This is a genomic window from Paenibacillus sp. GL_099_B (genome assembly GCF_057835695.1).
Genome location: NZ_CM174430.1, coordinates 4,091,140 through 4,148,810, shown reverse-complemented (window position 1 = coordinate 4,148,810; position 57,671 = coordinate 4,091,140). Strand labels below are relative to the sequence as shown.

At 44.3% G+C, this 57,671-nt stretch carries 48 protein-coding genes and 2 pseudogenes (2 of these 50 only partly in view); 38 read left to right on the top strand and 12 right to left on the bottom strand.

Annotation, left to right across the window (positions count from 1 at the left end; translation table 11 throughout):
* The 4 genes and pseudogenes from AC3ITG_RS18745 to AC3ITG_RS18730 all read left to right on the top strand — a co-directional run.
* Positions 1 to 2,118 (top strand): annotated as a pseudogene (locus AC3ITG_RS18745) (glycosyl hydrolase); it begins 462 nt to the left of the window's first position.
* Between the two features lie 161 nt (positions 2,119 to 2,279).
* On the top strand, positions 2,280 to 2,717 hold the full coding sequence (locus AC3ITG_RS18740; RefSeq protein ID WP_489250992.1) for a ribonuclease: 438 nt from the start codon (positions 2,280 to 2,282) through the stop codon (positions 2,715 to 2,717).
* A gap of 15 nt (positions 2,718 to 2,732) precedes the next feature.
* Positions 2,733 to 3,008, top strand: a complete 276-nt coding sequence (locus tag AC3ITG_RS18735; RefSeq protein WP_489250991.1) for a barstar family protein — start codon at positions 2,733 to 2,735, stop codon at positions 3,006 to 3,008.
* Between the two features lie 234 nt (positions 3,009 to 3,242).
* Positions 3,243 to 4,457: a GNAT family N-acetyltransferase gene (locus AC3ITG_RS18730; protein WP_413372001.1), complete on the top strand. Its 1,215-nt coding sequence runs from the start codon at positions 3,243 to 3,245 to the stop codon at positions 4,455 to 4,457.
* A 196-nt stretch (positions 4,458 to 4,653) separates the two neighbouring features.
* Here AC3ITG_RS18730 and dapA read toward each other — a convergent pair whose 3' ends face one another.
* The gene (gene dapA, locus AC3ITG_RS18725) at positions 4,654 to 5,550 is read right to left on the bottom strand and encodes a 4-hydroxy-tetrahydrodipicolinate synthase (RefSeq protein WP_489250990.1); all 897 of its coding nucleotides are present in this window, start codon (positions 5,548 to 5,550) and stop codon (positions 4,654 to 4,656) included.
* 111 nt (positions 5,551 to 5,661) lie between these two features.
* On the opposite strand from dapA, the gene AC3ITG_RS18720 reads away from it, so the two are divergent.
* The gene (locus AC3ITG_RS18720) at positions 5,662 to 6,534 is read left to right on the top strand and encodes a LysR family transcriptional regulator (protein WP_063562717.1); all 873 of its coding nucleotides are present in this window, start codon (positions 5,662 to 5,664) and stop codon (positions 6,532 to 6,534) included.
* A 99-nt stretch (positions 6,535 to 6,633) separates the two neighbouring features.
* A complete protein-coding gene (locus AC3ITG_RS18715; protein WP_489250989.1) occupies positions 6,634 to 7,515 on the top strand; it encodes a phosphotransferase family protein in 882 nt (293 codons plus the stop codon).
* Here the strand turns inward: AC3ITG_RS18715 and AC3ITG_RS18710 are convergent.
* Both AC3ITG_RS18710 and AC3ITG_RS18705 read right to left on the bottom strand, forming a co-directional pair.
* Positions 7,505 to 8,455 carry an alpha/beta hydrolase family protein gene (locus AC3ITG_RS18710; RefSeq protein WP_489250988.1) on the bottom strand — a complete coding sequence of 317 codons (951 nt, stop codon included), beginning with the start codon at positions 8,453 to 8,455 and terminating at the stop codon, positions 7,505 to 7,507. The genes AC3ITG_RS18715 and AC3ITG_RS18710 overlap by 11 nt on opposite strands.
* A 24-nt stretch (positions 8,456 to 8,479) precedes the next feature.
* Complete coding sequence (locus AC3ITG_RS18705) at positions 8,480 to 9,583, bottom strand: helix-turn-helix domain-containing protein (RefSeq protein ID WP_489250987.1); 1,104 nt, start codon at positions 9,581 to 9,583, stop codon at positions 8,480 to 8,482.
* 645 nt (positions 9,584 to 10,228) lie between these two features.
* Between AC3ITG_RS18705 and AC3ITG_RS18700 the strand changes: the two genes are divergently transcribed.
* From AC3ITG_RS18700 to AC3ITG_RS18685, 4 genes are all read left to right on the top strand, one after another.
* The gene (locus AC3ITG_RS18700) at positions 10,229 to 10,498 is read left to right on the top strand and encodes a CD3324 family protein (RefSeq protein WP_489250986.1); all 270 of its coding nucleotides are present in this window, start codon (positions 10,229 to 10,231) and stop codon (positions 10,496 to 10,498) included.
* 234 nt (positions 10,499 to 10,732) lie between these two features.
* Positions 10,733 to 11,704, top strand: a complete 972-nt coding sequence (locus AC3ITG_RS18695) for an alpha/beta hydrolase (protein ID WP_489250985.1) — start codon at positions 10,733 to 10,735, stop codon at positions 11,702 to 11,704.
* A 327-nt stretch (positions 11,705 to 12,031) separates the two neighbouring features.
* On the top strand, positions 12,032 to 13,336 hold the full coding sequence (locus AC3ITG_RS18690; protein ID WP_489250984.1) for an NtaA/DmoA family FMN-dependent monooxygenase: 1,305 nt from the start codon (positions 12,032 to 12,034) through the stop codon (positions 13,334 to 13,336).
* A 35-nt stretch (positions 13,337 to 13,371) separates the two neighbouring features.
* Positions 13,372 to 14,319, top strand: coding sequence for an ABC transporter substrate-binding protein (locus AC3ITG_RS18685; protein ID WP_489250983.1), 948 nt, complete (start codon positions 13,372 to 13,374; stop codon positions 14,317 to 14,319).
* A 110-nt stretch (positions 14,320 to 14,429) separates the two neighbouring features.
* On the opposite strand, the gene AC3ITG_RS18680 is transcribed toward AC3ITG_RS18685, so the two are convergent.
* A complete protein-coding gene (locus AC3ITG_RS18680; RefSeq protein ID WP_489250982.1) occupies positions 14,430 to 15,263 on the bottom strand; it encodes an AraC family transcriptional regulator in 834 nt (277 codons plus the stop codon).
* Between the two features lie 228 nt (positions 15,264 to 15,491).
* Between AC3ITG_RS18680 and AC3ITG_RS18675 the strand changes: the two genes are divergently transcribed.
* From AC3ITG_RS18675 to AC3ITG_RS18630, 10 genes are all read left to right on the top strand, one after another.
* Positions 15,492 to 16,850 (top strand): carbohydrate ABC transporter substrate-binding protein, encoded by a 1,359-nt coding sequence (locus AC3ITG_RS18675; RefSeq protein WP_489250981.1) that lies wholly within the window; start codon positions 15,492 to 15,494, stop codon positions 16,848 to 16,850.
* A 94-nt stretch (positions 16,851 to 16,944) separates the two neighbouring features.
* A complete protein-coding gene (locus AC3ITG_RS18670; RefSeq protein ID WP_489250980.1) occupies positions 16,945 to 17,838 on the top strand; it encodes a carbohydrate ABC transporter permease in 894 nt (297 codons plus the stop codon).
* An 11-nt stretch (positions 17,839 to 17,849) separates the two neighbouring features.
* Positions 17,850 to 18,743 (top strand): carbohydrate ABC transporter permease, encoded by an 894-nt coding sequence (locus AC3ITG_RS18665; protein WP_489250979.1) that lies wholly within the window; start codon positions 17,850 to 17,852, stop codon positions 18,741 to 18,743.
* Between the two features lie 6 nt (positions 18,744 to 18,749).
* Positions 18,750 to 18,932: a DUF6903 family protein gene (locus AC3ITG_RS18660; protein ID WP_197521385.1), complete on the top strand. Its 183-nt coding sequence runs from the start codon at positions 18,750 to 18,752 to the stop codon at positions 18,930 to 18,932.
* Positions 18,933 to 18,946: 14 nt separating this feature from the next.
* Positions 18,947 to 21,121, top strand: a complete 2,175-nt coding sequence (gene gnpA / locus AC3ITG_RS18655) for a 1,3-beta-galactosyl-N-acetylhexosamine phosphorylase (RefSeq protein WP_489250978.1) — start codon at positions 18,947 to 18,949, stop codon at positions 21,119 to 21,121.
* A gap of 34 nt (positions 21,122 to 21,155) precedes the next feature.
* Positions 21,156 to 28,403 (top strand): endo-alpha-N-acetylgalactosaminidase family protein, encoded by a 7,248-nt coding sequence (locus AC3ITG_RS18650; protein ID WP_489250977.1) that lies wholly within the window; start codon positions 21,156 to 21,158, stop codon positions 28,401 to 28,403.
* A gap of 93 nt (positions 28,404 to 28,496) precedes the next feature.
* The gene (locus tag AC3ITG_RS18645; protein WP_413371976.1) at positions 28,497 to 29,423 is read left to right on the top strand and encodes an AraC family transcriptional regulator; all 927 of its coding nucleotides are present in this window, start codon (positions 28,497 to 28,499) and stop codon (positions 29,421 to 29,423) included.
* A gap of 94 nt (positions 29,424 to 29,517) precedes the next feature.
* Entirely contained in the window at positions 29,518 to 31,422 is a 1,905-nt protein-coding gene (locus AC3ITG_RS18640; protein ID WP_489250976.1) for a class I mannose-6-phosphate isomerase, read from the top strand.
* Entirely contained in the window at positions 31,419 to 32,387 is a 969-nt protein-coding gene (locus AC3ITG_RS18635) for an ROK family protein (RefSeq protein ID WP_489250975.1), read from the top strand. The genes AC3ITG_RS18640 and AC3ITG_RS18635 overlap by 4 nt, the downstream gene beginning before the upstream one ends.
* Before the next feature lie 24 nt (positions 32,388 to 32,411).
* The gene (locus AC3ITG_RS18630) at positions 32,412 to 34,928 is read left to right on the top strand and encodes a glycoside hydrolase family 38 N-terminal domain-containing protein (RefSeq protein WP_489250974.1); all 2,517 of its coding nucleotides are present in this window, start codon (positions 32,412 to 32,414) and stop codon (positions 34,926 to 34,928) included.
* A gap of 202 nt (positions 34,929 to 35,130) precedes the next feature.
* Here the strand turns inward: AC3ITG_RS18630 and AC3ITG_RS18625 are convergent, their stop codons facing one another.
* Complete coding sequence (locus AC3ITG_RS18625; protein ID WP_413371971.1) at positions 35,131 to 35,895, bottom strand: hypothetical protein; 765 nt, start codon at positions 35,893 to 35,895, stop codon at positions 35,131 to 35,133.
* Positions 35,896 to 36,056: 161 nt separating this feature from the next.
* Here AC3ITG_RS18625 and AC3ITG_RS18620 point away from each other — a divergent pair, with 161 nt between their 5' ends.
* Both AC3ITG_RS18620 and AC3ITG_RS18615 read left to right on the top strand, forming a co-directional pair.
* A complete protein-coding gene (locus tag AC3ITG_RS18620; RefSeq protein WP_489250973.1) occupies positions 36,057 to 36,773 on the top strand; it encodes a response regulator transcription factor in 717 nt (238 codons plus the stop codon).
* Position 36,774: 1 nt separating this feature from the next.
* A complete protein-coding gene (locus AC3ITG_RS18615; protein ID WP_489250972.1) occupies positions 36,775 to 38,238 on the top strand; it encodes a sensor histidine kinase in 1,464 nt (487 codons plus the stop codon).
* A 220-nt stretch (positions 38,239 to 38,458) separates the two neighbouring features.
* Here AC3ITG_RS18615 and AC3ITG_RS18610 read toward each other — a convergent pair whose 3' ends face one another.
* The gene (locus AC3ITG_RS18610) at positions 38,459 to 39,319 is read right to left on the bottom strand and encodes a helix-turn-helix domain-containing protein (RefSeq protein WP_413371969.1); all 861 of its coding nucleotides are present in this window, start codon (positions 39,317 to 39,319) and stop codon (positions 38,459 to 38,461) included.
* 127 nt (positions 39,320 to 39,446) lie between these two features.
* On the opposite strand from AC3ITG_RS18610, the gene AC3ITG_RS18605 reads away from it, so the two are divergent.
* From AC3ITG_RS18605 to AC3ITG_RS18575, 7 genes and pseudogenes are all read left to right on the top strand, one after another.
* Positions 39,447 to 41,912, top strand: coding sequence for a beta-mannosidase (locus AC3ITG_RS18605; RefSeq protein ID WP_489250971.1), 2,466 nt, complete (start codon positions 39,447 to 39,449; stop codon positions 41,910 to 41,912).
* 109 nt (positions 41,913 to 42,021) lie between these two features.
* A complete protein-coding gene (locus tag AC3ITG_RS18600; protein ID WP_062319113.1) occupies positions 42,022 to 42,915 on the top strand; it encodes an ABC transporter permease in 894 nt (297 codons plus the stop codon).
* 1 nt (position 42,916) lies between these two features.
* Positions 42,917 to 43,813, top strand: coding sequence for a carbohydrate ABC transporter permease (locus tag AC3ITG_RS18595; RefSeq protein WP_063562693.1), 897 nt, complete (start codon positions 42,917 to 42,919; stop codon positions 43,811 to 43,813).
* 76 nt (positions 43,814 to 43,889) lie between these two features.
* Entirely contained in the window at positions 43,890 to 45,524 is a 1,635-nt protein-coding gene (locus AC3ITG_RS18590) for a type 2 periplasmic-binding domain-containing protein (protein ID WP_489250970.1), read from the top strand.
* Positions 45,525 to 45,628: 104 nt separating this feature from the next.
* Positions 45,629 to 45,834, top strand: a pseudogene (locus AC3ITG_RS18585) (LLM class flavin-dependent oxidoreductase); the annotation flags it as partial.
* A 66-nt stretch (positions 45,835 to 45,900) separates the two neighbouring features.
* Positions 45,901 to 46,122, top strand: a complete 222-nt coding sequence (locus AC3ITG_RS18580) for a DUF896 domain-containing protein (protein ID WP_076289250.1) — start codon at positions 45,901 to 45,903, stop codon at positions 46,120 to 46,122.
* A 195-nt stretch (positions 46,123 to 46,317) separates the two neighbouring features.
* Positions 46,318 to 46,956: a sugar O-acetyltransferase gene (locus AC3ITG_RS18575; RefSeq protein WP_063562689.1), complete on the top strand. Its 639-nt coding sequence runs from the start codon at positions 46,318 to 46,320 to the stop codon at positions 46,954 to 46,956.
* 62 nt (positions 46,957 to 47,018) lie between these two features.
* Here AC3ITG_RS18575 and AC3ITG_RS18570 read toward each other — a convergent pair whose 3' ends face one another.
* The 3 genes from AC3ITG_RS18570 to AC3ITG_RS18560 form a co-directional block, all read right to left on the bottom strand.
* Entirely contained in the window at positions 47,019 to 47,855 is an 837-nt protein-coding gene (locus AC3ITG_RS18570) for an IS3 family transposase (RefSeq protein ID WP_236703065.1), read from the bottom strand.
* A gap of 23 nt (positions 47,856 to 47,878) precedes the next feature.
* Positions 47,879 to 48,199, bottom strand: coding sequence for a transposase (locus AC3ITG_RS18565; protein WP_489250969.1), 321 nt, complete (start codon positions 48,197 to 48,199; stop codon positions 47,879 to 47,881).
* Between the two features lie 151 nt (positions 48,200 to 48,350).
* Positions 48,351 to 49,703 carry an MATE family efflux transporter gene (locus AC3ITG_RS18560; RefSeq protein ID WP_489250968.1) on the bottom strand — a complete coding sequence of 451 codons (1,353 nt, stop codon included), beginning with the start codon at positions 49,701 to 49,703 and terminating at the stop codon, positions 48,351 to 48,353.
* Between the two features lie 170 nt (positions 49,704 to 49,873).
* Here AC3ITG_RS18560 and AC3ITG_RS18555 point away from each other — a divergent pair, with 170 nt between their 5' ends.
* The 5 genes from AC3ITG_RS18555 to AC3ITG_RS18535 all read left to right on the top strand — a co-directional run bounded on the left by AC3ITG_RS18555 (position 49,874) and on the right by AC3ITG_RS18535 (position 52,781).
* A complete protein-coding gene (locus AC3ITG_RS18555) occupies positions 49,874 to 50,554 on the top strand; it encodes a TetR/AcrR family transcriptional regulator (RefSeq protein WP_489250967.1) in 681 nt (226 codons plus the stop codon).
* A gap of 332 nt (positions 50,555 to 50,886) precedes the next feature.
* Complete coding sequence (locus tag AC3ITG_RS18550) at positions 50,887 to 51,246, top strand: DUF6442 family protein (RefSeq protein WP_489250966.1); 360 nt, start codon at positions 50,887 to 50,889, stop codon at positions 51,244 to 51,246.
* 4 nt (positions 51,247 to 51,250) lie between these two features.
* Entirely contained in the window at positions 51,251 to 51,460 is a 210-nt protein-coding gene (locus AC3ITG_RS18545; protein WP_053779353.1) for a helix-turn-helix transcriptional regulator, read from the top strand.
* Positions 51,461 to 51,502: 42 nt separating this feature from the next.
* Positions 51,503 to 52,207 (top strand): CPBP family intramembrane glutamic endopeptidase, encoded by a 705-nt coding sequence (locus tag AC3ITG_RS18540; protein ID WP_489250965.1) that lies wholly within the window; start codon positions 51,503 to 51,505, stop codon positions 52,205 to 52,207.
* A gap of 88 nt (positions 52,208 to 52,295) precedes the next feature.
* Complete coding sequence (locus tag AC3ITG_RS18535; RefSeq protein WP_489250964.1) at positions 52,296 to 52,781, top strand: small multi-drug export protein; 486 nt, start codon at positions 52,296 to 52,298, stop codon at positions 52,779 to 52,781.
* A gap of 198 nt (positions 52,782 to 52,979) precedes the next feature.
* Here the strand turns inward: AC3ITG_RS18535 and AC3ITG_RS18530 are convergent, their stop codons facing one another.
* Complete coding sequence (locus tag AC3ITG_RS18530; RefSeq protein ID WP_489250963.1) at positions 52,980 to 53,879, bottom strand: LysR family transcriptional regulator; 900 nt, start codon at positions 53,877 to 53,879, stop codon at positions 52,980 to 52,982.
* A gap of 106 nt (positions 53,880 to 53,985) precedes the next feature.
* Between AC3ITG_RS18530 and AC3ITG_RS18525 the strand changes: the two genes are divergently transcribed.
* From AC3ITG_RS18525 to AC3ITG_RS18515, 3 genes are all read left to right on the top strand, one after another.
* Positions 53,986 to 54,600, top strand: a complete 615-nt coding sequence (locus tag AC3ITG_RS18525) for a histidine phosphatase family protein (protein ID WP_489250962.1) — start codon at positions 53,986 to 53,988, stop codon at positions 54,598 to 54,600.
* Between the two features lie 260 nt (positions 54,601 to 54,860).
* Positions 54,861 to 55,355 (top strand): RNA polymerase sigma factor, encoded by a 495-nt coding sequence (locus tag AC3ITG_RS18520; protein WP_489250961.1) that lies wholly within the window; start codon positions 54,861 to 54,863, stop codon positions 55,353 to 55,355.
* A complete protein-coding gene (locus AC3ITG_RS18515) occupies positions 55,352 to 56,320 on the top strand; it encodes a hypothetical protein (protein WP_489250960.1) in 969 nt (322 codons plus the stop codon). Before AC3ITG_RS18520 ends, AC3ITG_RS18515 begins: the two co-directional genes overlap by 4 nt.
* 146 nt (positions 56,321 to 56,466) lie before the next feature.
* Here the strand turns inward: AC3ITG_RS18515 and AC3ITG_RS18510 are convergent, their stop codons facing one another.
* Positions 56,467 to 57,048 carry a YdeI/OmpD-associated family protein gene (locus tag AC3ITG_RS18510; protein ID WP_489250959.1) on the bottom strand — a complete coding sequence of 194 codons (582 nt, stop codon included), beginning with the start codon at positions 57,046 to 57,048 and terminating at the stop codon, positions 56,467 to 56,469.
* Positions 57,038 to 57,502: a VOC family protein gene (locus tag AC3ITG_RS18505; protein WP_489250958.1), complete on the bottom strand. Its 465-nt coding sequence runs from the start codon at positions 57,500 to 57,502 to the stop codon at positions 57,038 to 57,040. Before AC3ITG_RS18505 ends, AC3ITG_RS18510 begins: the two co-directional genes overlap by 11 nt.
* Before the next feature lie 109 nt (positions 57,503 to 57,611).
* Here AC3ITG_RS18505 and AC3ITG_RS18500 point away from each other — a divergent pair, with 109 nt between their 5' ends.
* Positions 57,612 to 57,671 carry the beginning of a helix-turn-helix transcriptional regulator gene (locus AC3ITG_RS18500; protein ID WP_489250957.1) on the top strand. The gene runs 852 nt beyond the window's last position, so only the first 60 of its 912 coding nucleotides appear in the window; the start codon lies at positions 57,612 to 57,614; the stop codon falls past the right edge of the window.

Below are 57,671 nucleotides of genomic sequence, written 5' to 3'. Positions count from 1 at the left end.
ACTGTGGACTATGCCAATCTTGATCCCCTGGATGTTTAGCCTGTCCTTACTGATTCCCAAGCCACACCGGAAAGTCAACTTCTGATGAATTATTTAACGGAGGTTTATGGCAATCATATTATCTCTGGCCAACAAGAGATTTACGGTGGTGGAAACGATGGCAATACGGAGCTGGAGTTTGATTGGATTCATAATTTAACCGGGAAGTATCCAGCTATCCGCGGATTTGATTTTATGAACTATAATCCGCTCTACGGATGGGAAGACGGTACAACCGATCGAATGATCGATTGGGTGAATAACCGGGATGGAATTGCGACAGCTTCCTGGCATATCAATGTGCCCCGAAATTTCACGACCTACCAGCTTGGGGATCATGTGGATTGGAAAGAGGCTACTTATAAACCAACAGAAACTAATTTTAATACAGCCAACGCCGTAATTCCTGGTACGAAAGAATATCAATACGTAATGAGTACGATTGATGATCTGGCGGAACAACTGTTGATTCTTCAAGATAACAATGTGCCCGTTCTTTTCCGTCCTTATCATGAGGCGGAGGGCAACGGTGGGTTGAATGGGGAAGGCGCCTGGTTCTGGTGGGCTTCTGCAGGTGCGGATGTGTACAAACAACTGTGGGATATGCTCTACACTGAACTTACAGAGACATACGGTTTGCACAACTTGATTTGGACTTACAACAGCTACGTATATAACACTTCTCCTGCATGGTACCCTGGCGACGATCAGGTAGATATTGTCGGTTATGATAAATACAATACGATCTACAACCGCAATGACGGTTTGTCCGGCGTACCGAATGAGGATGCCATTACCTCGATCTTCTATCAACTGGTTGATTTAACGGACGGCAAGAAAATGGTGGCCATGACAGAGAACGACACCATTCCAAGTGTACAGAATCTGACAGAGGAAAAATCGGGATGGCTCTACTTCTGCCCGTGGTATGGAGAGCATCTCATGAGTTCAGCCTTTAATTATCCAGCAACTCTGAAAACGCTTTATCAAAGTGATTATGTCATTACGCTGGATGAACTGCCTAATTTGAAGGCTAACAATCCAACACCAAACGCGTCCCTCACACCTACAACCGTTGAATTTGACAAACACACGCCCAATCCAAGCGACAAAGCCATAACCGTGAATTTTAACAGTAATACGTTAACCGCTCTCCGGGTAGGTACCACTCTATTGACAGCAAATCAGGATTATACGTTAAGCGGAAGTACGTTGCTGCTGAAAAAAGAATTCCTGACATCGCTGCCGGTTGGCGAACATTCCATCGTTTTTGATTTTAATCAAGGGCAAGATCCTGTATTAAAAGTTAAAATTGTTGATTCAACGCCAAGCACAAGCGCTGCAATTTCGCCCGTGAATGCAGCATTTGATAAAGCAGCGAATCTGGCGCAGGATGTTTCCTTGTCCCTTACCTTAAACGGAAAACAGCTTACAAGCATAACGAATGGAAATTATACACTTGTATCGGGCCAGGATTATACGGCATCAAGCACTGCAATCGTTCTGCGCAAATCCTACCTTTCCACGCTACCGCTAAGTCAGAATACGATAACCTTTCATTTTAACGGAGGGAATAACGCGGTTCTTACAGTAAACGTAGTGGACAGCAGTGTTTCTTTACCCTCTGGGGATTTGACGATCCAAGCCTTTAACGGCAATACAAGTGCGTCCACCAACGGAATCTCACCTAAATTCAAAGTGGTCAATACCGGTAATTCGGCGATTCAGTTGAGTGATGTAAAACTCCGTTATTACTATACGATGGACGGGGAGGAAGCGCAGAGTTTCTGGTCTGACTGGGCCAGTATCGGGAGTGCAAATGTAACCAGCAAATTCGTTAAATTGGCAACGCCAGTTGCCGGAGCGGATTATTATTTGGAAGTTGGTTTTACGAGTTCTGCCGGAACGCTTAATGCCGGACAAAGCGCAGAAATTCAAGCACGTTTCTCCAAAAATAACTGGTCCAATTACAACCAGGCTAACGATTACTCGTTTAAGGCATCGAGTACCCAGTTCGCAAACCATGAACAGGTTACTGGGTATATCAACGGACAACTGGTGTGGGGGATTGAGCCGTAAGCAGGCAAGAATAATAAAGGTTGGAGCGGGGGTATCCTCTGCTCCAGCCTTTTATTTTGGGGACGTTGGAAAGCCGCGAGAAAAGAATATAAGGAGGAGTATACAAAAGGAACATGTTATGATGGGGAGGATGCTAATTTTTCAGAAGGAGATCAAAATCAATGGTTGTAAAAAAATGGTTAGGTGCTTTACTTTTTATTCTGGCGACCCTCCTGTTTACAGGCTGCTCACTCGAAACGGTTTCATTAAATGGTTCATCTCAAGAGAGTGCAGCTCTCACGCAATTTGATGAAGTGGCCAAGTATATTTCGGAGAATAATGAACTTCCGGAAAATTATATAACCAAGAAAGAGGCTAGAGAATTAGGATGGGAGCCTAGCAAAGGTAATTTGGAAAAAGTGGCACCAGGCAAAAGCATTGGCGGTGACGTATTTCAAAATCGAGAAGGGCTATTGCCCAAGAAAAAAGGAAGAACTTGGTACGAAGCAGACATTAACTATTCGGGAGGAACGCGGGGGAGTGATCGGATTTTATACTCCAATGATGGATTAATCTATAAAACAACCGATCATTACCGTACGTTTGAGCAAATCGAATAAGGAAAGGGTGATCATATGAAGACAGTTGTCATCAATGGAAAGGACATTCATGGAAAAGAAGAATTACATGACGTCCTTCAGACCAGTCTTGAACTAGGTCAAACTTATGGTCGAAATTTGGATGCATTATGGGATTGCTTAACTGGATTGATCGCCATGCCACTTACCATTCAGTGGACTGATTTTGATGCAACCAGGATGTCCCTTGGAGAGTACGCAGATCATTTGTTGGATCTGATGCATGAAGCTGAAGAAGAGTTGGAAGGATTTACATTGGAGTTAAGAAATTGAACCAATTTTTCAATTGGATGATGGTCTGTAAAACAACAAAGACGTGATTGAATTTGAAAAACCGAATTTTTAAAACCATTTAACTTTTAAGAGTTAAATGGTTTTTTTTATTTGTTTAAAAAATGCATTTACAGAAGGACTTGCAAAAGAACGAACCTAATATAGGTCACTTTCAGCATTATTCTGAAGCAATTGGTAAATAATATAATTTAAAACAAAGGGAGAATAACTGGCATGCATCGTAAGCAAAATTTAAAGATGAAAAAGGTGGATTTATCACATTTAGAACAATATAGTCAACTGTTACGCTATGTATTTCAGGTCACTCATAATGATCTTCACAAACATGGTTGGAAAGAAAGCGAAATTCTCCATGAAAAGTCACCTGTCTTACAACAAGCAGATGTACTTGGATGGTTCGATGGAGAAAAACTGATTTCTCAGGTATCGATATATCCATTTGAGGTTCGGATATTTAACCAAACATACGCTATGGGTGGCGTCACTGGTGTGGGTACTTTCCCTGAATATTCCGGTCAAGGCTTAATGAATAAACTGCTGTTGCAAGCTCTCACCAATATGCGTGAAAAGAAACAATCCATTTCGTACTTGTATCCTTACTCCATACCGTATTATCGCCGTAAAGGGTGGGAGATCATTTCTGATAAAATCGTGTTTGAGGTTCAAGACTTCCAATTACCCAAAAACAAACCCGTTCCTGGTGATGTGGCACGTGTAGAACCCGAAAGCGAAGATGTGAAGGTTGCTTATGAACGCTTTTCAATGCAAACCCATGGAGCCATGCTGCGGAAAGAACTTGCGTGGAGTGAGTACTGGCGGTGGGATTCAGATGATTTAACTGCAGCTGTCTATTATGGTGAAGACGGACAACCGGATGGCTACATTTTATATTGGATTGAAGAAGAAGTGTTTCACGTCAAAGATATGATCTTCATTCACGAGGAGGCACGAAGTGGACTGTGGAATTTCATTAGTGCGCATTTTTCAATGATATCCAAAGTGGTAGGCAATATTCATACCGATGAACAGCTTGCCTTTTTGCTGGAAGATGCTGATATTAAGGAAACCATTTCCCCTTACTTTATGGCACGGATCGTGGACATTGAGCAATTCATCTCAAAATATCCGTTCAAACCCGCAGCGATGGATAGAGAGTGGACCTTTACTTTGCAAGACCCGTTGCTGTCATGGAATCAAGGCACATTTACTCTACAAATTGAACCGAATGGAAGCGGAAGAGTGACTCGTAGTCAAAGTCGTCGTAGTGAAGATAGCATAAGTATCCAAACCATGACGACGATGTTGTTAGGCTATAAGCGTCCTGAGTATTTGCATAAGATTGGCCGTATTAAATGTGATCCAGAAACGCTTGATTTGTTAGAAGATGCTATTGAGCAGCAGGCGCCTTACTTTTCGGATTACTTTTAATAATCAAAGTAGTGATCAGCATTCCCTGATGAATAGTGAAATTGCAATATCTAGTTCTCCATCTGGAGATCTGTGCTTAAAGTTAAAACAACCAGTATTGATGAATCAATACTGGTTGTTTTTTTATTTCCAATCTATGATGTCTCAATTTATCAGACTGGATGTATTCATAAATCGTAGCAAGATATGCGCTTGTTTAAGAAGGTACGACCATCTCTGCGAGTGTATCCGACAACCTTTGTTTTGCTTTTTCCGATGCGGCAGTCAGCGGCAGACGCAGTTTTGCAGTGGCGATCAGCTGTTGCTGAGCAAGCCACCATTTGATCGAGGCTGGAGCAGGTTCTGCAAACACGTCACTAATCAGCGGCTGCAGTTGCTTAAAGCTGTCTCTTGACGCATTCACGTCACCAGATGTAAAGCGTTGATACACGTCCACATACCGTTGGGTATGAATATTGGCAGAGGCCACCATCCCGCCTGCGGCACCTTGACACAGCATCGCATGGAAATACGCATCCTCGCCGCAAAGTACAGGCTTCGTCTCATATTGGGTTAGAGCCAGCAGCAGATCCAAACCGCCAGTGCTGTCCTTCAGGCCAATAACCCTATCCAGATCCATGACTTTTCTCATCGTATCCAAGGTCATGCGACTACCGGTTCGAGCCGGAATCTCATAGACTAGAATCGGCAATCCTGTCCTGGACGCGTTGGAGAAATGCTCTAGAATTCCTTCTTGCGTCGGTCTGTTGTAATAAGGAGTGACCACCAGGGCAGCATCTGCTCCTAATTCAGCGGCCATTTCAGTCCGATGAACCGTCGAATAGGTATCATTTGTTCCTGTTCCCACGACGAGGGGGATGGTTTTGTTCAGACTTATCAAAATTTCTTTCGTTACTTCCACCATCTGCTTTACTTCATCCCAGGAGACAGTCGGAGATTCTCCTGTCGTACCGTTTACGACCAATCCCTGAATGTCATGTTTGGCAAGATGGGTAACATATTTGCGATACGATTCAATGTCGAGCTTGTTGTCATCCGAAAAAGGGGCAATTACCGGTATATAAATTCCTTGAACATGTTGTTCATTCATCATAATCAACTACCTCTTCCCGTTATATTGAAACTAATGTAACATAGGAACCAGCATCACAGTTACCTATAACAAATGATAGTTGTCATCAATATTTTCGATGAGGTGAGCAAGTTGGATTTAATCTATCTTCAGACGTTCAGGGAAGTTGCAATTCGTGAGAGCTTCACCAGAGCTGCAGAGGTGCTGGGTTATGCACAATCCAGTGTTACTACGCAAATTCAGAAGCTGGAAAAAGCATATCAAGTCAAACTGTTTGAACGCTACAGCAATAACAAGATTCGTCTGACTTCTGCCGGGGAGGAGCTGTTCAAGCTTGCTGGACAGATGTTGGAATTGTTTGAGCAGTCCAAGGAAAAAATGGCGAAGCAGGGCGGTGGCTCCTTAACGATCGGTACGATGGATTCTATCGCTTCTTACTTTTTACCTCCATATATGCAAGCCACCCGTAAGGAATACCCGGATCTGAACATACGACTGCATACGAACCGTGAGGGGTTAATTTTGCATCAGGTCAGGGAAGGTGAAGCCGATATCGGACTTATTCTCGCAGATGATTCGAGCGATCCGGCTTTGCAGTGGATTACCATTCGCCAAGAACCGCTTTTGCTGATCGTCCATCCGCAGCATCCGCTGATCGCCAAAACGCAGATTGAATTGAATGATCTAAAGGATATGGAATGGATTATGCCTGAGGATACCTGCAATTACAGGCAGCTGCTTGAAAGAGTGCTTCGCGCAAATTCAATCCCTTATCGGATCGGTCTGGAACTTGGCAATCCGGAAGCGATCAAAAGAAGTATTAAGTCAGGTGAGGGTATTTCGATTCTGCCACAGATGGCTGTAATGGAAGAAATCGAGCGGGGGGAGCTGAAAGCCTTACCCCTTGAACATGCAGAGCTCCAACTCGAAATACAGCTCGTCCTTCATCCGAAGAAGTGGGTATCCAACGCGCTGCACGATTTTATGGAAAGCTTGAAAAAGTAAAGAATTGATCGCTGTTTAGCAGCATTATATCCGCTTGCGAGCCACATCTTAACGGGCTCGCTGATTTATACTAGAGTGCTAAATAAAAGGAGGTGCTACATGAGTTCAATTCTAAACGTTATAGAAAAGCTGAAGTTGAATGTCTTGAATATTGAAAATGTTCCGGAATCATTTAGTTCTGATATATATAAACTTACTCTTGTTAGTGGAGAAGACGTATATGTAAAGATTCCATTTAACAAGGATAAGCTGTTTCGCGAATTTCAGATGCTTGAAATATTGAAGGACGTCATACCTGTTCCTAAGGTATTGGACATTTGGTATGGGGATGATAGTAATACTGGAGCATTGCTTCTCTCCGCAATTCAAGGGGTGCCTTGTACAGAAAATATGGATGAAAAGCTATCTTTTCAAATGGGTGTGTATCATGCGATGCTCCATGAGGTAAAAACTCCAGGATACGGTTACCATTCAACCGATGGGTTTAATATTCTTGACCAGAATAATTGGAGACTACATATCAAAAACAATTTTGAAAAGTGGAAAGAGCCCTGCAAAGAGCTCCTCGAACCAGCATTGTATGAACGATGTATTCTTCATTTTGATGGTGTGTTCTCTGCTTTACCTGATCCTGACGGACCCTGTTTTGTACATATGGATTTTCGACCTGGCAATATATTGGTGAATGGTAACAAGGTTACTGGCATTATTGATTTTGAGAGTACCCGGGGTGGCTCCTCTGAAATAGACTTTACTAAAATCAATAGATATATTTGGGAAGTGAACCCGAGAACGAAGTCCCCGTACTTCGAAGGTTATCAAACCATTCGGACCATATTAAATCTCGAAATCGTATTGCCGTTTTATAATTTCTATGATGCTTTCAGTGCCGTTGTTTGGTGTAAAAACAGAGGAGTTGAAAGAAATCAATCATTCCTTCAGGAAAGTATAGAAGTTTTGAAGAAATCAGTCAGTTACTGATTACTAATGGCTTTTTCCAAACAGAATGAATCCATTCGGAAATGTCATTGATCACGTTCTTATCTACATGTTGTGCAACTTTGTACTCTTTTTTCATTTTTAATATCTCTCCATAAACAGCTGGCATAAATAAATGATTTAAGTTGGGATAAAGTTTAAACGTTACATTTGGCTTTTCACCCAATAAGTCTTTGTAAACCTTGAAATCTTTGTCTACGGATACATGGAAATCTTGATCTCCTTGCAAAATGAGTACGGGTTTATCTAATACGTTAAGGTAATTAATGGATGGATGTTCTCCCATCTCTTTGAAGTAGAAGGCTCTAGAATATTTCCTCAAAACCACAGTTGATTTTGCTTCTGCATCACTTAACTTATAAATTTTATCAAATTTGGATGATAATGCTGCTATTTGTTTCTTCGCAATCATTTTCAAAAACATATTTAATGAGTCTAAAACATCGTTGTTTTGATCCATCAAAATCTCTTCTAACTTCCGTGGGGACCCACCCATAATAATGATACCAGCAAAATGCCCACCTTCTGCATCAATTCGTGGAGCTAACATCCCTCCTAAACTATGACCTATAATAAATATTTGGTTTGTATCAATACGTGGGTCTTTACGTAATAAATCTGCTGCGAGGATAGCATCTTCAATCGTTTCTTCTTTAACGGATAAGCCGGTATCGTTTTTCATTTCTTTTCCATAGACGAGTGTTCTTTTGTCATATCGCAGCACGGCAATTCCTTTGTCGGACAACCCTTCTGCAAGGTCTTTAAAAGGGAAGTTATTTCCCACCTTTTCATCCATATCCGCAGGGCCAGAGCCATGTACTAGTACTACTGCCGGAACTTTTGATGAGCAATCCTCCGGCAGTGACAAAATTCCATTAAGAGGATATTTCGTTCTTTTGCCAATGATTAGTTTTTCGTTCATTCCCATAACCTCCGATCAGCATGTTTATTCTATAAACCTATTCATTTTTTGAACTAGTCGTTGATATTCGGGTACTTCACGTAACGAATTGAACGCTGGATTCATCAGAACATCCCTCATCATGCTATTCTTTATAACCTGCTCGCTGCGTGGGGCGGAGACGTCGAAATCTTTCAGCCACGGATCAATCAGGTCAAAAAAGGAATCTCCACGAAGCTCAAAAGGAAAGAATCCTTCCACGCAGGTATCCACATATTTTTCAAGAAATTCAATCGATTTCTCAGGGGATTTGTTCACGCAATATAGATGAGCGCCTAGTGCGTAAAGCAGAACGACATTGTTTGGATTCAGCCGTTTCATATCAAAAATCCGTGCAAAATCGAACGCTCTCAGAAAGGCTTCTTCGGCTTTTTCCATATGTTCAATATTTAATTGCAGGACGTTCAGCAACCCTTGAAAGACTGCCATTACGTGCTGATACAGTTCAGCCTGCAAGGTTTCTTTGGCTTTGTCGATGTTGCCCATAAGCTGATATGCCTGTGAAATTAATACGCCCTTTGGCATCATGGGCCGGACGGTCTCCCCAAGTAAATCTAAGACCCGCTGCGGGTCCCTTAGTGCCAGACAACAAACCGACTGATACAAAATCGCATCGTTGGAAAGCTGCATATCGCCACTTCCGCCCTGAATCCGCTCACACAGCGTTACGGTTTCGTTAAGAAGAGTCTCTTTTTGCTCTTGTGTTCTCGCCAGCGTGAAGTGATTGGTGTACAGCCTGACCATTTGCAATAAAAGTGGAAAGCAGGCGTAATATTTTTTGATGATCGCCGTACATTCAGCGATTACCTCATCAAAAGGAAGGGCAGCAAAATCATTGGCCAGTCGGGTGTAAAGTTTTGCGATGTCCGAGTGCTCCATTTGCGGGGAATAACCCATCAACTCATCAATGCTGATGTTAAAATAGGCCGCAAGCCGCGGCAGAAATGTGATGTCGGGATAGCTTTGCCCCGTTTCCCACTTGGAAACTGACGCTTTGGAAACACCGATAAATGCAGCAATCGCGTCCTGGGTTAATCCTTTTTTTCTGCGTTTTGCAACAAGGACCGATGCAAGATTAATTTCGTTCATCAACGTCACCTCTGCTTATGATTATACGGTTTATAAAATCAACTCCCAAGCGACTTATCGTTGACTTATGTTAAAAAAATCAACCATTGGGAAACTTGATAGGAGAAGGAGTGGAAAACATGAGGAAAGTATTAAGCATATTTGTTATTTGTATTCTAACGCTAAATCTAAGCGCTTTAGCCTATGCAGAGCCTAACACAGTGAATGAGGAGGAGTTTAAACCTTTATCTTTAACGTTACTTAATCCGTCCATACAGCTGCTGATTACTCAGTATTATCAAAAAATTCACAAGCCGAAGCCAAGTTATGGTTTAGTCCACACAATCCTCCAAATGCAAAGGAGTTTATTGCGTTTGATATCGATTCCGGTAAGGTTAAGTTGATTAAATATATGCATAGGAACGACTAACTTTTGATCATGAGATAGTCCCAAGTAATTAGAAATATGGTATACTGGCAACGTAAAAGGGAGGTGCTTTACTGATGGAGAATCTGTTAAGATTGTCTGTGACTTTCTTCACTTGTGCAAAGCCAGTATTGGAGAAGCGTTACTTTGCATGGGGCTAAATCTTTTCTAACGCTAAAATAAGCTTTTCTAATATTTTGGCTTTGCACCTTATTTTCAAAAATAAGGAGTGAAGCAGAGTGAAATATACAAACGCTAAAAAAATATTGCCCGAAAAGTTAATTATAATGATTCAAGAGTATGTCCAGGGAGAGACGATTTACATTCCGAAACAGGAAAAGGAATATAATCATTGGGGAAGTTTGAGTGGCGGAAGGCAATGGTTAGATCACCGAAATGCCACTATTAGACAAGCTTTTAAGAATAATAGCAGCATTGAGCAACTTGCTAAGGACTACTTTCTCTCTGTTGAAACCATTAAGAAAATTGTTTATTCCAAAAATAAGTAGTACACGGCACTGATGAAGAAATTCATCAGTGTTTTTTTATGTCAAAAACGATTCTAACTTATTATTTTCATTTGAATAGCTTATTGCGCTCTTTACAATAGGATTAGGCAGAAGAGGAGTCGATACAGTGAGAGAAAATGTAACTTTTGATCTGGATTCAAATCGGGAATACTGGACCATTGGAGAGAGCAGCACTTCATTGGACATAATTAAGAGAGCGAGGAAACGGTAAATATGAATGAACCAAAAAGCAGAAGCAGACATCTGATCGATCAGGAGATAATAAGTGCGATTGATTTAATACCAACCACCGATCTTTCCGCTGCCACACTAATGGAAGCACGGAAAAGTCAAACAAAAATGATGCAGCAAATCGATGTAACGCAGCTGTTTCCTGTCACATTCGAAGAAAGGGCGGTGCCAAGTTATTTTGGCGGACCTGATATTCGTATAGAGATTATTAAACCCCGCCAACTAAAGTACAGTAAGATGCCGTTATATTATTCAATTCACGGTGGGGGAATGGTTATGGGCAGTCCGGTCGGTGACCGCCAAGGCAATGCGGCACTGGCTGTGCAACATGGTTTTTGCTGTGTATCTGTTTACTATCGACTAGCGCCAGAACATATTCAGCCAAGTCAATTGCAGGATTGTTATTCCGGCCTGAAATGGTGCATTGAGCATGCCCGGGAATTAGGGATAGATACCGAGAAAGTCGCTCTTGCGGGCAGCAGCGCCGGCAGTGGATTAGCGGCGGGGTTAGCCCTGTACATTCGCGACCAGAAGGAATTCGCTATCCATCATCTAAGACTGCGCAGCCCAATGCTCGATGACCGTACAAGTATTTTGCCAGACCATCCATATGCCGGTGAGTTTGTTTGGACCAAAAAAAGCAATTATTTCGGCTGGAAATCGGTATTAGGTCACGAACCCGGACAAGAGGAAACAAGTGAGTATTACGTGCCAGCGCGTGCAAAATCTCTTGCCGGTTTACCATCCACTTATATGAGCATAGGCAGCATTGATCTGTTCATAGATGAAACCTTATTATTTGCCAAACAACTAGCTTTTGACGGTGTCTTGATCGAATTGCAAGTACTCCCTGGATATCATCATTTGGCTCCAATGTTTCCGAATGCACATTTTTCTCAAATAGGTGCCAACTCTAGTGAGTATGCCTTGTTGAAAGCTCTGGAGTTACTTTGATTATAAGACTAATTTAGAGGTCGAATTGGAACCGAGACAATAGGTGGGACAGTACAGAGGACACAAGTTAGAGCGTTTAAAGATAAAAGTCGCATTGATGCGGCTTTTTTGTTTTGTCGTGGGGCAAGAACCTGACCTTTTGCCGTCCAACCATAGTTTAGATAATTGTGCATGTCGAATTTGTAACTTGTGTATTTAAATTTGCTTGAATCCTTGCTAAACTTTGTTTTGATAATGAGAATCATTATTATTGAAAGTGACTCGATTTTGAGCGGGAGGGCTTTCCAGGAGCAAAACAATGATAAGAACTAAGAAAGGTTGGTAGAAATGACTTCAAACAGACAACTTTGTATTGGATTGTCCTTAAATGCAACATGGAATAAAGGTGACGGTTGGCGGCACCCGGATAGCGGAGTGGAGCAGACAGGAACCATTGACTATTATATTCATTGGGCAAAAATGGCGGAGAACTCTAAGCTGGATTTTCTTTTCAGAGCTGATTATCTGTATATTAGCCCGCAGATGTTAGGCGATTCTTCTAGTTTCGGCAGCCCGGATCCTGCTTTGTTTTTTGCAGCAATAGCTCGTGAAACCAATCGGATCGGACTCGTTACGACCATTTCCACCACGTTTAATCCGCCTTATGTTGTTGCCCGGCAGCTACAATCCTTGAACTGGCTAAGCAATGGACGTGCCGGATGGAATATTGTCACTTCTATTGAAGGCGCCGATAATTTCGGGAATTCACCAATGCCATCACCGGAAGAACGGTATGCGAAGGCAATCGAATTTACGGATGTGGTATGCAAGCTTTGGGATAGTTTTCCGAATGAGGCTATTGTTATTGATCGTGAGTCAGGCATGTTTTCTGATAAGGAAAAAGTGACTGCTATTCATCATTCCGGTGAATTTTTCAATGTAAAAGGGCCACTTACTTTACCTTCTCATCCATCGGGAAGCATTCCTCTGTTTCAAGCCGGTGCTTCGGATATTGGACGGAACTTTGCCTCTTCCGTAGCGGATGCTATTTTTGCAGCGATGCCGGATCTTGAATCGGGCGTGGAATTACGAAATGATTTGAGAGAAAGAGCTGCAGAACATGGGCGCGATCCGAACACGATTAAAGTTTTGCCGGGTTTATATTTTTTCCTGGCTGATACGCACGAAGAAGCGCTTGAATTACATAAGGCTGCTCATGCCCATTTAAGTCTTGAGCGCAGACACGCATCTCTGAAATCGTTGATGGGGCTTGATTTAAGCAGTTTCCCCTTGGATCAACGCGTAACCGAGGATATGCTGCCTGATCCTGATCAGGCTGTTCGCAGCCGCACACATGCTGAACTGTTGCGCCGATATATTACAAAATACCAGCCTACAGTGAAAGATATTCTGAATCGGCCAGAGGTTGTCGGATCTGCCCATTGGGTATCTGTGGGAACAGTCGAGACCGTAATGAATGATATTATTGAGCGGGTTGAGACTGGTGCTATTGATGGATTCATCGCCCTGCCAGGCGGTTCAGAAAAATCGATGGAAATATTTTTTGAAAAGCTGATTCCGAAGTTGGTTGAAAGAGGACTGTTCAGAAGTGAATATACCGGGGAAACCTTGCGCGATCATTTAGGGAATTAATAAAACATTGTATACACAGTAATTGGGGAGGACATATGAAAAGACTAACTGGATTGATTTTATCTGTAATTATACTTGCAGGGGGGATACTGGCTGGATGCTCCGAAAAGCCCGTTGCAGTTACTCCTGAGGCCAGCAAGATCGAGGGTGAAGCATGGCCAAGAACCATTAAGGATGCCAGCGATAATGGGGTGGTGCTTGAGAAACGACCAGAGCGTATAGCGGTGCTGCATCCATTGTACTTAGATTACTTTTTTGCTCTGGATACTCCTCCAATCGCATCAATAAGCGCGGCGGAAGCGATGGAGAAGTTTGCTACTTTACAGTCTTACGCCGGGTCTGCTGATATTATTGATTTGGGTAGCGACTCAGCGAATTTAGAAAAAATTATTGAGGCCCAGCCTGATGTGATAGTAACCTTTAAGGGGTCTGTGGATACCATTTATGATGAGTTGAACAAGATTGCTCCAGTTATTTTGATCGACTACACCGATACCTGGGAAAACACAACGATGCTTCTCGCTGAGGTTGTTGGAAAAGAAGAGCTCGCAGAACAATTGATTAAGGAAACCAAAGAAATGATAGCACAAACGAAAGATCAGTTAGGTACTCTTGAGGATAAGACCTTTGCCTTGTTGCGGGTTGATGGAAAAGCCAATTTTAATGCTCAAGGATCTAAAAATACAATGTACTACAATCAAACTGCAGGCTTTGGATTGTTGGCACCGAAGGGATATCCTGAGGGTGGCGAGGCGCTCACGCTGGAGGGGCTATACGACATGAATCCCGATTATATTATTATCCAGCATGATATTGACGTTGCAAAGGCAGCCGTGAAGGAAAAGGAATCTTCGAAGGTATGGAACTCACTGGAAGCAGTAAAAAACAACCATGTTCTTATATTTGATAATTCCCTCAATAGTGCGAGTGTCCTGGCTGTCCGTTTGGCCTCAGCGTATTTTCTGAAAATGGCTGAACAATAATTGTTATACAAAAATCCGATTGCTGATACTGAGCGCAATCGGATTTTTTAATGTCAGAAGACAAGCATATAGCCACATTAGAAGTTACCTAGATGGCGGTTAATTTGAGCTCATTTTTTTGTCTGAAGACGGTAACCGCTTGGAGTTAGGCCACAACACCGGCGGAAATTTTGTGAGAAGTAGCTTTGAGAGGAAAAACCAGTAGATTCCGCAACTTGAGCAATGGAAAGATCTGTGGTTTCTAGCAGCTCCTTGCTCGCACGAATCCTGACTTCATTTAGATAATTTATAGGTGACATGCCGTAATATTTAGCGAAAGTATGTGCCAGATAATATTTGCTGATATGCGCCTTTTCTGCAAGAGAGTGGAGCGAGATTTCCTCAGCGTAGTTCGAGTCGATATGTCGCTTGATCCGGCTGCATATCTTGTCAGCCCTTTGCGTGGTTACAACAGAGAAGGGATGACCAGATCTTCGCATTAAACTAATGATTACAATCTCGAGTAAGTTTTGACAGACGTCCTCATAGTTCTCATTCTTGTTTTCGGTTTCCGAAAGCATAGCGTTGAAATACAACAAGAGTTCATTCCTCTGTTTTGAATAATTGATAATTTCATGATTACGGTTTCCACTTTGCTTTCCAAAATCAAAACTCATCCCCCCAACCCCAAGCACTACATATTCCAAAGGGTCACTACCAATGGATACTTCGGTATGCTCTACGTTCGGGTTCACGATGACGAGATCGTCCTGCTGCACCGAAAAAATCTCATCCTCTACGATGAAATTCCCTCGTCCACTTCGGACATAAAACAGCTCCGCGAAGTTATGTGAATGACGAATGCTGAACCAATCTTCTTCATAAATGGAAGAGCTAACATAGATTAACTTTGCGGGAATCTCTCCACGTCCCTTTCCGGGAAGCCAATAGCGTACATTTCCCATCTGCAGTCCGTCCTTTCCTCAATCTCATTTAGTGAACTACAGTTAAACCAATTTCAACGTTTTATGTTGTGAAGAAATTGTTAATTTATAAATTTATTATATTAGCAAGATATATAAAATCAACGACAACATGTATGTAGATATAAAGAGGCCGTTAAGATAAATTAAAAGGGCGAGAAAGAATGTAAGCGGTTACGTATGATCACTAAATATAGGGGGAATGGATTTATGAAAAAGATTCTTAGCCTTGCAATCACGGCAGCTTTGACTCTTAGTTTGGCAGCATGCGGCAGCTCTTCTGAAAATGGCTCTAATTCAACGAAGGATTCATCCAATACGAACTCGGCAACGTCTACAGAACAACGTACTCTTAAGCTAGCTGCTTTGGAAACCGCTTACGGTGCTGATGTATGGAAAGAAATCACGGCTGCTTTCGAAAGCGCCAACCCTGGCGTGAAAGTCGAAACGACGATTGACAAAAATATTGAAGATGTCATCGGACCCGGCATGAAATCTGGTGAGTTTCCTGATGTTATCCATTTGGCAACGGGCCAGCCGAAGGGCTTGACTGAAACCTTTGTCAAAGATAATAACCTAACTGACCTTTCAGATGTGCTGTCCATGACCATACCCGGCGAAAGTGTAACCGTCAAGGATAAGCTGATTCCAGGCTTCACTGATACAACGATCACGAATCCGTATAACGATGGAAAGACCTATCTCATGCCTATGTTCTACAGCCCTACCGGTTTGTTTTATAACGAGGGTTTGTTTGAACAAAAAGGTTGGAAAGTTCCTACAACTTGGGAAGAAATGTGGGCTCTAGGTGATCAAGCTAAAGCCGAGGGTATTTCACTATTTGCTTATCCGACGTCAGGTTACTTTGACTCTTTCTTCTATGCCTTGCTCAACGAGGTGGGCAGCGCGGATTTCTTCACTAAAGTGACGCATTACAATGAAGGCATTTGGCAAACCCCAGAAGCTCAACAAACGGTTGAACTGATCGGTAAACTGGCTACTTACACCGAAAAAACGGTTCCCGCAAATGCCAACAAAGATAACTTTACCAAAAACCAACAACTGATTCTGGACAATAAAGCACTCTTCATGCCTAACGGTACTTGGGTCGTTGGCGAAATGAGCAAAGCTCCGCGAGCAGAAGGCTTCAAATGGGGCTTCACAGCTCTTCCGGCAATAAAAGACGGTGGCGACCGTTATTCGTATACCTTCTTCGAACAAATTTGGATTCCTGCCAAAGCGGAAAACGCGGATCTGGCAAAACAATTTATTGCTTATCTTTATTCCGATGAGGCAGCAGCTATTTTTGCAAAGGTTGGCGCGATTCAACCGATCAAAGGTATGTCCGACAAATTGGATGGAGACAACAAGCTTTTCTACAGCATCTATGACAATGGGGCAAAGGCTTCTATGGGTGCATTTGCAACAACAGACCCTGTCGAAGGGGTGAATATATCGGATGCAGTGTTTGCTTCCATTGACTCCCTTGTCACAGGTGCTAAAACACAGCAACAGTGGGTTGAGGGAATCATTAAAGCAAGCGACGCCTTGCGGGGAGCATTGAAATAATAAAGAGGCCGAGGGCCTTGAGAATGTATTAGGATCATGGTGGGCGACGTGCGCTGACCACCATGATCTGACCTATGGGAGGAGAGAGAAAGCCATGGATATGAAAAAAGGAAGAGGACGTTTTATCTTCTTCTGTCTAGCACCCGCCGTCCTCCTTTTTGCAATTTTCTTAATTATTCCTACGATCGATGTCTTTCGGATGTCATTGTACAAGTGGGGCGGCTATACCGATGACAAAACCTTCGTAGGTTTGCAGAATTTCAATAAGCTGTTTCATAGCGACAAGTTTTATCAGACCTTTCAAAACAGTGTATTGCTCATTGTTCTTGTTACAATCGTGACCTTTGCTCTGGCACTTCTGTTTGCATCGATGCTCACACGTGAAAAACTCAAGGGACAAAATGTTTTACGCGTAATCTTCTATATTCCTAACATTCTGTCTGTAGTTGTCATCAGTGCGATCTTCTCAGCGATTTACGATCCGAACAGTGGGCTTTTGAATTCATTGTTAAAGCTATTTCGAGGGTTACAAGCAGAGCCCGTCCTATGGCTAGGAGATCAGAAAGTGGTTATTTTCAGTCTTGCAGGCGCTATGATCTGGCAGGCTATAGGCTATTACATGGTAATGTACATGGCTAGTATGGCCAACATTCCAGAGAGCTTATATGAATCGGCAGGACTTGAGGGGGCAGGGCGAATGGCTCAGTTTTTCCAGATCACCATTCCTTTAATCTGGACGAACATACGGACGACGCTCACCTTTTTCATCATCAGTACGATTAACATGAGTTTCTTGTTCGTGATGACGATGACAAGCGGCGGTCCCGACGGTGCCACCGAAGTGTTCCTCAGTTATATGTATAAAGAAGCTTATACTAATTCCTCTTATGGCTATGGGATGGCCATCGGTGTAATTGTGTTCCTGTTCTCGTTTGCGCTTGCTGGGATACTAAACGCAGTTACCAGACGAGAGCATTTGGAATTTTAGGAGGGAATAAGATGAATACAAACAACCGCTCACGGAGAGGTGTTAGCGACAAATTATATAAAGGCTTCATTTACGTTATACTGATCGCTTTAGCCATTCTCATCCTCATCCCTGTTCTATGGGCATTCATGGCCTCCATCAAACAAGACAGTGAGTTTTACGGCAGTCCCTGGGCACTACCCGTCGGGATGCATCTACAGAACTTTGCTGATGCATGGCTGAAGGCAAAAATGGGTTCTTTTATGCTCAATTCCGTATTGGTGACGGTAATCGCACTGGTGCTTCTACTTATTGTGGCATTGCCTGCGTCCTATGTACTTTCTCGTTTTAAATTTAGAGGGAACGGATTCTGGAATATGATGTTTATGGCGGGTTTGTTTATTAATGTCAACTATATCATTGTTCCTATCTTTCTGATGCTTAACAACGGCGACAAGATGCTCCGCGGCATGCTGGGGCACCCAGTTTTGCTGAACAACCTGTTTGTTCTTGCGGTGGTTTATGCTGCGATGGCACTGCCATTCACGATCTATCTCATGTCGGGATATTTTAAATCGCTGCCCAAAGAATTTGAGGAAGCAGCCTCGGTGGACGGTGCTGGCTATTTCCGTACTATGGTGCAAGTGATTATGCCTATGGCCAAACCCAGCATCGTAACGGTTATTCTGTTCAATTTCCTGTCCTACTGGAACGAATATATTATCTCTATGACGCTCCTGACCAAACCGACCCTTAAGACACTACCTGTCGGCTTAATGAATCTGATGGCAGCGCAAAAATCCGCAGTTCAATATGGTCAGATGTATGCAGGTCTGGTGCTGGTCATGCTTCCAACCTTGATTATATATATTCTGGTACAAAAAAAGCTAACCCAAGGCATGACGATGGGCGGGCTGAAAGGATAAGGTGCGATGATGGAAGACTTTACAAAGAATTATTTGCGTAATTTGTTGATGCTGATTGTTTTTATCGTCGGTATCGGATTGGTCATTGTTGGCCAAAAGAACATTGGAGCTCCCGGACTGGGTCTGATGTTGCTTGGTCTCGCTATGCTGATCGGTCTGCTATGGCTATATAACCGAAAATATAAATAGAGGAGTTTTCAACCATGAGTACAAAAAGAGGACGTGTAACGATCCCTACTGATTTGGACGTTATTCCGCAAACCCTGGAGATCATGAAACGCTGGGGAGCAGACGCTGTGCGCGATTGTGATGGAACTGACTTTCCCGCCGAGCTGCGGGATATCGATGCCAAGGTCTATTCCACTTATTATACAACCCGTAAGGATAACGTATGGGCTAATGCCAACCCTGAAGAGATTCAACAAATGTATTTGATGACTCCCATTCATACGGCTGAAGGCGATAGCATTTCCATTTCCCTTATGAAGGGGATTTATCCCGACATGCTCAAAGTGAATTGTCGCGACGATATTCAGCGCTGGTGGGAAGTCATCGATCGTACAACCGGAGAGGTCGTTCCGACCGAACAATGGAGCTATGACGACAAAATCGGCGATGTCACCATCACAACCCAGCCGTTCCATGACTATACCGTTAGTTTTTTGGCTTATATTATGTGGGATCCGGTTCATATGTACAATGCGGTCACCAATGAATGGAAAGATGTCGAGCATCAAATTACCTTTGATGTTCGTCAACCGAAGACTCGTAAGTATACGATGGAGCGAATTCGCAAGTTTATCGAAGATCATCCTTATGTCAATGTGATTCGCTATACAACCTTCTTCCACCAATTCACCTTGGTTTTTGATGAGCTCGCTCGTGAAAAATATGTGGACTGGTACGGCTATTCAGCCTCAGTTAGCCCATATATCCTCGAACAGTTTGAGAAAGAGATCGGGTACAGGTTCAGACCTGAATTTATTATCGACCAAGGTTACTACAACAACACCTATCGAATACCTACAAAGGAGTTCCGTGATTTTCAAGCATTCCAGCGTCGTGAAGTGGCGAGCCTTGCCAAAGAAATGGTCGATATTACCCACGAATGCGGTAAGGAGGCCATGATGTTCCTGGGTGATCATTGGATTGGCACAGAACCATTCATGGAGGAATTTGTATCAATCGGTCTGGATGCAGTAGTTGGCAGTGTAGGTAACGGTTCAACACTAAGACTGATCAGCGACATCCCAGGCGTGCAATATACGGAAGGCCGTTTCTTACCTTACTTTTTTCCGGATACCTTTCATACAGGCGGGGACCCCGTAAAGGAAGCCAAAGTAAATTGGGTCACCGCGCGACGTGCGATTCTCCGCAAACCGATCGATCGGATCGGCTACGGCGGATATCTTAAGCTAGCCCTTGATTTCCCCGAGTTTATTGAATATGTAGAAAGCGTTACGGATGAGTTCCGTACGCTCTATGACAATGTACAGGGAAGCTTGCCGTATTGCGTCAAGTCGGTAGCCGTGCTCAACTGTTGGGGCAAAATGCGGGCCTGGGGGAACCATATGGTCCATCATGCACTTTATTACAAGCAAAATTACAGTTATGCCGGTATTATTGAAGCTCTCTCTGGTGCACCTTTCGAAGTGAAATTCATCAGCTTCGACGATATCAAAGAAAATCCTTCCGTCTTAGATGATATTGACGTCATATTAAACGTTGGCGATGCAGATACAGCCTATACGGGTGGAGAATGGTGGCTGGATACGGATATCGTTACCGCCGTAAAAAGGTTTGTTTATGAAGGCGGTGGATTTATCGGTGTTGGCGAACCCACAGCGCATCAAGCGCACGGACGCTTTTTCCAACTGGCCAATATCCTCGGTGTAGAGGAAGAACGTGGCTTTACGCTGGGTTATGAAAAATATAACTGGGATGAGCATGAACATTTCATTACGGCAGATTGTAAAAACAATCCGGATGGAAGCAAGAAAATCGACTTTGGCGAAGGAAAGAAAAATATTTTTGCCCTAGAAGGAACTACGATTCTCCGTCAAACGGACAAGGAAGTTCAACTTGCGGTGAACAAATTCGGCGACGGGCGAAGTGTATATATAAGCGGTTTACCATACAGCTTCGAGAACAGCCGCTTGCTGTACCGTGCGATCCTTTGGAGCGCCCACAGCGATCAGGAGCTGAACAGCTGGTTCAGTGAGAACTATAATGTTGAGGTTCATGCTTATGTGGAAAAAGGAAAATACTGCGTGGTGAATAATACGTATGAGCCACAGGAAACGGTCGTTTACCGCGGTGATGGCTCCAGCTTCTCACTGAAGTTGGATGCAAATGAGATCAAGTGGTACGAAATATAAAAATCCAGCATTCTATTGTAGGAGGAATGATTTGATGCGGAAAAAAAATAATAAAATGATATTCAAATTATGGATTTGGATGATGGTTTTATTGGTTGCTTCAAGTCAGTTGATGATACTCCCAAGCAATACTGCTTATGCTACTTCCGGAGAATTTGGTGATTTGCCGATTGAGCCACAGGAAAAAACGATCGAGAGCATCCCTTCGATTAATGTTGAAACATACGTTGATGAGCAGCCAGCAATTCCATCGGTAATACAAGCAGTCTACAGTGACAGCACTACCGCAGAAGTCATGGTGAGCTGGGATTCAATTGAATCTTCTGAGTATGCACAGGTAGGGACATTTACCGTAAAGGGATCTGTAGAGGGAACGAGTATTAAAGCTGAAGTTGCAATCACGGTTCTTGAAAAGAGTAAGGAAACAAACGGAAATGTAGATATAGATACATTCTTGGCAGAATTAAAAAATAATGTTCCAAGTAACGAAGAGGTTGTTTCTTATACGAATAACTATCAGTCTATGGAACCGGAAGCCATGACTTTCGTCAAAGGAAATGGAACGACTTCAGTAAACAATGGATTGACAGTATCGATCAGTAATCTGGGAGGTAGTGGAGCTATAGCAACATGGGATAAGGCTCCTTGGCTCTCCGGAGGAATCATAGATACAATGATGCGGTATACCAGCACAAATCAAAGCAATATTGGATTTGTTCTAGGATCTAATGAGAGTAACCAAGGCATAGCTATTCGTTATGATGCCGGCACAACCTGGGTTATTCAGAGTCCGGATGGTACAAGTAAGTGGGAAACATTTGACGGACCAGAACTAAAAATGGACACAGATTATCACATTCAGATCGGCTTTAATGGTACGAAGCTTTTGATCATTGTAGACGACGTGACTTATTACAATAAGAATACTGATTTATTGAGTTCGTTATCTGGATTAGGTCAAATTGGACTGTATAAGCGCTATGCTACAGGAGAGATTGCCATCAAGAGTGTGAGAATTGAAGGTGTAGGCACGAAGGAGAAACCTTCAAACATTGTTAATTATGTTCAAGATTACGAAGACACAAATTATATACCCCATTGGTTGGGACTGAAAGCAACGGTCGTGACGGATATTACGGGCAATAAAGTTCTCTCCCTTAAAAAAGGATCTAGCGAACGAGGTGTGGATCTGGATTCGCCACAAATTCAACAAGGAACTCTTTCGTTAGATTTCAAACTGGTTAATCCGGACAAATTGGTTAGCGGACAAGGATTTGCTTTTGGTTTCAGAATGAATGATTCAGCAAGTATTTTCAATGAACTCGGGGTTGATCCGAGCAGCTGGATCCCAGAATCCAATACGGGTTGGGGAGATAAGCAAGAGATTCCTTATCCGCTGCAAGGGCGTTGGAATAATCTCATGTTTAATTTTAATGGTAAGACTATAACGGTTTTTTTGAATAAAAAGCGGATTGGCGACATTACGTTTGAACAGTATTCTGAAGCAGCTGGGCGTTTCGGACTTCGCATTAGAAGCACTGTAGAGCTTCAAATCGACAATGTACAATATACGAATGAGATCATTGAACCCAAACAAATTGCACAATACAGTAATGATTTTGAGGATGGAATTAAAGGTACTTGGACTGGTGCAGATTCTACTATTATTACAGAAGGCAGTAATCGGGTATTGAGACTTTCCAATATCAAAGACAACGTAATGAACTTGGATGCACCTTCTTTGCAAAGTGCCACATATATGTTGGATGTGAGACCTGCATCGACAGATATCGGTTTTGTTATAGGCGATGGTGATATTGTTAAATATGAGGGTACGAAATGGGTATTGTTGAATAAGGAGGGGACCAGCACTGACTTTGTCGTTTCTGATGATCTGAACTTTAGTCCTTTACCTTATACTTGGAACAAAGTTGGACTCCAATACTCTGATCATTCTGTGGTCTTAAGTATTAATGGCGCTACCTTGAAAGCAAACTTACCGACAGGGCAGCAACTCGGTGAAGGGTCTTTTGGGGTAGTTGCTCAGAATTACATTTATATTGATAATGTTGTTTTTACTGAAGAATTCCTTGATATGAATACGTCTTCATCCCATGTCGGCAAGCTGAGATATGAAGAGTACTATGAAGGTGATTCAATCGTAAATTGGGAAGGCTTCAAGGATACGCCGCAAGTTTCTAGTGGATATTTGCAAGGGATGTTGAATGCTGAAATGGCTGCTATCAATAAGGATGTAACACCAGTAGCCAACGGCATATATCAAGTGAAAATGCAGTCGGATGGAGCTGCGGGGATTACACTTGGAAATATCGTGATTTACGAAGAAAGTCCGGGGAATTGGAAATACAAGCTGGAAGGTAGTAGAGATGCCTTTGCAATTGGCGCTACTACTGCACTTGCTTCTGGCAAAGATTACACGCTACGTGTAGAAATGATCGAGAACGAGCTAGGCCTTTACGTGAATGGAATTAGGGCTGGCAGTGTGAATGTAACTGGATATACACCAGGTTCATTTGGCATCTACAATTCTGCGACCCATGCGATTCAAGCCAACATAGACGCGATCACTGCAGAAGAGGTTCGCGTGTATGCACCAGATTATAATGCGCAGAACTGGGGTCCTCTTGATAACAGTAAACCAGAGGTTCTCGCCAATGGAGACAGCCAAATCCGATTGAACATGCCAGGGGTTTCATTAGCAGTGGATAAGGATAGCCCTAAATTCGCTGATCAGGTACTCACTTTTGATTTTAACACGAATGTTTCCGCTGGAGCAGATGGTGGCCGTTATGGTTTTATCGTGAGAGGTTCGGCAGCTGACAAATATATAGGTGTCGTTCATGATATTAATGGGAAGTGGAAGGTCACAACAAGTAACGGGAATGAGATATCCTTTCCCAATACGTATCAGATGCAGGCCAATACAAATTATCATATTGAGCTTCGTTTGGTGGGAACAACGCTTAGTCTCAATATTACGGGTCCTGATGGCGTAGGTACAGATATGGGTTCGATATCTGAAGAATCGATGGCTGTTGTGCCGGGTTGGTTTGGTCTTCGTTCATGGTATGGAACCAAACAAATGACGGTGAGTAACCTCAAAATGGTCGAACTTGAGTCGCTACCTAAGCTGAAGCTGGCGCAAGAGACAGATATGATTGAGAATGATGGTATGACCGTTACTGTATATAAAGATTTACCAGGCATTGTAGAGTATCAAGTGGATCATCACACGCTACAGGCCGACGTAGAGCAGACGAATAGCGTGAAGATTAATAATAAGGATTATGTACCGCGTACAGTATCGAAGAAAGAGAGTGCTAGCACATATCAGTACACGATGACGTTTGATGAGATCGGCGTTGTGATTGATGGGCATCTCGAGGCAAAGGCGAACAATGTAGTGCGATTTGAAATTGATAAAATTTCCGACGGCCCGGATTTCTTAGTGCGTTCAATTCAAATGAACAACGCTCTGATCCATGTGAATAGTTCAATGAAAGACGCATCATATGCATGGAGTAAGTCAAACGGGGAGTGGCACGGAGTCTCGGAGGAATTGGTTGACGATATGTCACTTATGAAGCAAAGCGGTACGACCGGTGTAACGATGGCTATGGTGAGTGGAGATGGCCTGGCAGCATCGGCAGAGGACAACGTCATGAGCGGTGGCAATAAATTGATAATCACCACAGAGAAAAAACCGCTTGTCAATAAAATAACGGTGAAGCCAGGCAGTTGGACGTATCGACATCTTCAAAGTAGTGAGACTGAAGAGTTGCCATGGTATGAAGTGGTCGTCACTGGGGAACGCAATAACGATGATAAGACAGATTGGCAGGATGCTGCTGTCGCTTACCGAACGGAAATTTACAATGAGCCATTTGGCGCGCAGGATATGAAGAACAATATGATGTATATTGCCTTCAACTTTGCTAGTCAAGCCAATGATCCGTTTTTGAACAGTTTGGATACGGGAAAAGTTCTATATAATTTTACAGACGGTTTTGGACAGATGATTCTGCATAAGGGCTATCAGGCGGAGGGGCATGATGATGATATTCCTTCCTACTCCAATATTGGTGTAAGACAAGGTGGATTGGATGATTTCAATTATTTGATCGATGAGGGGGATAAGTACAACCTTCACGTCGGCGTGCATCTGAATGCAACCGAATATCATCTTGATGCCAACGAATTGGATTACTCCAATTTAACTGGGGCTACAGCTAATGGACCGAAGACAGATAGACTCTCCAAAGGTTGGGATTGGATCGATACGGCTTATTATGTAGATCAAACGAAGGATGTCCTGAGTGGTGAACTGAAATCACGGTTAACCAATCTATATAATCTCACGAAGGACGCCAACAACCCTAAAGACCCTGCGTTGGATTTCTATTATGTAGACGTGTATACCGGTAATGACTACAATGCCTATAAATTGTTGCAATATGCCAATGGTCTTGGAGTCAAAGTAGGAACAGAATTCTCAGGTCCGATTGAACCGGGTGTCGATTTCGTTCACTGGGGTCCGGATTTGGGATATCCCAATAAAGGGAACAAGAGTATCCTTTCTAGAATGGTGAAGAACAATCTCGATATTTTTGTGGGGAATGCTTTATTTAAAGGGCAAAAAATCCCTGGTGTGACCACTTGGGGGGATTCTAAGCCAGACGTACAACAGGGTGTAACGGTATTCTTCAATGAAGTATTGCCGACGAAGTATATGCAGCATTTCGGTGTGCTGAAATATGAAGAAGACCAAGTAACTTTTGATAATGATGTCGTCTCTAAGAGAAATAAATCCACCGGTATGATTGAACTTATCAAGAATGGCAAGCTGATCTCTTCTTGGAAAGATACAGGGACAACTACCGATGAATCAGTGCGCCATACAGGTGAGGCTAACTCGTTAATCCCATGGGTTTGGGATATCAAAGCAAATCAAATCTTGGGTGTTAACGATGGTGCGAAGCTGTACCATTGGAACACAACAGGTAACTCGACCACTTGGCAGTTGACGGATGAATTTAAAGATGTGAAGCAGTTTAATATTTACGAATTGACCCAACAAGGTAAAGTTCTAGTGGATACTCTGGTCGCTCGGAATGAATCTCTTACGATTACTAAGGCAAAGAAAAATACGCCTTATGTATTGTATCCAGCAACTGCTGATGCCCTGACTTTGGTGCCTAATGCAGGGAATTGGGGAGAAGGCAGTTTGATCAAGGATTTTGCCTTCAATTCAGAGAAGTTCAATGTTCCAGGTTCATGGACAGTCGATGATCCAGCAAACATTACAATCAAGACTGTTCAAGGGGATACAGAATACGATATCACTAAAGAAATGAACAAATCGAATTGGAACAGATACGCAGAGGTCGGTAGTAATTCAGGTGTAATCTCACAGGAGATTACCGGATTGCAGCCTGGTCAGGATTACACCGTCGGAGTGTGGACACAGACTGAAGAGGGGAGGAAATCCTCGCTTCAGGTCACGGTTAATGGTCAAACCTATTCCAATCATGTGACAGGTCAGGATGGCATCCATAAATCATCCTTCAAGTACGTGGACACCAAATGGCAAAGAATGAATGTTGAATTCAAGGTTCCAGCAGGCATTAATTCCGCGACAGTTAAGCTTGTAGCTGATCCGGGAGCGGGTACTGTTCAATTTGATGACGTACGAATTTGGAAGCATACAACTGTAGAGAAAGACCCTACGAAAAAGAGCTACGTTGTATATGAGGATTTTGAAAATGTGTATGAAGGCTGGGGTCCTTTTGAGTACGGTGGTGGCGATAGGAAGATTCATATAGCAACCGATCAGAGCAATAAACAGGATAACAATCCCGTTGTATCCGCATCTGAGAACAAGGTTGGTCCTGTAATGACCTGGGTTCTGGATGGTGAGAATTCGTTGAAAGTTAATGAAACAGATGTTGGTAAATTAATAAAAACGAATGAATCCAGCGTGAAAATGGAACCAAACACAGAATATGACTTAGGCTTTATTTACACCTTAGAAAAGTATGCTGGTTATGAGGTTTCTGTACAATCACGTTCTACAGGGGAAATTGTGCTGAAGGAAACACTGGGCACACTACCTAATCCGGGTAATAAAGCGGGTGAAGATGGGGGTTATATCCGCTTCCAGAAAAAATTCACGACAGGTGATCAAAATGATTACCAAGTTATTTTCAAAATGGTATCCAAAGGCGCTGGAGGCCCTACTTCTGATTACGCCTTCATTCTGGATGATTTCTACATTAAAGAAAAATTAGTAGTTAACATCGTATCCATTGAGAATGTACAGGTTGAAACGGAAGCTGGTTCTACACCGATATTGCCTGCGCAAGTGACTGTGGCATTGAGTAATGATACGACTGAGAATGCTGCCGTTGTATGGGAAACGATTGATCCATCCCTTTATGCACAGGCAGGTACTTTTCAGGTGAAAGGCGAGGTCAATGGGACGGACATTAAAGCGATTGCGACAGTCAAAGTAAAGGCGAAGGACAGCAGCAATCCGGGTACAAATCCAGGAACAGGATCAAACCCAGACACAGGATCAAATCCAGGCACTGGTACGAAACCCGATACCCAGCCTAATCCTGGTACAGGAACGAATAATGGGTCTGATCAGGATAACCAAACTGGAGCTAAGCCGGATACGGGCAACACCAAACCCAAAGCATTTCTCGATACGGTTGGTCACTGGGCAAACAAGGAAATTGAAGCTCTTGTGAGCAAAGGTATTATCAAGGGCATGAATGATCAGAAATTTGCTCCAGATATGACGATAAACCGTTCTGAAATCGCAGCGATGTTAACTCGAGCATTTGGTCTTAAGGCTGATGGGTCATCATCATTTAAAGACGTAACAGAAGATAAGTGGTATAAGGATGATGTTCGTGCTGCGACGGATGCAGGTTTGTTTAAAGGCTATGCGGGTAATTTATTTAAACCTATGAAACCCTTAAGCCGTGAAGAAATGGCCGTTATTATAGTAAGAATGCTTGAGATGAAGGGCAGATTGCCAGAAGTCTCCAATACAACGCAAATGGTACTGTCTAAGTACAAAGATGCGGATAAGGCAGGAATCTGGTCCAAGGAAGCATTAGCGATTTGCATTGAGCTTGATCTCATTCAAGGAACACCAGATCACAAACTTAATCCGAAACGTAATCTGACCCGGGCTGAGGCAGCTGTTTTATTTAGCAGATTATTAACGTATTGCGAAAAGGGCATCATCTGATTTACCTAGTTATATTCAAAAAGGCAGACCGACTTCCGGTTTGCCTTTTTGCTATGCAAACGTATAATGAGAGCTTGAAGGGAGAGGAACGCCATGACCATCGAAGCCAGCTTCCGCCGGGCCAATCAGATATGCAATCGTTATATTACAAAAGTGGAGCAAACAGGGCTTTCATTGTCCATCTTGTATTGGGGATTCATGCCCGATCATTTCGACAATGCCTTCCACCGGCATTCCTTTTTTGAGGCTTGTTATGTGGTAGACGGTGAAGGAAGCTACATAGAACAAAACCAGCATTATGCTTTAAATAAAGGAACAGCATTTCTATCTCTTCCAGGCGTATGGCATCAAATTCGCAGCCAGACCGGACTGACACTTTCTTATGTGGCTTTCGAACTGGATGAAGCCCACACAGATGTTTATTATACTGAATCCTTCCGTCGTCTTGCCGAGCTTGGGCAAAGCGTAGCGCAGCAAGCGGACCTTACGCCAACTGGCCATTTATGGCAAGCGCTCATTACTTCTTTCGACCAGCCTGGGGCAACTCTTCCTCTTGCTGTAAAGCAAATTTCCGCTTCTCTGCTGTTATCCATAGCAGATTTGCACGTTCCGACTCGATCAGATTCGGCCGACATGGGAGAGCAGCCCGTGGAACCAAATACGTTGTTCCGACAGGCCAAACGGTACATTGATGATAATCTGATCAATGAGCTTACGCTTATGACGGTGTCAAGGCACCTCCACATTTCGTCCCGCCACCTGACCCGGTTGTTTCAGGAAAATCTGGGGCAGTCCTTTGTCCACTACATTCAGGAACGACGTGTGCAGCAAGCCGCTGGGCTCCTGTTAAATGAACAGACACCAATTAAAGATATCGCCATCCAGTGCGGGTTCCAATCCGTGCATTATTTTACCCGGATATTTACCCGCGAGCTTGGTGTTTCCCCGGCCAAATTCCGACGCAATCAGTTTGCCGAAGGCCGCTCTGGCAAAATGCATTACCCACCCCGAATGTCCTGATCGTACAAAAATACAGCTTGATCGTTTAAAGACAGCACCTCCAACTCCCTATACAATGATGAACATAAATCGATATAGAGTTGGAGGTTTAAACATGCCCCGAATAGCCCCTTTGGCCTTTCAAACCAACCCAGTGAATTTCATTCGGCTTCAGCCCGACCAAGAGGCAGAACCGGGGATCTGGAATGCGTATGAAGAATGGCTTGATCAAATTTGGCCCGAATGTGTACAGAATGATTTGCTTCCTTTTTATATGGTCATTGACGGTACGCATGGTGCCGCATTCAGCGAATGTCTGGAAATACTTCGGTCGCGCTGCCACCTAGAGAGCAGGGTTTTAATTGAAATAGACAGCGCTGATTATTTAAAGTCTTCTGCAGATTTGCTTCAGCAGTTTCACCCTTATCTGACGGATAACCGTGCTTTTGGCGTTGTGGCCTCGGACGTCAGCGTTGAGAATTATTTCCGGCCACATGCACAGCCGGCCTGGCTCAGTGATGTAGACGATCAACTGCGGCTTTCTCATTCCGCTGAATATGCAGTGGCCCAGTCGCCAAAGGCAGATCAGATGGCCCCCATCGTTGTGACCTTTGGGCCAGGCTCCGGTTTCCTTTCTTCAGCATCGGGTGCGGCCAACGTTTCTCTTTTTTGCGACTTATCCAGAGAAGCTCAGCAGAACCTGCATCAGCAGGGGATGGGTTCCCTGGGGTTAGGTCCTTGCCGGGATACGGTCGAAACCTATAAACAGGCCTTGTTTCTGGAATGGCCCGTCTGGGAGGAATATCGCAAACGCCACTTGTATGACTTTGACTACTATGTGGATACGAACAACCGGGAACTACCCGTTTTGGTCACCGTCCCTATGCTGCGCCGACTTTTGGCTTCAGCAGCCCAGCAGCCTTTTCGAGTAAAGCCGTTTTTTGCACCGGGGATTTGGGGCGGACAGTATTTAAAAGAACTATGCGACCTGCCTAAGGATTGGAATAACTGCGCATGGGGGTTTGAACCTATCGCACCGGAGAACACGCTATTAATCGGTTATCGGGATTTTATAGTGGAGCTTCCTTTCCCGCTGCTGTTGTCTGCTCATCCAGAAGCAATTATGGGCGAGCGCAATGTCCAACTGTTTGGCGACTATTTTCCGATCCGGTTTGATTATCTCGATACGATCGACGGGGATCATCTGTCTTTGCAGGTCCACCCCCAGCAGGCTTACATCGAGCAGACCTTCAACGAAACGATGACGCAGCAGGAATCCTATTACATTATGGAACAGAAGGAGGGCGCCAAACCTTTTGTGGGACTGGGTTTCACAGAGGGCACAACCGGGGAGGATCTGCTTCAGGCGGTTGAATCTGCCCACACTTTGGGAAAACCGCTGAAGATCCCAGAATATGTGAACATTTGGGAAGCGAGTAAGGGTGACCTTTTTCTGATCCCGCCGGGAGCCGTACATTTTTCGGGCAAAAACAATCTGGTGCTGGAGATCTCTTCGACAACCTGGTGGTTTACCTTCAAAATATACGACCATTTGCGGCTAGACAGAGACGGACTGCCGCGTCCGATCAACGGCGATCATGCCAGAGCCAACATGCAGGAAGAGTTTGACACTGATTACGTTCAGAAGCATTTGATAGCGGTTCCAAAGGAAAGCCGGGTACAGGGAGACAGCAGGGAAGAGCTGCTGGGCGAACGGGAGGATCTGCTTTTTCAGATCAAAAGATTAAAACTGGACGGAGAGTGGATCGACGATACGGCTGGAGAGTTTGTTATGTTCAACCTCGTAGAAGGCGACCGTGTGCGGCTGACTCCGCTGGATGATGAGGCAGCGGCCGTGGAGTGGGGGTACGCCGAAGCGTATATCGTTCCTGCCTCCGTCGGAGGTTTCCGTCTGGAGTCTCTGGGTGACCGATCGTGCACTCTAATCCGGGCACAGGTTTCGCCAGACTGGAAGATCCCTCTGCTTCCGCATCACTGGAAATCTGGTGAACCTTTATGAACCCTGACGTCACGATTGCCATTGATGCCGGGGGAACCTTTTTGAAGGGTGCCGTTGTACTGAGTGACGGGAATCTTCTACCACAACTTTATGTCAAAAGGTCATCACACTCCGACAGTAGCCCGTATGAAATCGCCTCCAATCTGGCTGGCGTGATCCAGGAGCTTGCCGCTGCATACGTCGCCTACATGGAGAGGCTAAGTACCGATAAAGGGACCCGGGCCACTTTTGCCAATTTTCACATCGGTTTTGCTTTCCCCGGACCTTTTGAATACGACACAGGCGTTTCCCGTATCCAGGGATTGAATAAATACGAGCAGCTTTATGAATTCAATCTAAAAACACTGCTGCGGTGTGAATTAACGGCGCTTGCAGCGGAGCGCACTGCTCCTACATGGATGACCCAGCTTGCCGCCGCAGATATTCGTTTTGGCAATGATGCTGCTCTGTTCGCTATGGGGGTCAGCAGGCTTTTTCCACAGGACAGATTGCTTTGCCTTACATTGGGAACGGGCCTTGGCTCCGCTTTTGTTGAGAACCGGTCCATTGTCAGCGGAAAATGGGGAATTCCCGACTCAGGCATGTTGTATGCCGAGCAATACAACGGAGGAACCGTGGATGATCTGTTCGGAAGCCGAGGGATTTTGGCCTTGGCAGATAGCCATGATGCTCGAAGGCAGGGAGAGGACGTGTACCATCTGGCCATAGCGGCCAGACAGGGAAATTCCTCCGCCATCCGTGTATGGCAGCTTTACGGACAGCGGCTTGGGGAAATGTTGCGTCCGTACGTGGCAGAGTTTCGCCCCGCTCGTCTGATCCTGGGGGGACAAATTGCCGAAACCCATGATCTGTTTGGCAGCGCACTTTCGGAAGCGCTCTTGCCCGAGAGGATTGCTCAGCATAATGAGAAACAAATGCAGGAGCATGTGTTCCACGGGATTTTCCAACTCGTAAAAGGTACCTAATCCACCAATAAAGGAGAAAAAAAGATGACACTCGAACAACAAATCAAACAGGCCGCCATCCCGACGCTTGAACGGAAATGGAAGATATACGTCATTCACCATTCCCATACCGACCTTGGTTATACCGATCGGCAGGAGAAGATTGAACAATATCATATCGATTTTATCCGTCAGGCGCTGCGTATTGTTAATGATGCTCATAACGGCGTAAACCCCGAGTGGAAAGGGTTCCGTTGGACCTGCGAGACCTTCTGGGCCGTGGAGCAATTCCTGAAGCAGGCCGGAGACGAAGAAAAAGGTGCATTTGCCGAAGCCGTGCGACGGGGCGATATCGAGCTGTCCGGCACGTATTTGAATATGACCGAGCTGCCCGACCTACAGTTGTTGAACAAAATACACAGTAAAGCTCAGACATATGCCGGATCTATCGGTCACCCAATAGACAGTGCGATGACGGCGGATATCAACGGCTACAGCTGGGGATATGCCGACAGCCTGCTGGAAAACGGAATCCAACATTTATTCAGCTGTATACATACTCATCACGGCATGTATGCGCTGGGCCGCAAGCAGGCCCCTTTCTGGTGGGAAGCTCCAAGTGGGGAACGCCTGCTGGTCTGGAATGGAGACCACTACATGCTTGGCAACGAGCTTGGCTTCTGCCCTGGTGCGCTTGGCAAATACATGATTCGTGATGAATTCGGCCACAGACTTGTGGAACCGGCGAACATTCATGATCAAATCGCCAATATTCGCATCCACCGGTACTTAGCCCAGCTTGAGGCGGAACAGTATCCATATGATTTCGTGCCGATGATGCTGTCCGGATTGCCCACAGACAACGGATCGCCCAATAGCGCAATCATGGAATGGATCGATGCATGGAACCGTCAAAACGGCGAGGGAATTTCCGTGGAGATGAGTACGTTGAGTGGCTTTTTTGCCCGCTTGAAGGAGGAAGGGACGGATGGTCTGCCTGTGCATAAAGGGGATTGGCCAGACTGGTGGTCGGACGGTGTAAGCTCCACACCGATGCACACTCAGATTTACCGTGACGCACAGCGGACGCTTCGCAAGGTGGAAAAGCTCGACCCTGAACAGAAAAGTGTTAGTCTTCAGGAAACCGAGGCTGTAGAGCAGGCGCTTACTCTTTATGCCGAACACACTTGGGGGTATCACTCCTCTGTTTATGAACCGTGGCACAAAAATGTGCAGATGCTTGAGGTTCGCAAGACAGCTCACGCTGCAGAGGCAAGCAGGCTTGCTTACCGCGCGCTAGATCAGGTGCTGCTTGCCGATAATGCCGCCACCTTGTACCCGGGGCGTCCTTATCGCTTCAAGGTCACGAATCTCTCGGAGCGGGAGGTAACCGAGTTGGTTCAGTTGAAGCTTGAAGGATGGGAACCAGATGAGCTATTGAACGGAGTAGAAGTAATCCGGGAGGACACGGGACAGGTGCTGATCCAGCAGTCAAGCAACCCACAGACGATTATTGCGGAGCTTAAGCTCCAAGGCATGGAGAGCTGCATACTGATCCTGCGCCCAATCCTGGCAGTTCAGAAGAGTCTTTCTTCCTTAACGTCAACCTCCAATTCGAAGCTGATCGGCGCTGACCAGGTGTACGATATGGAGGATATGTATTCCTTAACGACAGGCGGACAGCAAGCGCCGGTCTCCGTTTGCCAAACTGGGCTGGAGTCCCCTTTTGTACGCTTGACTTGGTCGAAAGAGCGCGGCATTATCTCGTGGATCGATAAGGAGACAGGACGCGAACTGCTGAAAGCAGATGATCTGTATGGGGCATTTACACCCATCTATGAGGTGACAAATCCAGCGAACCCTACGGATGCTTCTCAGGTTTGGAGCGTCCGTTCCAAAATGGGACGCAACCGTAAAGGCCTTAACCTGGAGCGTTCGGTTGGTCAGCTCATCTCTGTACGCGCGGTGGATAATGGACCGCTGTATGCTACCGTTGAGCTTGGTTATCAGCTCAAGGGCATCGCCTATTTTTCACTGCATTTGCGGATCTATACCCGTCAAAACCGGATGGATATTTCGGCGCGGTTCCATAAAGAGAGCATCTGGAATCCGGAGAACGTTTATCTGGCTCTGCCGTTCACCCCAGGAGGCACTGGGCCAGTTACCCTGTTTGCCGACAAGCCAGGAGGCCTCGTTCGCCCCTGGAAGGATCAGATTCCGGGAACTTGCCTGGATTATTCCGCTGTACAGTCGGGCATTGCCTGGCAGGATAATGACCGCAGTCTGCTGCTTGCTGTCCCGGACACACCTCTCGTGCAATGGGGAACGCTGGATTACGGGACCAGAAAGGTCCACACGCAGCAAACGCCTGACGCTCAACCGGAAGCTTATGCCTGGCTGATGACGAATTATTGGGAAACGAATTTCAAAGCGACCTTGGGCGGCTTCTATGAGTTTCAATATCATATTTCGGCAGGCGGCAGGTTTTCGGCTGAAGATATGGCCGCAGCTCTGCATGCGTTGAACGAGCCATTTGTGGTTACCCGGGTTAATGAAAAATAAACCGAGTGGAAAAAGCCCTAACTCATTTAAGATCAGGTCAGGCAGTAGATAACACGTAGCAGAGATAGCTTATAGACAATAAAAGAACAACCAGCAGGCTTCCATGTGGAGGTTTGCTGGTTGTTGGCGTTCGGTCTTTTAGTTCGTGTAAGATTTGGCGTTTTTGCTTAATGATGTTGTTAAAGCTGAAATGTATTTAAACCTACTCTTGAGCTGCCTCTAGCTCAGTAATTTGCGCTTTGTATTGCTTCAGAAGGTCGGCAAGGGAAGTTTTGATTGCCGCTTCATCCTTAGCTGTTACAGCATTATTCAAATTACTTTGTGCTAAGAAGAATGCACTGGCAGCTGTAGTACCGCTAAATTGAAGACTTTCAGCATTTGCTATAACCGCGCTTGTTGTTCCGGTTGATTTTTCGTCAAGATTCAGAGGGCTGAGGGCAATTGCCACTCCAGATTCTGCATTCTCAACTAATCCTTTCAGATCCGAACTGCTTGTGGTAATGGAGAAAGACAAGGTGTTCTTATTTTCGGAATTAGGTAATTTTTCGGCTTTTACACTCTCAACTGAGGTAAGTTTGCCTTCCTCAACCTTTAAGGCCTGCATTTCTTTGATCTCACCTGGTTTGGCGTTCTCGGAAACTTTCTTCCATTCGTCAGAGTCTACGTCAACAGCAACCAAAGTGGCCATTACTTGGGATGTATAGTTTTGTGAAAGCAGTTTATTGTAACGGGCCAGCGTTTTTTCCCATTCGCTTACTGTTTCTGGCGCGTACTTTTTGGCCTGCTCCACTGGATTAGCCAATGTAAAGGTCGCAATGGCGGATTTAGCTTCTTTCAAGGTAGCAGTTCCATTTGTAACAGCATTTGCGTTAGCGGCGCTGTCGGCATTCGCGACAATCGGTGCGGAGATCGCAGTGAGCAGCAGGGCGGACAGGGCAACATTTCTGAATTTAAAACTGTAGTTCATTTCGTAACACTCCTTATGGTTTGGTTTGTCTTACAGTTATCAATTTACCGAAGGAGTGTGGCACAATATTGGTGTAATTGTGGAAAAACAATGGCAAAGCTCTTCCCATATATATACCTTTGGTATACTCACTATAGAGAAAAGTACAGGAGGCCCCGTTCATGAATAACGATTACCTCATCGCGGTTGTAGATGATGACGAGAATATACGCACACTGATTCAAGCTTATTTGCACAAAGAGAACTATCGAACGATAGGCCTTGCTAATGCCGAGGATGCCTGGTCTTTATATAGAATAAGTCCGCCGAGCATGTGGGTGATGGACATTATGCTGCCCGGAATGGATGGCTATGAATTGTGCAAACGCATCCGTAATGAAGGAGAGGTACCCATTATTATGATCTCGGCGAAGGATAATGAGGTGGACAAAATACTTGGCCTTGAGCTGGGCAGTGACGATTATTTGGTGAAGCCTTTCAGCCCCCGTGAGCTGGTAGCCCGCATCAAGCGGCAGCTGGAACGTTGGATTAGACTTACCGGTGCGGAAGAAAGAGCTGTTGTAAGCGAAGCGGCGACACCACGAATCAATACGGGGGAGCTTCAATTAATGTTGGAAGAGAGGCGGGCCATATGGCGAGGGGAAGAAGTGGACCTGACCAGCAAAGAATTTACCATGCTCAAGGTACTGGCTGAACATCCGAATCGTGCGTTTACGAGGGACGAGCTGCTCAGTTTTGTCTGGGGAGAAGATTATTTTGGCAGTGACCGTGCCGTGGATCATTTAATTAAGCGGATTCGCAAAAAGATTGAGGAACTTCCCGTCGAGTCGGTGTGGGGACACGGGTATCGTATGCGTACAGATCGGAGTGAAGTTTAATATGAAACTTGTTCATCAAATTAATCTTGCGTTCGGATTGTCACTGGTTCTGATCCTCTCCGTCACGGCTGTTTTACTTCATTATGTGCTGCTGGATCATTTCATTGGGACAGAGAAGAATGATCTCAAGACGTTAAGTGCGGCGATGTCCGCTTCTATAACGAAAACGGGGGATCTCACAATGAGTCCTGTACTTACCACTGGAACTGCTGTCACAATGCCTAATTTGAATATTACGGGTATGCAGTCCGTCCAGTTGGTAACGGGAGAGGCTACGAGTGCTCCTTCAACACTCATTCCTGCGGATGTTGAAGCCTTTGTCACTGATTTTAACGGAAATGTGCTGTCAGGGACTTTGTCTGTGAGTGGTACAACCGGAATGGCGAGCAGTAACACATTGACTGAAGCCGTACCAGCAAACTTGTCGAAATACACAGCGGTCACTTCATCCAGCATCAAGGACCTGTGGAAGGGGACCGATGGGCGTTATGTGATGGATGTCAGTCCCATCCCCCAAGGAACCCTGACTCTGTTGACTCCTATGAGCAAGATCAAAGCAATCGAACAGGCGCTTCTGGGGCGTCTCATCCTGGTGATCTGTATTGTTGGAGCCATGATGTTCCTGCTCAGTTTGTTTATTACGAAAAGGCTGATTCAGCCATTGATGAATCTAAAGCAGGAACTTAAGAAGGTCAAACAACGTCATTTCACGGATGTGCAGCTGGTCAAGGCTGGCGGTGAGATTGGAGCTGTAGCACAGACGGTATACGAGATGGCTGGTGAACTGAACAGGTTCAATGAGGTGCAGAAGCAGTTTTTCCAGAATGCTTCTCATGAGCTGAAGACCCCTCTGATGTCCATTGCAGGCTATGCGGAGGGCATTCGAGATGGGATCTTTGAAGGTGAGAACGTTCGTAAAGGGCTGGACGTGATCCTGGGGGAGAGCGGCAGATTAGGAAAGATTGTTACCGAAATGACGCTGCTCGCGAAGCTGGATAGTGAAGAGGATATCTTCAAACCTTCCAAGGTCAGTCTGAATGAATTGTTGACGGAAACGTCCGAACGTGTCAATCCGCTGCTTGTAAAGAAAGGACTTACACTCCATATCGCTTGTCCGGAGAATAAGGAGCTGTTCGTCATGGCTGATCAGGATAAACTGCTGCAGGCACTGCTCAACGTCGTGACGAATGCTGCAAGATACGCCAAAGAAGAAATTCACATCACTGTGAACTTGGAAAAAGGGAAGATCGCGCTATCCGTTTCAGATGACGGTCCCGGCTTTCCGCAGGAGCTGCTGCCCACCTTATTCCACCGTTTTGTCAAAGGAAAAGACGGTGAGTCCGGACTGGGTCTGGCGATTGCCCGGGCCATTGTGGAACGCTGCGGCGGGCTGATTCAGGCTACCAACCGTAAGGAGGGAGGAGCTGTAATCTCGTTCGGCTTCCCTGCGGCTCAACGTGTCTGAAAGGAAAGGATGGCAACTATGCCCTTCTAGTTGCACCAAACCTCGAATTGAGAGAAATAGAGGAAATGCTCGAAGGGGTTCGTGTCGCCAATATAAATACTCCGCTTAAGGTGCTTTGTGTTTACTCTGCTCTCCCTGCATATAGGGAGAGTTTTTTTGAGTTTTTAGTACGGATATGATGGGAGGCTGTAGATTTCACCGCATGAATGCTTTGAATTCCCTATGGCAGCAGCGATACCTTATTCATTGTCGCGTTTTTACGGAAATCTAACGGGGCTTGATTATAGAATTTTTTGAACTGATGGTAGAAGTGGCTGACGTTCTCAAATCCCGCTTCCAGTGCAATCTCAAGCACGCGAAGCTCAGTCGTGAGCAGCAAGTTTTTGGCTACATTTAGCCGAAGCTGATTAATATACTCTGTTGGTGTCTGATTCAGATATTGACGGAAGGCGCGGTTCACATGACCAACGCTTCGACCTGACAATTCATAGAGGGCATGAAGACCACGATTCATGTTCTCTTTCAGCTGCATTTTGGAGATCGCATGCTCAAACCATAGCGGGAGAATGGGTTGTTCAATGGTTTCCAGCGCAAAGAAATGCTGCGTCAAGATCTGAATAATCAGACCTTTTGCATATACGCGAGCTTTCTTCTTATCAACGGTGGAGAGCATCATAATCCGTTCAAAGCTTCGAATCATCTCTGTCATTTCTAACTGAGATAACATGGCGATCTGGGGAACGGGTGCCTGCAATAGTCCTTGTGCATACTTCTGTTCATTCAAGTAGGCAAAAGCTTCTTCTATTACTGCAGATCGACAAGGGCTATTCAGAAAACGGCAGTCCTGAGTGCCTTCCGGCTCATAACGGTGAATATCGTGCGGTCGAATAAAGACAAGGCAGCCCGGCCTTAAATGCTGGGTTGTTCCATTGACGATATGTTGGCACTGCCCTTCACTTAGAATGAAGAACTCGTAAAAGTCATGGGTATGCTCGGGTGATACTTTCGATAAGGAATCGACCCAGAATGGATCTACGAGCAGGTCGGGATGGATGTGAGTAGACGCTGTGTATTTGATCATGGCTCGATCCTCTCCTATTGTTATTAATGTCAAAATAGCACACGAATTCCGTGAACACAACATAAGAAAGTATGAAGGCCTCTTGATAGAATGAAATAGATTACAAAGACATCAGGAGGTATCGCAAATGTTGCTTATCGATCTCAATGGCAGGTGGCAAATGAAGAGAGTGGATCATGCCGAATGGCTTCCGGCGACGGTTCCAGGTTCGGTCTTTAATGATTTGCTTCAAGCTGGACAAATGGAAGACCCTTACTACCGCGAGCAAGAGCAGGCGGCACTTGAACTGTGTAATTATGATTATGAATACAAACACTCATTTGAAGTGAACGAAGCGGATCTCAAGCATGACCGGATCATCCTGTTATGTGAAGGGTTGGATACAATTGGTGAATTGTTTCTGAATGGAATGAATATCGCGAATGTAAGTAATATGCACAGTACTTATGAAATCGATATTACCTCCTTTATCAAACAAGGTGAAAATACCATACACATTATTCTTCGTTCCCCTGTGGAGTATGTACTGCGTAAACAAGCGGAGCGCCCGTTGATTAACTGCAGTGATGCAGTAGAAGGAATCTCACATTTGCGTAAAGCACACTCCATGTTCGGTTGGGATTGGGGTCCACAATTACCTGATTTGGGAATCTGGAGGAATATCTCCATTCAAGGCTATGACCATGCCCGTATGGAAGATGTCTACATTACACAGATGCATAGCGAAGGCAAAGTGACCCTAGATGTTCGCGTAAGGGCATCTGGTTGGGTCGAAGAAGAGCGGGAGATCACGGTCACCTTAGATACTCCTTCCGGGGAGACATTGAAAGGATGCACGTCTGTCGTGAATGATGGGGATCATCATATCTGGATCGAAGTGGACCATCCCGAGTTATGGTGGCCGAATGGCCTGGGCAATCAGCCATTGTATCAGCTGAGCGTTGCGCTTATGGAACAAGGCGTGGAGCTGGATCGTGATGATAAGCGCATTGGACTGAGAACATTAACTGTTAAACAAGAGCAGGATCAGTGGGGTGAGTCCTTCGAATTCGAAGTGAACGGTGTATCCTTTTTCTCGATGGGTGCTGACTATATTCCGGAAGATAACATCTTGCCGCGTTGTAACCCAGATCGGACAGAACGATTGATCAAGAGCTGTGCGCAAGCCCATTTCAATACAATTCGTGTCTGGGGTGGCGGACATTATCCGGAGAATTACTTTTATGATTTGTGCGACGAATACGGCTTGATTGTATGGCAGGACTTGATGTATGCCTGCGGTGTATATGAATTGACTGAGGAATTTCAGCAATCGATTACAAAAGAGACCATCGATAACATGAAACGCTTGCGTCATCATGCCTCATTAGGAATCTGGTGTGGAAACAATGAGCAGGAGATGGCTTGGGTCGAATGGGACTGGGCGAAGAAAACATCCTTACAGTTACAAGCAGACTATATTAAGCAATACGAGGTATTACTTCCGGCTATTGCGAAGGAATATGATCCGAACACGTTCTACTGGTTAGCTTCGCCTTCATCCAAAGGCAGCTTTGACAATCCAAACGATGAAAATTACGGAGACATGCATTACTGGGATGTATGGCATGGCAAGAAACCTTTTACCGAATTCCGCACATTGTTTCCGCGCTACATGTCCGAATTCGGGTTGCAATCCTTTCCGAATCACAAGACCATAGAGACGTTTACGTTGCCGGAAGACCGCAATATCTTCTCACCGGTCATGGAATCTCATCAGAAGAATGGTACGGGAAATGAGAAAATTCTGTATTACATTGGGGAGACGTATCGCTTGCCAAAAGATTTCAGTTCCCTGTTATACGCTTCACAGCTCATTCAGGCTGAAGGTATCTCATGTGGGGTAGAGCATTGGCGCAGACATCGTGGACGCTGTATGGGAGCACTGTACTGGCAGTTGAATGATTGCTGGCCTGTTGCTTCCTGGTCCAGTATCGATTACTTTGGTCGCTGGAAAGCACTGCATTATGCAGCCAAACGCTTTTTCGCGCCTGTTCTTGTATCGGCTCGGGAAGATGGTTCGAAGGTAGAACTTCACGTATCGAATGAGAGTAGGAGTGCTGTACAAGGAGAATTCAAATGGAGGCTCATGGATTCGAATTCCAATGAAATCGTAGCTTCTTCAAAAGTAATCGAGTTGAAAGCGTTATCAACATCATTATTCGAACAGCTTGATTTCACTGAGATGCTCGATACAACTGCCAAGAAACGGAATACGTATTTACAGTTTTCCTTTGTGATGGATGGTGAAGTTGTCAGTGAAGGTACAGTATTATTTGTGAAGCCAAAGCATTTTGGTTTTATTGATCCTGCAATTGAGACCACGATGACGGAAGAAGAGGATCGTTTTGTTATTACGGTTGATTCGAAAGCCTTTGCACGGTTTGTGGAACTGGATTTCAGTGAATTAGACGGTATTTTCAGTAACAATTATTTTGACTTGTCAGCAGGTGAAAGAAAGACCATTTCTCTGAGGAAAGATGATCTCAACAGATCGGCATCCCTTGAAGAACTGCAATCACAGCTAATCGTACGCAGCGTATTTGATTTGTAAGTTGTTACTTCGACTTTTCTGATATTGCCAATCCAATCGATAGAAATCCGATCGTTGTTATATGTTACCGCTTTCAATTGATCTCTATACTGATGGCAGAGGTGGTTAAATGATTGAACGACTGGCAAAATACCGTTGGCAATATGTAATGATTTTACCTGGTGCGATCCTGCTGCTTCTCTTCAGCTACATTCCGATGGTGGGCATCCAGGTGGCATTCAAGGATTTTCACATCGGCAGCACGATGTGGAGTAGTGAATGGGTTGGTTTGGAAAACTTCTCATTCTTGCAAGATGAACAGTTCTGGATTGTGGTGAAGAATACAATTTACATCGCGATTCTCAAGTTTGTATTCGGATTTCCAGCTCCTATTATTTTGGCATTGCTCATCAATGAGGTGAAAAACAACAAATACAAGCGGTTTGTCCAATCCGTTAGTTATCTTCCGCATTTCTTTTCATGGATCGTGGTGGCTTATATTCTGCAATCCCTGCTGACGTTGGACGGCGGATTAGTTAATCAGCTGATTGAGAAGCTCGGGGGAGATTCTGTCTTTTTCTTGGGATCCACAGAGTGGTTCCGGCCCATGATCGTAGTGAGCGGTTTATGGAAGGAGGTCGGCTGGAATACGATCTTGTATCTGGCAGCAATTACAACGATTGACCCGCAGCTCTATGAAGCCGCAAGGGTGGAAGGGGCAGGGCGGCTCGCACAAATTCGCAACATTACGCTGCCGGGTATAATGCCGACCATCTCCATCGTGTTGATTCTCAGTATGCCTGGACTGATTGCAGTAGGCATGGATCAAATCTATCCTTTGATGAATCCGGCCAATCAGCCAGTCGCGGATGTGCTAGACACATATATTTTACGCAATGGCTTGCAGCAAGGTTATTTTGGAATGGCCACTGCAGTGGGTCTCCTTTCTTCGGTCATCAGTCTGGTGTTGGTACTGTGCACCAATCAGATGGCTCGAAAGTTCAACGGAGAGGGGCTTTGGTAATATGAGAACTTCTATGAGGGAACGGGTGGGCCAGACAATTATTGTGTTTCTATTGGCACTTCTCTGTATCTCGGTAATCTATCCATTCACGTATATGCTCGCCGTTTCCTTAAACGTTGGCAGCGATGCGGCAAAAGGCGGTGTCTATCTGTGGCCTAGGGAGTTTACTTTGTACAATTATGAGGTTGTGCTTGGGAATTCGGTTATTCAACATGCCTACTTAATTACGATATCCCGTACGATCGTAGGCACTTTTGTCGGCTTACTCATCACACTTCTGGCGGCTTATGGCTTGTCCTACCGGCAGCTTCCTTTCAGGAAATCCCTCCTGGGATACGTGCTGATTACGATGCTGTTTAGTGGCGGATTAATCCCTTTGTATATCCAGCTTAATCACTTGTCATTATTAAACTCATTCTGGGTGTATATCATTCCGTCCGCTTTCTCGGCGTGGAATATGTTTGTGATGATGAAATTCATCCAGGGGATTCCGGAAGCACTGATCGAATCGGCTGAGATTGATGGCGCCAATCCTGTCCGCATTCTTTTCGTTATTATTATGCCGCTTTCGAAACCCATGCTTGCAGCCATTGGCCTTTTTACTGCAGTGGGGCACTGGAATGACTGGTTTTCTGGCGCATTTTATGTTTCAGATCAGAATCTGATTCCGGTTCAAACGTTTTTGCAACAACTGCTGTCTGCCCAGGATATTTCGACTGTCCTCGGATCCAACAATAATCAGGAAGCGCTTGCCCGGGGCACCATGCTCTCTAACGTTACACTCATGTCCATCAAAATGGCGACAGTCATGGTAAGCGCGCTTCCGATCCTGTGTGTGTACCCATTCCTGCAAAAGTATTTTGTAAAAGGTGTGCTTATCGGCTCAGTAAAAGGATAACCCAATGAAAAATGAAGCAACAGAATGGGTTTTCTAATCCTATACAATTTCAAAATAACCGAGGGGGACGCATGTGATGAGTTTACGTCAACAAAAGGGAAGAAAGCTGGCGCTATTATCCTTGGCTCTACTGATGTTTGGGATAACGGCATGCTCAAGCAGCAGTACGGAGAGTGGCAGCAGTTCTGCAGATTCTTTTAAGCTATGGCTAGGGTGGAACGCAACAATTAATAACCAAAGTATGGTCCAAATGTATTGGAAAGAAAAGGAGCCGGGCATAGACGTTCGGCTGGAGGCTACGCAGGGCGATGTAATGACAGAGCTGAACCTGAAATTGAATACTGGTGGTTTTGATGATGCAGCTCTGTTCTCACGTAGTGATGTCGTGACCACTGCGATGACGCGTTCGGGCAGTGTTCTTCCGCTGGAGCAATACTTCGATATGCCGGATAAATATCCTGGATTGGCCTCCATTCCGAAAATCTATCTGGATCAAATGAAAGCTTCGGACGGACATATCTATTCCATTCCGACATGGTTTGATCAAAATCCCGATGATCCTTGGCCCGGTTGGGCTTCCTACGGCTGGTTTGTCCGTACAGATGTACTGGAGAAAACCGGCATGACGATGGATGATCTGAAATCGTTGGACGGTATAGAGAAGTATTTGAGATTGTCGGCTAAGCAGAAGGATGAAAACGGGAAACCTTTGATTCCTCTTAGTTTTCTCTCTGACGCAAGCGATGAAAATGTCATCCTGAGTACATTTGGCGTTACGGTCAGCACAGCGGGCGGCGTCATTCCAGTAGAGAAGCAAGGTAATGACTATCAGTTTATCTATGACAATCCGCAATATAAAGCGGCTTACCAATGGATGAACAACATGTTCCGGGAAGGGCTTCTGGATCACGAAGCGATCACAGACAAGAAGGAGCGTTACAAAGAGAAAAACAAATCCGGACGTGTAGCCTTGAATGCAGGTGGGTTCTTTAATATGGACGCCCAGTTATGGGAGGTTCTCGACGGACCAACCGATCCGGCATGGTACTATGATGTCATTCCCTATCCGAAAGTGGATGGCGTGAGTGAGATTGGCGCTAATCAGATTATCAATCCTTATCCTGCTAATGACGTATTTATCAATAAAAATACAAAAAATCTCGATTCCATTCTTGCTTTCTTCGATTACACATTACAGCCCAAGCCCGAACAGCAGCAGGTTGTGAATGAAGGTCCGCCAGGGGAGTTCTGGGATTGGGTGGATAAACCGTTAGGAAAATGGGTGTACACAGACGAGAAATATAAAGCTTTGCATGACTCTGGAGATCAAGCGAAGAAGGCAAGCACGACGCCAGAGCTTTACGCGGCATCTTCCTATAGTAATGACTGGTATCCATGGTGGAATTATGGGGTTACTGATCCGAAAGGAAGATTCAAAACGATCGAATTCACCGAAAAGATTGGCAAAATGGGTGGGACCAGGGTTGCTGAAAACTACGATATGGTGAAGGCCAAACCGGGTGGCTTATGGGAGAAATATTTGCCTGAACTTGATAATGTGCGAAAAGAGTATAAAGCCAAGCTGATTATGGCTAAGGATGACTCACAATTTGAACAGGCTTGGAGTGATTTCCAGGCTGCACTGGAAAAACGAGCACATTGGAGTGAGCTCAAGCAGGAATGGAATGAGGAGCTTCAAGGCATTCAGTAATTAGGAGACGGGGACTGTCGAACGTGACAGTTCTCGTTTATTCCTGCTTCATCATAACGCTAATCATTCAATTTCCCGGTAATTCATTCACCAAGCCTTAACCTCCAGATGAAGATCCAACCCCTATACACTTAGGATTTAGGAGCGGATATAAATTTTTAATTTAATTGAATACCTCAATGCTTTAAAAGGAATCGGTGTGAATCATCTTGCATTCAACTTGAAATATGGAACACGTCCGGTTGACGAGGTGATTCAAGAATTAGGGGAGGAAGTGGTTCCATATTTCCCGGCGTTATCTAATAAATAGGTGCAATGTATGCATTTCGGTGCTAGACTACCAGTAAGATTAATTGTAAAGAAGGAGAGGAAAAGGATGATTAAACATTTAGGTCGCATTAATGAATTGGCGAAAAAAGAGCGTGAAGAAGGTTTGACCAATGCGGAACGAGTTGAACAACAAGTATTACGAGAAGACTATTTACGGGAAATTCGTGGGCAAGTTCTAAACACTTTTTCAGTGCTTACCATACTTGATCCAGATGGAAATGATGTAACACCGGACAAAGTACGAAATGAAAAGGGAATCAGTTTGTAGGGAAAATAAACTTTTTGGGAAGAACGAAAAGCCTCCGAGTATTCATTGACAGAAATGGTGTGGATAAATACACTTGTTTTGTAGTTGATTTCGTAGGATGCTTTTTATACACTTTATAAATATTCATTATAAAGGTATTGTACAAAGTCTTAGGTTGATTCATGTATCGAAGTAATCATAACAGGAGTTGATAACATGACTGAAGAAGAACGAATTTTTAATGGGATCTTATTTAGTCCCGGCCATCCTGATCTTAAGGCTATTAAGCTTCGCTCTCACAATCTTAGTAGTCAATACAGTCGTACTTTTGAGGATCAAACGGAGGAACGCGAAGCATTACTCATGCAGATTCTGGGTCGAAAAGGAGAGCGTTGTTTTATACAAGGCCCCATTTTCTTTCATTATGGCGTTCACACAGAAATCGGTAACCATTTTTTTGCGAACTACAATCTGACCGTCCAGGATGATGCTAAGGTTACCATTGGTGATCACGTCAGCTTTGGACCTAATGTGACTATTGTTACACCGGTTCACCCATTCATTGCTTCAGAACGTCGACAAATGCTGGACCAAAACGGGGAACCTAAGTCGCTCTGTTATGCTAAACCTGTCACCATCGGAAATGATGTTTGGATTTCGGCTAACGTCACCGTATGCGGCGGTGTTACCATTGGCGACGGATGCGTCATTGGTGCTGGAAGTGTAGTGACCCAAGATATTCCTGAGGGCTCTTTTGCAGCGGGTGTACCCTGCAGAGTCATTCGCCCCATCACAGAATCGGACAGCATGCGTTATAAACCGGAAGTTCTGGCTGATTGCAGTGTAATTGAATAAAAACACATAAAAAAAAAACCGTTCCTTGGTCTTACCCCTGTCAAGTAGACAGATGAAAAAAGCTATGCTGCCAGTGCGCATCGATATTCAATCGGTGCGCGCTGTTTGAGTTTGGCTTGAAAACGTCGGTAATTGTAATTGTACATATAATCTTCCACGGCTTGTCGAATCTCTACTTCTGAATTACACTGGTTAAGGTACAGCTTCTCTGTCTTGAGATGCGAAAAGAAGGATTCGATGCATGCGTTATCCAGGCAGGTTGCTTTGCGAGAGTGGCTGCCCTTCACGCCGAATGCTTCTAATCGTGTGTTGTACGCCTGAGACGTGTATTGGAAGCCCTGATCCGAATGGAGCACGGCTTCCGAAACGTCTCTTTTTTGTGTCCATTGTTCCACCGTATCCAATACGAGCTGAACATCGTTCCGTTTAGATAATTGCCAAGCTACAATTTCGTTGTTGAACAAGTCTTGAATCACAGACAGGTAAACGAATGTGTTTCCATCTGAAATATAAGTAATATCCGTCACCATTTTTTGCTGGGGTGCTGTGGCATGAAATTTGCGCTTCAGGCGATTCGGATAAATCACAGATGGCGTATAGCTGGACTTCTTCCGCTTCTTACGAATTACCGATTGGATCGATAGTTCCCGCATGATTCGCCATACTTTCTTGTGATTAACGTTCAGACCAGCCTCCCACAACGCCGTTGTCATGCGAGGATAACCAAACTCTCGGTTTGCAAAATGAATAGCCATCATGTGTTCTTTGATCTCACGCTCACGGTCTTGTCTTGCGTCTCGCTGCGGCTGTGTTGCTCGCCATTTGTAGTAACTGGAACGGGGTATTCCTGTAATCGATAATAGGCGTGTAATGCCATGCGAGCAGCGCAATTCGTCTATGATATCGTAGTTCTCCCGTTGGCTCAGCGCTTCTCCTTTACTAGATTTGGATACCGCTTTTTTAAATAATCCACCTTTGCTTGAAGGTAATCCCGTTCTTCTTCTACACTGCTAAAGGCCGTACGAGGACGTCCTTTCATTGGATTCGGAACATTGTTTTTTCGCTCATCAAACGCTTCCCCGTTTTTCCATTTTTTCACCCACACCTTCAGTTGTGAACAGTTTCGAATTCCTTCGCGATCAGCGACCACCTTGTAACTTGAAGAACCTTCGACATAGGATCTAACTGCATTCAATTTAAACTCTTCGGTATACGTCTGAAATGTTTGTCCTTTTTTGGCCATAAAAATATCCCCTCCAAGTGTCACTTGAACCCTCATGATAACATGAAGGTTTTTTCAAGTGTCTACTTAAAGGGGATAATACCATCCTAGACAAGAGGAACGGTTTTCTTATTTTGATTAGTATTTAGTTGATTAGGTGGAAAACTGTTTTCTAGTGCACTAGATTCTCTAAATCTGGCTGCAATTTGTTACGAAGAATATACAGCATGATGGCTCCAACAAGAAACGCGACTACATCCGCAATGACGAGTGACCATACAACCCCGTGGAAGCCGTTTAGTCGGTTGGCGATATAGAGTACAGGAATCAGAGTAATTCCTTGAATGACTGACATAACAAACGCGGCCGTTCCTTGCGCAGTTGCTTGGAAGATCCCCACAAACAACGAGGTCATTCCTGTAATGAACAAGGATAGGAACGTCACATGCAGAATGTAGCTACCCATTTCAATTAATTGCGGGTCATTCGTAAATAAACCAATTAAGTGGTCGGAAATCAAATAGACGACAACGCCGAACACAACAGCTAACGCCAAAATCGCTTTGATCGTAAATCCAATAGTATGTTTCATACGTAATTTATTCGCTGTAAAAGAGAAGGCAATCAACGGCACAACTCCCTCGCATAAGCCCATCAGAATAAACTCAGGAAATTGCAACAAACGTGATGAAATTCCGTATCCCGCTATGGCCTGATCTCCATATTCGACAAGAAAATGGTTCAAAATGAGCGACATTGCACCCAAGAAGACACTCATTATAAAGACAGGAACTCCGATTTTGAAAACATTACTCATAATTTCCTTGGAAGCCTTGAACCATTTTACAGAGACAGTCAAGAATTGGCTTTTATATCCCATATGGTATGCGTAAAAAACACTGGCAACCAAGTTAGAAATGACCGTTGCAGAAGCAACGCCGATTACACCCCAATGGAAAATGAAGATGACAATCGCATCAAGAATAATATTTACAACCACGCTAAGAATCATTCCGATCATGGATGTGATTGCTGCACCCTCCGAGCGCACGATGTTCTCCAGCGTGAAGAATAATATGACGAATGGCGAACCGATAAGCATAATCGTGACATAGTCTTTTGTAAATCCGAAGGATTCAGGCGTTGCTCCCAGGCTATGAACAATTGGGTCGATCAGCGGGAGGCCGATGGCCATTACGATTAGACCAAGAACTAAACTGCTGTAAAAGGCGAATGAAGAAACATGTTTTAGATCATCATATCTTTTTTCTCCTAACAAACGGGAGATAAATGTACCGCTACCCATACCAATCAAGTTGCCGAGCGCCATAATTACAGCGAATAATGGCAAGGTTAGAGCGAGTGCGGTTAACATGGCAGTGTTGCCCAGTGTACCAAGGAAATAGGCGTTCAGGATAGAATAGATGACACTCATCGACGTACCTAACATCATCGGTACAGCAAAGTGAGCTACGGCTTTTGCGATCGGTGCTTTTTCAAAATAATGGAGGTTTTCTGCATCCATGTGTGAGTCACTACTTTCTTCATTTATTTTTTGAAATGATTTGGAATTCGAACGATATTCCAATTTCCAATCTAACAGTGTTAGTTTGTGCCTTACAGTGTTAGATGTTATCATGAACTTATGAACCTGTAAAGCATATCTTACACTGTTAGATAAAAGGGCGGATACGGATGAAAAAACAACAGCCTCAGATTTCGGAGGATAAGATTTTGGAAACCTCTTGGGAGCTTCTTGGGGATGAAGGCATTGAGAAATTCAGTATGAGGCGATTGGCCGATCGGCTGGGTATTCAAGCTCCTTCTCTGTACTGGTACTTTAAGAGCAAGCAGCATCTCTACCAGCATCTGGCCAACCAGATATCGAAAATGATCCTGAACGAATTCCAATCCGACGGGGACTGGAAGGTGCAAATGGAGGGCCTTGCGATATCGATACGGAGTGTACTCCGCCGGTATCCCTGCTCCACGCAGCTTATGATGCAGACCCTGCCCCATGAGCCGGACATGATTCGCTTCACCAACCGTATGCTGCTCTGCATGGAATCGACGCCACTTGAGCAAGAGCAGAAATTGCAAGCCGTTCTTACGCTTGTGAACTATGTTTTCTTCTTCGTTCTGGATAATTATGAGCATCAGCGCACGGTCTCCGTAATGATTAAGGACCAGGGAGAGCTTCCGGGCGGGGAGATGATTCAGCTTCTGGACTCCATGAGCGAGACGGAAGCAGGACTGTTCCGGAGAATGCACAAGGGCGGGCTGTTTGAGATGATGGGGAGCGACGGAGCGTTTGAGTTCGGTTTGAAGCTGATTTTGTCGGGAATTGAGCAGGTGATAAAGGAACAAGAAAATTAGAATGTAAAAAAAACCGTACATCCGGATATCGGATGTGCGGTTTTTGATAAGGCTTATTGTTGTGATATGAGGATTAGACACAGGGTCTTTCTTCTAAGCATGGACGTAATTGCTTAAGTATCTTCCGCTGCCCCCTCAAAGTTAGATGACATCTAACTTTGAGGGGGCATTTTTTGTAGGACCGCAACCATCAATCATCTAACGACAAGTAAGTACTGTAAGCTATATCTCGGATAGATACACCTCCATTTAGTTATAACGACACCCAAATTTTTTATGAAATATTGACAAGTAAACTTGGCATATATATATTAATAATATGACAAGTAAACTTGGCAAACAGGTTGGGAGGGATTCGTATTAATAAAGATGAAATTTTGTCGAAAAGCAGAAAAGAAAACAAGAATAAGGATTTATTTAAAATGGAAGTTCAGATAAATGCGGGAAATGTTGGTTCTATTACGGCGATCATAATAGCCACCATCTTTTTTGTAACACAAAGTCTGATTGGGGATGGTATGGATTTTGGCTTATATGCCATCATTTTTTCTATTTCCGCCGCTGGCTTCATCGTCAAAGCAATCCGAATGAAACTTAGACACGATATTGTGCTTTCAATTATTTATACACTTGCAACGCTGATTTTATCGGTTGTCCATATTTATAAATTGATAACAACTTATATAGGGTGATCCAATGGAAGATGAATTGATCCTGAGAAATCATTTGAAAAAAGTAAGGACTGAACAAAATTTATCACAGGCACAGCTCGCAAAATTAGTCGGCGTTTCTCGGAATACCATTAGTTCCATTGAAACAGGCCAATTTAATCCAACAGCAAAACTGGCCTTGATTCTTTGTATTGCTTTGGATAAGAAGTTTGAAGACCTATTTTATTTTGATTGAATCTGAAAATGGAATTTAATATCCAGTATAAGGTGATTGAAGATGACTGAAGTAAAAATGCATGAAGAAATGAATCAACTGCGTCGCCCAGGTTGGCCTGAAATTGTAGTGTGTTTTGTTATATATGTTGTAGTCGTTTTGGTCATGGTACAAATTATCAGTGCGTTTATACCGGAGGATACTGTATTTTTTGGATTAAGTTTCTCGGCACTATCCGCATTTGCTGCCGTATGTGCATTCTTGGGAGCATACTTCCTTCGAATCCGGACAAAGGCTTCCTTCGGCTTAAGTCGCGTATCCGGACGATGGCTGCTGGTCGGTTTGGGGGCTGGGGTAGGTGTATTCGCACTCGCAAAAATTTCTTCAATACTCTACTTGATGCTTGGGTTCCAGTTTACTAATATTCAGGAATCCTATAGTACAGCTGCAACAGGCGGATTCCTTTCCTTTATCATCCAGATACTATTAATCGCTGTCGCGACACCAATTGGTGAAGAACTGGCTTTTCGAGGCGTTCTTACGAGTGCCTTGCTTAGGTATCAACCTTGGGTATGCATTTTCGTAAGTGCTCTTGTCTTTGCAGTAGCACATGGTCTAAATGAAATTACGCCTATAGCATTTATTACGGGTGTGGCTACAGCTTACTTGTTTTATCGAACCAAGTCTATTTGGCCGGGGGTGGTTGTGCATATGGTGAATAATGCCTTAGGTACAATACTTTCTGTTTTGATAACCTCAATGCTTTGATTTGAAAAATGGGATATAGAACTAGTGGTGGAACGAGGATGATATTAAATTATATGCTGTTATACTGGCAGCGCCCGGAGGTTGGAAGATGGATATTGGAAGCGTATTAGAAGGTGTAAAGGAAGCGAATATTATTATTCAATTAGGGGCTGTGTTTCTGCTCTCGCTTGTGCCTTTTCTTGAAGGCTATGTTGCGGCTTCAGTCGGGATTATTGTCGGTATTCCGGCCGTTCCGACGATAATAGCCGCATCGGTTGGAAACTGGCTGTCTATCATGGCGATTATTGTATTGTATGATAAGCTACGTCATCGCCGAAATGCTAAACAGAGGGAGGGGCGTTCGAACAAGCGAATGGAGCTCGCTCGCAAGCTATTCAACAAATACGGCGTGCCTGGTGTCGCGCTGATCGGGCCTCTCGTATTCGGCCATCATGTTGGGGCATTTATTTCACTCCTATCGGGAGCATCGAGGCGTTATGTAACATTGTGGATGACGATCGGTGTCTTGGTCTGGACGATCGCCGTAGGTGTACTAGCCGCCGTGGGTGTTGATGTTGTAAGCCGTTTGCGCTAAGATTCGCTTTTTACCTATACACGATCTGTAAAGGAATACGTTAGGAAAATGATTGTGCAGAGCGTAAGCTCAGGCTGTCGAGGAAGTGCTCGACAGCTATTTTTATGCCTATTCAGTTCAATGACGCTTGAATACTATGCAGATAACCATTGGGATTAGGAGACAGAACATTGTACCATTCAAATCCGTTTATAGTGGTTATCGAACTGTTTTTGCGATTGAAATAAAATCTCGAATGAATCCCTCCAGAACATCTCTATCATGAGAGCAAAGCACGATATTGTTGGTAAAACGCACGTCAATTACATCCACTATAGCTAATTCTCCTCGTTGGATAAATGGACTGGCTACAAGCGAAGATACAAAGCTGACGCCATATCCGGCGACCACGGCCTGAATGATTTCATTAATGCCGCTAAATTGCAATTCGATCTTTGGCTGACTGACATCCTGAGCACTGCATACCTCAAGGAGTCTCTTTCGGGTCATACTGCCTTCCTCCCGCATAATAAACGGTTCTCTCACCATGTTTTCCAGAGAAATTTGCCTATTGGCATATTTATGGTTCGAGGCAACCACAAATTTATATTCGTCTTGATATAATTCCATAAAATGAAGATGGTTTTCGTTGGGATGGGTAACTTCGTTGTTTCCAAAGATCGCGATATCCGACTCGTAATTCATCAATCTTTCAAGTGCATTTTGTGAATTCACTGTCGTAATTTCCACTTCTACGTCCGGATACCTTTGCTTGAATAAGGAAGCCCACTTGGGGATTAGAAAGCTGGTCGCCAAGTAGTTTCCAGAGATCCGCAGTTTTCCCTGTGGATGTTTATGATAATCTTCAATCATCGTTTCGATTTGCTCTTCGAGAAGAAATAGTTTTTCGGTGGGTTTTAACAGCTTTTGGCCAAAAGGGGTCAAAACCAGGTTTCTTCCTTTTTTCTCAAATAAAATGATGTTGTATTGCTTCTCAAAATTCCGAATTTGGGCAGAGATGGCAGGCTGGCTGATACTCAGCCTTTTCGATGCCTCAGTGACGCTTCCGGTAAGAGCAACGTTATAGAACAGCATTAATGCATGCAGATTGATAGTCAATCCAATCACCTTCTATATATTTTATTGATACATAATATAAAACTTATATTTTTATTTTATACATCGTAAATCTATAATTCAATTACACAAAAAAGGAGGCAGCAACATGACGACCACCACTATTTATTTCGTAAGACACGGCCAGACCCATTGGAACTTGGAACAGAAGATGCAGGGGCACATGGATTCACCTTTAACACCTGAAGGCAAACGGCAGGCTTCCCGATTGCATGACCGCTTAAAGACAGTCACGTTTGATGCGATATATTCGAGTCCAAGTCCGCGAGCGTTGGCAACGGCACAGATCATTTGTGGAAGCACTTCGGAAAGTATCATTAAATTAGATGAATTAAAGGAAATTCATATGGGGCTGTGGGAAGGACAAAGTGTAGCAACAATACAGAATGAGCATACCGCTGAGTGGAATCATTTTTTTAATAACCCTCACATATACCGTGCAACAGGACAGGGAGAGACTTTTTCGGAGCTGTTACATCGGGCGGTAATGGCTGTGGAAAGAACTTTAGTAGAATGTAAGGGAGAAACCGTTCTGGTTGTAAGTCACCGTATGACCCTTAAAACGTTAATGAACCATTATTACGGCATGAAGTTAAGTGATATGGGGAATTTGCCGGATGTTCCTTCAGCGAGCTTAAGCAAAATTACATTTCATAATTCTCATCCATCCATTGAGCTATATGGGGACGTCTCTCACTACTAAGTACTTGCCGGTTGTAAACTTTACGCATACGGGTCGAATAATTCAGTCGGCCAACTGGTCGTTGGTACTCATGATCCCATTAAAAGTCGCTATTTTAGCGGCTTTTTTTGTTTTATTGTACAAATCCATGTACCGTATCGAGATCAAGAAATTGGTTCGAACCCTGGATAGATAAAATATCTAAATATTAAATTTACAACAAAATGTGACCAAATGCCGTCCTTGAGAGTGTTAGAGATATAAAGGAGGGCAGAACAACCATGCAGCGATCAGTGCCCCAACGGGGAGATCATGTGATGAAAGTCTATGAGACTTACGCGGATACGCTGTTCCGGATTGCCATGGTGCACCTCGGTAGGCGAGAGGACGCGGAGGAAGCCACTCAGGATACCTTCATCAAGTTAATGGAAAAAGCCCCTACGTTCAACGATGCAGAACATCAGAAAGCATGGTTGATCCGGGTCATCACCAATCATTGTAAATCCTTATTAGGCAGAGGCTGGCGCAAACGGGAGGTCAAGCTGGAGGGAGAAGATCCCCTTACAGCAGACAACCCCGAAGATCAAGCACTGATCGAACTCGTGTTGTCACTGCCTGTCAAGTATAGATCGGTGGTTCATTTGTACTATTACGAAGATTATCCGATCCGGGAAATCGGCGAGATTCTACAGATCAGCGAATCTGCAGTGAAGATGCGATTGAAGCGGGGAAGACAGCTGTTAAAACTGGAGCTGGAAGGAGAAGAACCCCAATGAACGATGAACAATTCAAACGAAATTATAAGAAAGCGGTGGACCATATGAAAACAAATGACCAAATGAAAAAACGGATAGAGCAAACCTTGAACACACAACGCCATGAACAAAAGCGCCAGCGAAAACCTCTATATATTGCAGCAAGCCTCGTCATTGCTGCTAGTGTTGGACTTGCGGCGCCAAGCATATGGCAGCAAGTGAGTGGACCGGCCGCGCCAGCGACGCAGGTGGCACAGGTCACTCCGGGCGCATCATTCGACCCGGTGGTGATTCCGAAGACAGAGCTGCCGGATTCCAAGAATGGTGTGAAGGCCGATATGGTTCAACTGGTGGTCTATCAGGGCAACATCTATACACAGTCTGCTACATCGCTTGACGGTACGGATGCGCTTGCCCTACGAGGCGAGAAGCTGGGTACTACGACCGGCGGCATTCATGAGCTGAGCGACAAGGGTGAGTACACGGAGCTGGCCTCCAACATTGGAGAAGCGGACATCTATGCGGTCAACGGCTACGACACGAATTTCCGCATCATGTCTTACACCGAGATCGACGGTCAGATGTACGCCCAAATGTTTGACCAGAGCAACGGCATCACTATCGGCAGCGGCAAAGACCTGATCGGCAAGCTTCACCTCGAAGGCAACGTCACTTCGGCGCAGTGGGAGACCTTTGCCAGCTGGAACAACGGCTTGCAGCAGCTGCAGCCGCTCGCAGCAGACAAATCGCTGAACAACTTTATCTCAGCGCTATACGCTGCCAAACCGGTAGCAACTAGCCCTGAACTGGAGGAGCGCCTTTACGGGCAGGAAGATCGCAAGATCATCTACCTGACGCTCGAAGATAAGACGCAGGTCCAATTAGTCCTGTTTGGGGAAGGTCTGGTGCGTTACGGCAATGTACCGGTATTCTTCGAAATCGAGAAAGGTGCCTTCCAAGCGTTCTGGAACAACCTGGGTGAATAATCATGGAGTTTGACTCAACAAATCCAATGAAACAAATCCACCAATCTGATTTTTTTGACTGATAAAATTTCAAATGATAATTGAAATATTTAAATTCCGATTTCGATCATGCCGCTTTCTATCATGAAACACCTCACCTTGAATATTCAAGGTGAGGTGTTTTGGGTGTAAAGGCGTCCATTGTCATTCCAATTGCCATACATTTTATTTTGTTTGGTGTTTGTTATAAATTTATCTAATCTTTTGTTAAATAACTCAGGTTGATTTTTATAGCTTTGGATGGTGTCGATTCGAATTCTTTTATAAAGATCTGGAAATGCCGCAAAATTTTGATGCACATCCGTTTCCTCTTTCAACCTCTGCTCAATAATAGGGTCAATTTTAAATGATTCGTAACTGAGATCAGGGAGAGCCTTTCGACCTTCATCTGTCATTAATCCCAACGATTCAAGGCGACGGGCCCGTTCTTTATTCAATTCAGTCCATGAACTTTTTTTGCTTCTAGGAGATAGCCTTTGAGCTAATTGAGTCTCGGAAATTTTCTTTTTTTGTCCATCAATCCATCCAAAACACAAGGCTTCTTCAACAGCATCCAGATACATCAACGTACTTGGTGTTGATTTCATACTCACAACGACCCAGCAAGAATTTTCAGTCAAACAATGTTCTTGAAACCAAGATCTCAATTCGCTTTTTGACTTTGCTGGAAGCAGTTCGTTAAGTAGCATTAGAAATTACGCTATCCAGGAATGTATCAGCGTCGCGATTAAACTTCCAAACGATACCAAATTTATCAACCAACATTCCGAAGCAGGAAGACCAAGGCATTTCTGATAATGGCATGATCACATAGCCACCTACAGACAAATTAGAAAAGTAATTTTCCATTGCCTGTTTATCATCAATAATGACACTAATGATTACATTGTTACCTTTAACCAACTCACCCGTTACGTTCTTCATCGAAGGAAGAATATCCGACATCATTATTTTTCCACCAGCGAATTCTAACGATGACTCCATAATCATATTCAACTCATTTTCTGGCAAAGGGTAGTTTGGATCTTGTGAAAAATCCTTGAATTTCACTTTTTTTACCTCACTTGCGTTTAAAGCTTCTGAATAAAACGCGATGACCTGCTCTGTGTTCCCATCAAAATTTAAATATGCAATAACTGACATGATAAAACCTCCTTCTTGTAATACATGAAGTGTAAGCTATAATAGGTGACAGCAAGATTGTCACCTATTATAGCTATGATCAAAATTTATTTACCTAAAGAGGACTATCATGAACAAAATTGAAAGATTAATATCCATCATAATGATCTTGCTGCAAAAGAATGTGGTA

Bases quoted from the DNA above. Each gene is read 5' to 3' on its own strand.
- AC3ITG_RS18545 (WP_053779353.1), top strand. From the start codon at position 51,251: ATGGAAGATGAATTGATCCTGAGAAATCATTTGAAAAAAGTAAGGACT.
- AC3ITG_RS18660 (WP_197521385.1), top strand. From the start codon at position 18,750: ATGATGGAAGACTTTACAAAGAATTATTTGCGTAATTTGTTGATGCTG.
- AC3ITG_RS18675 (WP_489250981.1), top strand. From the start codon at position 15,492: ATGAAAAAGATTCTTAGCCTTGCAATCACGGCAGCTTTGACTCTTAGT.
- AC3ITG_RS18740 (WP_489250992.1), top strand. From the start codon at position 2,280: ATGGTTGTAAAAAAATGGTTAGGTGCTTTACTTTTTATTCTGGCGACC.
- AC3ITG_RS18525 (WP_489250962.1), top strand. From the start codon at position 53,986: ATGACGACCACCACTATTTATTTCGTAAGACACGGCCAGACCCATTGG.
- AC3ITG_RS18650 (WP_489250977.1), top strand. From the start codon at position 21,156: ATGCGGAAAAAAAATAATAAAATGATATTCAAATTATGGATTTGGATG.
- AC3ITG_RS18735 (WP_489250991.1), top strand. From the start codon at position 2,733: ATGAAGACAGTTGTCATCAATGGAAAGGACATTCATGGAAAAGAAGAA.
- AC3ITG_RS18640 (WP_489250976.1), top strand. From the start codon at position 29,518: ATGCCCCGAATAGCCCCTTTGGCCTTTCAAACCAACCCAGTGAATTTC.
- AC3ITG_RS18685 (WP_489250983.1), top strand. From the start codon at position 13,372: ATGAAAAGACTAACTGGATTGATTTTATCTGTAATTATACTTGCAGGG.
- AC3ITG_RS18520 (WP_489250961.1), top strand. From the start codon at position 54,861: ATGCAGCGATCAGTGCCCCAACGGGGAGATCATGTGATGAAAGTCTAT.
- AC3ITG_RS18680 (WP_489250982.1), bottom strand. From the start codon at position 15,263: ATGGGAAATGTACGCTATTGGCTTCCCGGAAAGGGACGTGGAGAGATT.
- AC3ITG_RS18575 (WP_063562689.1), top strand. From the start codon at position 46,318: ATGACTGAAGAAGAACGAATTTTTAATGGGATCTTATTTAGTCCCGGC.
- AC3ITG_RS18555 (WP_489250967.1), top strand. From the start codon at position 49,874: ATGAAAAAACAACAGCCTCAGATTTCGGAGGATAAGATTTTGGAAACC.
- AC3ITG_RS18635 (WP_489250975.1), top strand. From the start codon at position 31,419: ATGAACCCTGACGTCACGATTGCCATTGATGCCGGGGGAACCTTTTTG.
- AC3ITG_RS18540 (WP_489250965.1), top strand. From the start codon at position 51,503: ATGACTGAAGTAAAAATGCATGAAGAAATGAATCAACTGCGTCGCCCA.
- AC3ITG_RS18715 (WP_489250989.1), top strand. From the start codon at position 6,634: ATGAGTTCAATTCTAAACGTTATAGAAAAGCTGAAGTTGAATGTCTTG.
- AC3ITG_RS18615 (WP_489250972.1), top strand. From the start codon at position 36,775: ATGAAACTTGTTCATCAAATTAATCTTGCGTTCGGATTGTCACTGGTT.
- AC3ITG_RS18665 (WP_489250979.1), top strand. From the start codon at position 17,850: ATGAATACAAACAACCGCTCACGGAGAGGTGTTAGCGACAAATTATAT.
- AC3ITG_RS18505 (WP_489250958.1), bottom strand. From the start codon at position 57,502: ATGTCAGTTATTGCATATTTAAATTTTGATGGGAACACAGAGCAGGTC.
- AC3ITG_RS18610 (WP_413371969.1), bottom strand. From the start codon at position 39,319: ATGATCAAATACACAGCGTCTACTCACATCCATCCCGACCTGCTCGTA.
- AC3ITG_RS18600 (WP_062319113.1), top strand. From the start codon at position 42,022: ATGATTGAACGACTGGCAAAATACCGTTGGCAATATGTAATGATTTTA.
- AC3ITG_RS18695 (WP_489250985.1), top strand. From the start codon at position 10,733: ATGAATGAACCAAAAAGCAGAAGCAGACATCTGATCGATCAGGAGATA.
- AC3ITG_RS18595 (WP_063562693.1), top strand. From the start codon at position 42,917: ATGAGAACTTCTATGAGGGAACGGGTGGGCCAGACAATTATTGTGTTT.
- AC3ITG_RS18620 (WP_489250973.1), top strand. From the start codon at position 36,057: ATGAATAACGATTACCTCATCGCGGTTGTAGATGATGACGAGAATATA.
- AC3ITG_RS18510 (WP_489250959.1), bottom strand. From the start codon at position 57,048: ATGCTACTTAACGAACTGCTTCCAGCAAAGTCAAAAAGCGAATTGAGA.
- AC3ITG_RS18705 (WP_489250987.1), bottom strand. From the start codon at position 9,583: ATGAACGAAATTAATCTTGCATCGGTCCTTGTTGCAAAACGCAGAAAA.
- AC3ITG_RS18630 (WP_489250974.1), top strand. From the start codon at position 32,412: ATGACACTCGAACAACAAATCAAACAGGCCGCCATCCCGACGCTTGAA.
- AC3ITG_RS18590 (WP_489250970.1), top strand. From the start codon at position 43,890: ATGAGTTTACGTCAACAAAAGGGAAGAAAGCTGGCGCTATTATCCTTG.
- AC3ITG_RS18625 (WP_413371971.1), bottom strand. From the start codon at position 35,895: ATGAACTACAGTTTTAAATTCAGAAATGTTGCCCTGTCCGCCCTGCTG.
- AC3ITG_RS18690 (WP_489250984.1), top strand. From the start codon at position 12,032: ATGACTTCAAACAGACAACTTTGTATTGGATTGTCCTTAAATGCAACA.
- AC3ITG_RS18710 (WP_489250988.1), bottom strand. From the start codon at position 8,455: ATGAACGAAAAACTAATCATTGGCAAAAGAACGAAATATCCTCTTAAT.
- AC3ITG_RS18580 (WP_076289250.1), top strand. From the start codon at position 45,901: ATGATTAAACATTTAGGTCGCATTAATGAATTGGCGAAAAAAGAGCGT.
- AC3ITG_RS18670 (WP_489250980.1), top strand. From the start codon at position 16,945: ATGGATATGAAAAAAGGAAGAGGACGTTTTATCTTCTTCTGTCTAGCA.
- AC3ITG_RS18605 (WP_489250971.1), top strand. From the start codon at position 39,447: ATGTTGCTTATCGATCTCAATGGCAGGTGGCAAATGAAGAGAGTGGAT.
- AC3ITG_RS18730 (WP_413372001.1), top strand. From the start codon at position 3,243: ATGCATCGTAAGCAAAATTTAAAGATGAAAAAGGTGGATTTATCACAT.
- AC3ITG_RS18535 (WP_489250964.1), top strand. From the start codon at position 52,296: ATGGATATTGGAAGCGTATTAGAAGGTGTAAAGGAAGCGAATATTATT.
- AC3ITG_RS18560 (WP_489250968.1), bottom strand. From the start codon at position 49,703: ATGGATGCAGAAAACCTCCATTATTTTGAAAAAGCACCGATCGCAAAA.
- AC3ITG_RS18645 (WP_413371976.1), top strand. From the start codon at position 28,497: ATGACCATCGAAGCCAGCTTCCGCCGGGCCAATCAGATATGCAATCGT.
- dapA (WP_489250990.1), bottom strand. From the start codon at position 5,550: ATGATGAATGAACAACATGTTCAAGGAATTTATATACCGGTAATTGCC.
- AC3ITG_RS18565 (WP_489250969.1), bottom strand. From the start codon at position 48,199: ATGGCCAAAAAAGGACAAACATTTCAGACGTATACCGAAGAGTTTAAA.
- gnpA (WP_489250978.1), top strand. From the start codon at position 18,947: ATGAGTACAAAAAGAGGACGTGTAACGATCCCTACTGATTTGGACGTT.
- AC3ITG_RS18515 (WP_489250960.1), top strand. From the start codon at position 55,352: ATGAACGATGAACAATTCAAACGAAATTATAAGAAAGCGGTGGACCAT.